Origin of the sequence: Phascolarctobacterium sp., from assembly GCF_030531065.1 — a bacterium.
Taxonomy (GTDB): domain Bacteria; phylum Bacillota; class Negativicutes; order Acidaminococcales; family Acidaminococcaceae; genus Phascolarctobacterium_A.
Genome location: NZ_JAUNOQ010000015.1, coordinates 1 through 54,810 on the forward strand (window position 1 = coordinate 1; position 54,810 = coordinate 54,810).

The 54,810-nt window shown below is 52.5% G+C and carries 46 protein-coding genes, 4 tRNA genes and 2 pseudogenes; 9 read left to right on the top strand and 43 right to left on the bottom strand.

The annotated features are described in order from the left end of the window. Positions 1–211: 211 nt before the first annotated feature. The 14 genes from Q4E64_RS09430 to Q4E64_RS09495 form a co-directional block, all read right to left on the bottom strand. Positions 212–862 (bottom strand): recombinase family protein, encoded by a 651-nt coding sequence (locus tag Q4E64_RS09430; RefSeq protein ID WP_303167634.1) that lies wholly within the window; start codon positions 860–862, stop codon positions 212–214. A 192-nt stretch (positions 863–1,054) separates the two neighbouring features. Further along, positions 1,055–1,378, bottom strand: a complete 324-nt coding sequence (locus Q4E64_RS09435) for a type II toxin-antitoxin system RelE/ParE family toxin (RefSeq protein WP_303167635.1) — start codon at positions 1,376–1,378, stop codon at positions 1,055–1,057. Continuing rightward, a complete protein-coding gene (locus Q4E64_RS09440) occupies positions 1,375–1,683 on the bottom strand; it encodes a type II toxin-antitoxin system RelB/DinJ family antitoxin (protein ID WP_303167636.1) in 309 nt (102 codons plus the stop codon). The genes Q4E64_RS09435 and Q4E64_RS09440 overlap by 4 nt, the downstream gene beginning before the upstream one ends. A 332-nt stretch (positions 1,684–2,015) precedes the next feature. Further along, a tRNA-Trp gene (locus tag Q4E64_RS09445) sits at positions 2,016–2,089 on the bottom strand. A 1-nt stretch (position 2,090) separates the two neighbouring features. Next, positions 2,091–2,165: transfer RNA gene (locus tag Q4E64_RS09450), tRNA-Gly, on the bottom strand. Positions 2,166–2,168: 3 nt separating this feature from the next. Then, positions 2,169–2,245, bottom strand: a tRNA-Asp gene (locus tag Q4E64_RS09455). A 101-nt stretch (positions 2,246–2,346) separates the two neighbouring features. Next, positions 2,347–3,567: an AMP-binding protein gene (locus Q4E64_RS09460; protein WP_303167637.1), complete on the bottom strand. Its 1,221-nt coding sequence runs from the start codon at positions 3,565–3,567 to the stop codon at positions 2,347–2,349. A 1-nt stretch (position 3,568) separates the two neighbouring features. Next, complete coding sequence (locus tag Q4E64_RS09465; protein WP_303167638.1) at positions 3,569–4,705, bottom strand: thiolase family protein; 1,137 nt, start codon at positions 4,703–4,705, stop codon at positions 3,569–3,571. 2 nt (positions 4,706–4,707) lie between these two features. Then, the gene (locus Q4E64_RS09470) at positions 4,708–5,256 is read right to left on the bottom strand and encodes a biotin transporter BioY (protein WP_303167688.1); all 549 of its coding nucleotides are present in this window, start codon (positions 5,254–5,256) and stop codon (positions 4,708–4,710) included. Positions 5,257–5,276: 20 nt separating this feature from the next. After that, positions 5,277–5,813: a hypothetical protein gene (locus tag Q4E64_RS09475; protein WP_303167639.1), complete on the bottom strand. Its 537-nt coding sequence runs from the start codon at positions 5,811–5,813 to the stop codon at positions 5,277–5,279. 73 nt (positions 5,814–5,886) lie between these two features. Next, complete coding sequence (locus tag Q4E64_RS09480; protein WP_303167641.1) at positions 5,887–7,032, bottom strand: DNA polymerase IV; 1,146 nt, start codon at positions 7,030–7,032, stop codon at positions 5,887–5,889. A gap of 13 nt (positions 7,033–7,045) precedes the next feature. Further along, positions 7,046–8,149, bottom strand: a complete 1,104-nt coding sequence (locus tag Q4E64_RS09485; RefSeq protein WP_303167643.1) for an SLC13 family permease — start codon at positions 8,147–8,149, stop codon at positions 7,046–7,048. 5 nt (positions 8,150–8,154) lie between these two features. Further along, the gene (locus tag Q4E64_RS09490; RefSeq protein ID WP_303167644.1) at positions 8,155–8,898 is read right to left on the bottom strand and encodes a ComF family protein; all 744 of its coding nucleotides are present in this window, start codon (positions 8,896–8,898) and stop codon (positions 8,155–8,157) included. After that, positions 8,895–11,063, bottom strand: a complete 2,169-nt coding sequence (locus Q4E64_RS09495; RefSeq protein ID WP_303167645.1) for an ATP-dependent RecD-like DNA helicase — start codon at positions 11,061–11,063, stop codon at positions 8,895–8,897. The genes Q4E64_RS09490 and Q4E64_RS09495 overlap by 4 nt, the downstream gene beginning before the upstream one ends. Positions 11,064–11,293: 230 nt before the next feature. Here Q4E64_RS09495 and Q4E64_RS09500 point away from each other — a divergent pair, with 230 nt between their 5' ends. The 3 genes from Q4E64_RS09500 to Q4E64_RS09510 all read left to right on the top strand — a co-directional run bounded on the left by Q4E64_RS09500 (position 11,294) and on the right by Q4E64_RS09510 (position 13,336). After that, the gene (locus tag Q4E64_RS09500) at positions 11,294–11,776 is read left to right on the top strand and encodes an S-adenosylmethionine decarboxylase family protein (RefSeq protein WP_303167647.1); all 483 of its coding nucleotides are present in this window, start codon (positions 11,294–11,296) and stop codon (positions 11,774–11,776) included. A 72-nt stretch (positions 11,777–11,848) separates the two neighbouring features. Then, entirely contained in the window at positions 11,849–12,544 is a 696-nt protein-coding gene (locus tag Q4E64_RS09505) for an HAD family hydrolase (protein WP_303167648.1), read from the top strand. 33 nt (positions 12,545–12,577) lie between these two features. After that, entirely contained in the window at positions 12,578–13,336 is a 759-nt protein-coding gene (locus Q4E64_RS09510; RefSeq protein WP_303167650.1) for a pentapeptide repeat-containing protein, read from the top strand. A gap of 95 nt (positions 13,337–13,431) precedes the next feature. Here the strand turns inward: Q4E64_RS09510 and Q4E64_RS09515 are convergent. The 3 genes from Q4E64_RS09515 to dnaG form a co-directional block, all read right to left on the bottom strand. Beyond that, positions 13,432–13,506, bottom strand: a tRNA-Ile gene (locus Q4E64_RS09515). Positions 13,507–13,560: 54 nt separating this feature from the next. Continuing rightward, positions 13,561–15,171, bottom strand: a complete 1,611-nt coding sequence (gene rpoD, locus Q4E64_RS09520) for an RNA polymerase sigma factor RpoD (protein WP_303167651.1) — start codon at positions 15,169–15,171, stop codon at positions 13,561–13,563. A gap of 19 nt (positions 15,172–15,190) precedes the next feature. Further along, positions 15,191–16,975, bottom strand: a complete 1,785-nt coding sequence (dnaG, locus tag Q4E64_RS09525) for a DNA primase (RefSeq protein WP_303167652.1) — start codon at positions 16,973–16,975, stop codon at positions 15,191–15,193. 219 nt (positions 16,976–17,194) lie between these two features. Between dnaG and Q4E64_RS09530 the strand changes: the two genes are divergently transcribed. Beyond that, positions 17,195–17,719, top strand: coding sequence for an LptA/OstA family protein (locus tag Q4E64_RS09530; RefSeq protein WP_303167653.1), 525 nt, complete (start codon positions 17,195–17,197; stop codon positions 17,717–17,719). Positions 17,720–17,748: 29 nt separating this feature from the next. Here Q4E64_RS09530 and Q4E64_RS09535 read toward each other — a convergent pair whose 3' ends face one another. The 14 genes from Q4E64_RS09535 to Q4E64_RS09600 all read right to left on the bottom strand — a co-directional run bounded on the left by Q4E64_RS09535 (position 17,749) and on the right by Q4E64_RS09600 (position 34,111). Continuing rightward, complete coding sequence (locus Q4E64_RS09535; protein ID WP_303167689.1) at positions 17,749–18,582, bottom strand: pyruvate, water dikinase regulatory protein; 834 nt, start codon at positions 18,580–18,582, stop codon at positions 17,749–17,751. Further along, on the bottom strand, positions 18,566–19,234 hold the full coding sequence (locus Q4E64_RS09540; protein ID WP_303167654.1) for a helix-turn-helix transcriptional regulator: 669 nt from the start codon (positions 19,232–19,234) through the stop codon (positions 18,566–18,568). The genes Q4E64_RS09535 and Q4E64_RS09540 overlap by 17 nt, the downstream gene beginning before the upstream one ends. 257 nt (positions 19,235–19,491) lie before the next feature. Further along, the gene (gene rbsB / locus Q4E64_RS09545) at positions 19,492–20,406 is read right to left on the bottom strand and encodes a ribose ABC transporter substrate-binding protein RbsB (protein ID WP_303167655.1); all 915 of its coding nucleotides are present in this window, start codon (positions 20,404–20,406) and stop codon (positions 19,492–19,494) included. 14 nt (positions 20,407–20,420) lie between these two features. Continuing rightward, positions 20,421–21,350 carry an ABC transporter permease gene (locus tag Q4E64_RS09550; protein WP_303167656.1) on the bottom strand — a complete coding sequence of 310 codons (930 nt, stop codon included), beginning with the start codon at positions 21,348–21,350 and terminating at the stop codon, positions 20,421–20,423. Between the two features lie 5 nt (positions 21,351–21,355). Next, the gene (locus tag Q4E64_RS09555) at positions 21,356–22,837 is read right to left on the bottom strand and encodes a sugar ABC transporter ATP-binding protein (RefSeq protein ID WP_303167658.1); all 1,482 of its coding nucleotides are present in this window, start codon (positions 22,835–22,837) and stop codon (positions 21,356–21,358) included. Between the two features lie 66 nt (positions 22,838–22,903). Further along, positions 22,904–23,302: a D-ribose pyranase gene (rbsD, locus tag Q4E64_RS09560; RefSeq protein ID WP_303167659.1), complete on the bottom strand. Its 399-nt coding sequence runs from the start codon at positions 23,300–23,302 to the stop codon at positions 22,904–22,906. Next, complete coding sequence (gene rbsK, locus Q4E64_RS09565) at positions 23,302–24,183, bottom strand: ribokinase (protein ID WP_303167660.1); 882 nt, start codon at positions 24,181–24,183, stop codon at positions 23,302–23,304. Before rbsK ends, rbsD begins: the two co-directional genes overlap by 1 nt. Positions 24,184–24,210: 27 nt before the next feature. Then, positions 24,211–25,149, bottom strand: coding sequence for a hypothetical protein (locus Q4E64_RS09570; RefSeq protein ID WP_303167662.1), 939 nt, complete (start codon positions 25,147–25,149; stop codon positions 24,211–24,213). 5 nt (positions 25,150–25,154) lie between these two features. Then, complete coding sequence (pyk, locus tag Q4E64_RS09575; protein WP_303167663.1) at positions 25,155–26,906, bottom strand: pyruvate kinase; 1,752 nt, start codon at positions 26,904–26,906, stop codon at positions 25,155–25,157. A gap of 14 nt (positions 26,907–26,920) precedes the next feature. Then, positions 26,921–27,115: a hypothetical protein gene (locus Q4E64_RS09580; RefSeq protein ID WP_293729135.1), complete on the bottom strand. Its 195-nt coding sequence runs from the start codon at positions 27,113–27,115 to the stop codon at positions 26,921–26,923. Between the two features lie 100 nt (positions 27,116–27,215). Continuing rightward, entirely contained in the window at positions 27,216–28,415 is a 1,200-nt protein-coding gene (locus Q4E64_RS09585; RefSeq protein ID WP_303167664.1) for an electron transfer flavoprotein subunit alpha, read from the bottom strand. A gap of 10 nt (positions 28,416–28,425) precedes the next feature. Beyond that, positions 28,426–29,220 carry an electron transfer flavoprotein subunit beta/FixA family protein gene (locus Q4E64_RS09590; RefSeq protein WP_303167665.1) on the bottom strand — a complete coding sequence of 265 codons (795 nt, stop codon included), beginning with the start codon at positions 29,218–29,220 and terminating at the stop codon, positions 28,426–28,428. A 79-nt stretch (positions 29,221–29,299) separates the two neighbouring features. Continuing rightward, positions 29,300–32,704, bottom strand: coding sequence for a DNA polymerase III subunit alpha (locus tag Q4E64_RS09595; protein WP_303167666.1), 3,405 nt, complete (start codon positions 32,702–32,704; stop codon positions 29,300–29,302). Positions 32,705–32,734: 30 nt separating this feature from the next. Then, the gene (locus tag Q4E64_RS09600; RefSeq protein WP_303167690.1) at positions 32,735–34,111 is read right to left on the bottom strand and encodes a sodium:solute symporter; all 1,377 of its coding nucleotides are present in this window, start codon (positions 34,109–34,111) and stop codon (positions 32,735–32,737) included. A 271-nt stretch (positions 34,112–34,382) separates the two neighbouring features. On the opposite strand from Q4E64_RS09600, the gene Q4E64_RS09605 reads away from it, so the two are divergent. The 4 genes from Q4E64_RS09605 to Q4E64_RS09620 all read left to right on the top strand — a co-directional run bounded on the left by Q4E64_RS09605 (position 34,383) and on the right by Q4E64_RS09620 (position 40,395). After that, positions 34,383–36,233, top strand: coding sequence for an NAD(P)-binding protein (locus Q4E64_RS09605; protein WP_303167668.1), 1,851 nt, complete (start codon positions 34,383–34,385; stop codon positions 36,231–36,233). Beyond that, a complete protein-coding gene (locus Q4E64_RS09610; protein WP_303167669.1) occupies positions 36,227–37,954 on the top strand; it encodes a [FeFe] hydrogenase, group A in 1,728 nt (575 codons plus the stop codon). Before Q4E64_RS09605 ends, Q4E64_RS09610 begins: the two co-directional genes overlap by 7 nt. 190 nt (positions 37,955–38,144) lie before the next feature. Next, positions 38,145–39,884, top strand: coding sequence for an NFACT family protein (locus Q4E64_RS09615; RefSeq protein WP_303167670.1), 1,740 nt, complete (start codon positions 38,145–38,147; stop codon positions 39,882–39,884). 28 nt (positions 39,885–39,912) lie between these two features. Continuing rightward, positions 39,913–40,395, top strand: a complete 483-nt coding sequence (locus Q4E64_RS09620) for a YbaK/EbsC family protein (RefSeq protein WP_303167671.1) — start codon at positions 39,913–39,915, stop codon at positions 40,393–40,395. A gap of 121 nt (positions 40,396–40,516) precedes the next feature. On the opposite strand, the gene Q4E64_RS09625 is transcribed toward Q4E64_RS09620, so the two are convergent. From Q4E64_RS09625 to Q4E64_RS09670, 7 genes and pseudogenes are all read right to left on the bottom strand, one after another. Continuing rightward, complete coding sequence (locus Q4E64_RS09625) at positions 40,517–41,932, bottom strand: glucose-6-phosphate isomerase (protein ID WP_368501565.1); 1,416 nt, start codon at positions 41,930–41,932, stop codon at positions 40,517–40,519. Between the two features lie 146 nt (positions 41,933–42,078). Further along, positions 42,079–43,332, bottom strand: a complete 1,254-nt coding sequence (locus Q4E64_RS09630) for a DEAD/DEAH box helicase (protein WP_303167673.1) — start codon at positions 43,330–43,332, stop codon at positions 42,079–42,081. A gap of 98 nt (positions 43,333–43,430) precedes the next feature. Then, positions 43,431–44,555, bottom strand: a pseudogene (locus tag Q4E64_RS11500) (recombinase family protein). Positions 44,556–44,593: 38 nt separating this feature from the next. Continuing rightward, entirely contained in the window at positions 44,594–45,664 is a 1,071-nt protein-coding gene (locus Q4E64_RS09655; RefSeq protein ID WP_303167678.1) for a virulence RhuM family protein, read from the bottom strand. 408 nt (positions 45,665–46,072) lie between these two features. Beyond that, positions 46,073–46,279: a hypothetical protein gene (locus tag Q4E64_RS09660; protein WP_303167679.1), complete on the bottom strand. Its 207-nt coding sequence runs from the start codon at positions 46,277–46,279 to the stop codon at positions 46,073–46,075. Positions 46,280–46,351: 72 nt separating this feature from the next. Further along, positions 46,352–47,161, bottom strand: coding sequence for a CHC2 zinc finger domain-containing protein (locus Q4E64_RS09665; RefSeq protein ID WP_303167680.1), 810 nt, complete (start codon positions 47,159–47,161; stop codon positions 46,352–46,354). A gap of 61 nt (positions 47,162–47,222) precedes the next feature. Next, positions 47,223–47,414, bottom strand: coding sequence for a hypothetical protein (locus Q4E64_RS09670; protein ID WP_303167681.1), 192 nt, complete (start codon positions 47,412–47,414; stop codon positions 47,223–47,225). 134 nt (positions 47,415–47,548) lie between these two features. On the opposite strand from Q4E64_RS09670, the pseudogene Q4E64_RS09675 reads away from it, so the two are divergent. Beyond that, positions 47,549–47,980: pseudogene (locus Q4E64_RS09675) on the top strand (hypothetical protein); the annotation flags it as partial. Between the two features lie 14 nt (positions 47,981–47,994). On the opposite strand, the gene rlmD reads toward Q4E64_RS09675, so the two are convergent. From rlmD to Q4E64_RS09700, 5 genes are all read right to left on the bottom strand, one after another. Continuing rightward, complete coding sequence (rlmD, locus tag Q4E64_RS09680) at positions 47,995–49,641, bottom strand: 23S rRNA (uracil(1939)-C(5))-methyltransferase RlmD (protein WP_303167683.1); 1,647 nt, start codon at positions 49,639–49,641, stop codon at positions 47,995–47,997. Positions 49,642–49,803: 162 nt separating this feature from the next. Beyond that, a complete protein-coding gene (gene glyS, locus Q4E64_RS09685; RefSeq protein ID WP_303167684.1) occupies positions 49,804–51,975 on the bottom strand; it encodes a glycine--tRNA ligase subunit beta in 2,172 nt (723 codons plus the stop codon). Beyond that, positions 51,975–52,856 (bottom strand): glycine--tRNA ligase subunit alpha, encoded by an 882-nt coding sequence (gene glyQ, locus Q4E64_RS09690; protein ID WP_303167685.1) that lies wholly within the window; start codon positions 52,854–52,856, stop codon positions 51,975–51,977. Before glyQ ends, glyS begins: the two co-directional genes overlap by 1 nt. Before the next feature lie 378 nt (positions 52,857–53,234). Further along, the gene (locus Q4E64_RS09695; protein ID WP_303167686.1) at positions 53,235–54,146 is read right to left on the bottom strand and encodes an LPP20 family lipoprotein; all 912 of its coding nucleotides are present in this window, start codon (positions 54,144–54,146) and stop codon (positions 53,235–53,237) included. A 16-nt stretch (positions 54,147–54,162) separates the two neighbouring features. Next, on the bottom strand, positions 54,163–54,810 hold a 648-nt coding region (locus Q4E64_RS09700), incomplete at its 5' end, for a hypothetical protein (protein WP_303167687.1).

The following is a 54,810-nucleotide window of genomic DNA, read 5'->3' on the forward strand; positions in this document are numbered from 1 at the left end:
TGACTTATCCTCACCAAAAGCTAAAAATTCTTCTGAAAAATTACGGTAATGTGTAAAATTCCGTAAGCGTCCATGAGCTGCAAATATGTCCTAGCCTATTAACTTATACTTAAAAAATCATCTTGGCGTTTGTAAAAATCATCTTTAATTCGGCAAATAAAACGTGGTATAATATTAGACAATCAGATTGCGAAAAGGTACACTTTTTCGCTTATTCGTCCGTAAATTTTTTCGCGCGGTCGCGAAACGTCGATAGCGGCAAGCCGCACAGCTTAGCCGCCTGCACGCCGGTTAACCTGCCAGCGCGCCACGCGCGGCAAGCGTCGGCAAAGCAATCGGGCAAGTCGCGCCTGGGCCTGCCAAAGCGCACACCCTTGCTTTTGGCCGCGGCGATGCCCTGCGCCTGACGGCTGCGGATGTTTTCGCGTTCCGTCTGCGCTACAAAAGATAAAATCTGTAAAACCAAATCGGCGATAAACGTGCCTAATAAATCTTTGCCGTTCTTCGTATTCAAGAGCGGCATATCGATAACGGCGATATCCACGCCCTTATCCTTGGTAATCACGCGCCACTGCTCCTGAATTTCCGCATAGTCGCGCCCCAGGCGGTCAATGCTTTGGATGTAAAGCAAATCGCCCGCTTGCAATTTTGCGAGCAGCTTTTTGTATTGCGGCCTGTCGAAGTCCTTGCCGCTCTGTTTGTCGACGAAAATATTCTGCGGCGGCACGCCGACGCCGCTAAGGGCAATGAGCTGCCGCCTTTCATTTTGTTCCGCGCTAGATACGCGCGCATAACCGTAAATAATATCCAAATCGCTCTTCCTTTCCACTGTATAATGGCGCTGCAAAAATCCCGGTTCCATTTTTGCAAAAAAGCCTCCTATTATACCAATGACAAAAAAGAAGCGATTTCTTACCCATAGGATTGTGATTTTTTTGTGAAAGATGAAAAAAATTAAGCCTGCCGCCGAAGCGACAGGCTTACAACTTTTGTTGATAATCCCCCAAAATCTCTAAAAATGCGTAAGATAACCTGTTTTTATATTAACTTGATTCTATATCTTATCATCAAGTTGCCGTTCTAGATCCATACCGCCATAAATAACACGAATCACATTAACCGTTTCATTAGCGTCATCGATCAAATAAAATACAACATAATTATCCACTGGCATTATACGAAGTCCTCTAGTATACCAAGGCTCCTTACCATATCTTCTAAACATCGTAGGCATATAGTTAAGTCCAATTATATCTCTTTTGATACGCACTATTTGAGCTCGTGCAATTTCAGGAGCTGACAAATTATAGGCAATATAAAAATAGATTTGCCGTAAATCCTCTTTAGCTTCATCGGTAATATTAACAAAATAACTCATATTCCTAGTTCTTTCTCTAAATCAGCAAATACCTTAGAAGCAGGCTGAACCCTACCAGCAAGAACATCCTGATAACCTTTTTCCAGAGATTCATTAAGTTCAGCTTCTGTCATTCTGCTCATATCCAACAAACGTCCAGAAGGAATTTTAACCTCGAAAGGCAATCCTCTTTGCAAAATAATCTGCTTATAAAACATATTGATAGCATTAGATACAGGTATGCCAAGAGTCGATAAAATATCTTCCGCTTGTTTTTTCACATCCGGCTCAATGCGAGCATAAAGATTAGCAGTTTTAGTTGCCATAATATCAACTCCCTTCAACTAAAAAATCTGTTTTCTACATTATACACATTTGTAAGTACAAACGCAATACTATTTTGTTAGCATCGGTATATGCACTTTTGATAAGCAATCAATGCAGATTATTTTTCTTTCGTCTTCTTTCCACGGTTCGAACAAACATTATTGCCCTTTTCGTTGGTATCATACTGCATGATGACGCTCAAATCCGCAATAGGAGATGCACTGAGAAATATTCTTTCAAAAAAATAACCCATGCTTCCCTCGCAAAGAGAGAAACATGGGGTTTCTGCAACATAAAAAGGCCGGAAGCAAGCTTCCGGCCTAATTTACTATGGCAGGGGCACTAGGACTCGAACCCAGATCGACGGTTTTGGAGACCGTTGCTCTACCATTGAACTATACCCCTATGGAGCGGAAAACGAGATTCGAACTCGCGACCCCCTCCTTGGCAAGGAGGTGCTCTACCACTGAGCTATTTCCGCAAATGGCGACCCGGATGGGACTCGAACCCACGACCTCCGCCGTGACAGGGCGGCATTCTAACCAACTGAACCACCGGGCCATTGTCAGCTGTCTGACAGGTATATATATTACCATAAAATTTTCTGCTTGGCAAGTGTTTTTGCTAAAAATTTGCCAAATACCGCCAAGCCGCCGCATATTTTATTCCAGCAGTCTGCGCAACACCAACTTATCTATTTTGCCGCTTTCATTCCGCGGCAGGCGGGGCAGAAAAACAAACTGCTTGGGCAGCTCGTAATCCTCCAGCCTTTCCCGCAGCAGCTTCACCAGCTGCTGCTTGCTGTAATCCCGCGCCGCCCCTACAAAAGCCGTCAGCACATCGGCGTCATCCACATGCAGGCTCAGCACCGCCGCCTCCTCCACCTGCGCCAGCTCCGTCAGCGCCGCCGCCACCTTGGCCGCGCTCACCTTGCGTCCGTTCACGCTGCAAATATCGTCCGTGCGCCCTAAAAAATGCAGCCTGCCCTCCGCGTCCACATAGCCGCGGTCCTTTAAGGAAAACGGCAGCGCAATCCCCTCCACATGGTAAGGAGTATCGATAAAAATTTCCTCCTGCCGCACGCTGATGCGCACCCCTGCAAAGGGCCTGCCAATCACAGTGCGGTCGTCCGTCATATCCTTATCCTTAATATATGTAATGTAATTCAGTTCGCTGGCGCCGTAATACAGCGTAATTTCCGTTTTGGGAAAGACGGCCAGCAGCCTGTCCGCCTCCTGCCGTCCCATGGACTGGGAGCCGCTGATAATGCTGCGCACCCGCGCGTTGGGCTGCGTCATAAATTTAGGCAGCAGCAAAAGCTTGGACGGTATCAGGTAAAGCGCATTCACCCGATAAGCCTCCATACACTGCAGCCAATGACGCGGGCGAAAGCGCTCCGTCGCCACCAGCGTACCGCCTGCCGCCAGCACGCCCATATAGATATTTAAATTCCCGGTAAAGGCCAGGCTGCCCTGGCAAAAGATAACTGTATCCTTATCGACGCCAAAAATTCTGTTCTGCTCCGGGAAAAAGTCGGCCCAGCTCTTATAGCTGCGCCACAGCAGCTTGCTTTTGCCTGTGCTGCCGCTGGTCATTACGCCCATGCAGGCCGCCTTAGGTATATTAGTGACATCAAACTGCTGCCTGCGGCTAGCCTGCGTAGCGATAACAGGAACCGTCGGCGTGCCGCTGTACGCTAAAAAGTAAAGCAGCTGTCTGGCAATGCTATCCTCGTGAATGAAAAATACCGGCTGGGAAAAATCCGCCGCTTCGCGCAGCCTGCGCGCTTCTTCTACCAGCTGGCCGTAAGTATATTCCCGCTCGTCGTCCGCTAGGGCCAGCTTTTCTGCCGGCTGGCCAGCCGTAAGCTCCAAATAGTCCATGCTAGTCCACCCTTTCCAGCAACAGCGCCGTACCTACGCCGCCTGCCGCCGCCACTCCGGCGCAGCCCAAGCGCCCGCCCCGCTGCCGCAGCGCTTCCAGAAGATGCAGCGTAATAATACCGCCGGAGGCTCCATAAGGATGCCCATAAGCCAACGCACCGCCAAAAACATTATATTTTTCCACACTGCTGCCGAAGGCGCGGGCAAAGAGCACGTCGATAACGGCAAAGGCTTCGTTCACTTCAAAATCGTCGATATCCTGCTCGCGTAAACCATGCTTAGCCAGCAGCTTCTGCAGCGCCGCAACAGCTGTGCGCGGGCTTACCAAAGGATCGCCGCCGCAGGCCGCGCTGCCCAAAACCCTGGCCGCAGGCCGCAGGCCATGGCTTTTGGCATAAGCTTCCGAACACAGCACAACAAAAGCCGCGCCGTCGTTAATCAGGCAGGAATTAGCCGCCGTAATAAACTGACCGCCGGGCAGCAGCTTAGGCATTCTGTCCAGCAGGCGCTGGCTCATGCGGGGACGTACGCCCTCGTCCTTAACCGCGTCAAAAACCGGCGCGATAATATTTTGCAGCAGACCCTTTGCCTGCGCGGCAGCCGCCAAACGATGGCTGCGCAGTACCCAGGCGTCCAGCTCCTCTTTAGTAACGCCCTCACGCTGGCAGGCCAGCTCCGCTCCCTCCAGCATTACCGTTTCCCGATGCACGCCGGGCATAAACTTAGCCACGCTGTACCAGCTGTCGCCTTCATAATCGGGATGATTGGGCGCATAGCCGCGCCGCGGCTGAGTAGAACTGCTTTCAAAGCCCCCAGCGATAATTAAATCGGCCTCGCCGGCGGCAATCTTGGCCGCTGCCGTCGCAATGCTTTCCAAGCCGCTGCCGCACTGCACATCAACAGTAAAAGCAGGCACAGAAATATCCACGCCCGCTTCCAGCGCCATCAGTCGCGTAATATTGCCGCCAGCGCCCACGCCGTTGCCGCCGATAATATAATCAGGCCGCAGCGCCTGATATTTATCCATTACCTGACGCAGCACCGCCGCGCCCAGCTTTTCTGCCGGAACATGCCGGTACATACCGTTGACCACGCCCACATAGCTGCGCAGTCCGCCTAAAATATATACTTTATCCATAATTATCTGTCAAAAATGCGGTGGATAGGCCCGGCAATAAAGGCGGCAGCCACGCATTTAACGATATCCAAAGGAATAAAGGGCAGCACGCCGGTATAAAAAGCCTTATCCCACGGCATACCCGTTACCAGCTTCAGCTGCAAAAAGCCGAATAAATAAATCAGAGGAATACCCACGATGCAGCCCAGCAGTGCATAGCGCTTAAAGCTGTACTTCTCGCCTCTTGCCGCAGCCAAGAAAACAGCGGTGAGCAAAAAGCCAAAAATATAACCGCCCGTCGGCCCGAAGAGCTTGCCCGGCCCTGCCGTACCGCCGGTAAATACAGGCACGCCGGCCAAGCCTACCAAAAGATATACCAGCATGGTCATAAAGGCCTGCTTAACATTCAAAACATAGCCTGTCAAATTAACAATCATGGTTTGCAGCGCAATCGGCGACAGCGAAAAGGGCAGCGGGATAATAATATATGCAGAAATGCAGTTCATCGCTACCATCAGCGCCATTTTCGTCATTTCCGACGTTTTATTGATACCAGGGTTATTAGTTGTCATCTTCACAGCACCAGCCTTACTTAAAATTTAATAACAAAGACCTTAGCAGCTCCCACATAAGCCCGCAGCTCGTTTTCAATACGGTAAACCTTGAGCGCGTCGCCTGCATACACCGGCGACAAAAAGCTGATGCGCCAGTCCAGCTCCCGCAGCTGCAACGCCCGCTGCAGCCACGCGGCCATGCACAGGCCGGGAACGACAGGGTGGTCGCCCTGATGAATAATATTTTCATCGCCTGTAAAGGCCACGTAAGCGCCTATTTCCTCCACGGTAAAGCAATGCTCCGCCGCCAGAACGCCCTGCGGCTGTTCCTGCGCAGGCGCCTTGCTGCCCAGTCCTTGCTTCGGCAGCAGCAAGAATACCCGCAGCTCCTTAACTGCGCCGCCGCTTTGCGCTTCGCCCAGCACCTGGATAATACATTTGCGCTCCTTGCGCAGCAGCTCCTTATTGGTTAATATGTCTGCATGCCCATGAATATGGGCCTCCGCTCCGGCCAGGACCCAGCCGCCAAAAAATTCAGCGTCGCTGTCCGCCAGCTTATGTGCAAGCTCTAACATCTTTATAACATCCTTTCACATAGCATATTATAAAGCAAGGCGGCAGCGCAGTCAACTCTTTTGTAAGTTTAAGTTAACTGCGACTGCCGCCGCGAAAAATAATCCGCTCGCCAAAGCGCGCTTTTAATTTGTCGGTAACGTCGCTGCGCCGCTGGCGCTTAGCGTCCTCTTCAAAGCCCAGCCCCAACGGCTGCCCGCTGCCCAGTCCCGCTACGGCAATGCCTAAAAGCCGCACGCCCTTCTGCAAAGCCACCTGCTCCAGCAGCCGCACTGCCAGGGCGTAAATATCCTCGTCGCTGCTGATATCGCTTTCACTGGTAATACTGCGCGTAATCGTGCGGAAATCAGCATATTTAACCTTTAAGGTAAGCGTATGGCCGTAATAGCCCTTGCGCCGCAGCCGGTAGCCCACCATGCCGCTCAGCTCCAAAAGATGGCGGCGGCAGGATTCCTTATCCAATAAGTCCCGCTCAAAGGTAGTTTCCCGTCCGATGGATTTAGGCTCGCTGTCCGGCGTTACAGGCCGGTCGTCCAGGCCGTAGGCCAAAAGGCGCACCCGTTCGGAGTTCTTCCCAAAGATGCGTCGCAGCACGATTGCGTCGGCCACAGCCAGCTTGCCGATGCAGTCGACGCCAACCTGCTCCAGCTCCTTTTGCGCCGCAGCGCCAATGCCGAAAATTTTCGTCACCGGCAAGGGCGCAATAAAAGCGCGGGCGTTTTCATGGGTAATCACGGTAAAGCCGTCCGGCTTGTGCAAATCCGAAGCCATCTTCGCCAAAAACTTGTTGGGCGCCAAGCCTACGGACGCAGTAAGGCCAACCTCCTCCTTAATGCGCCGCTTCGCCAGACGGCCCACCTGCTCCGGCCCTCCGTACAAACGCTCCATACCCGATACGTCTAAAAATGCTTCGTCGATAGAAAGCTGCTCCACCAAAGGCGATAAATCGTGAAAGATGCTCATAATCCGCCGCGATATCTCCTTATACCGCTCCATGCGCCCTGGCAGATACACGGCCTCCGGGCACAGCTTGTGCGCCAGCGCCATGGGCATGGCCGAATGCACGCCGTAACGCCGCGCTTCGTAAGAGCAGGTTGACACCACGCCGCGCAGGGACTGCCCGCCGACGATAATCGGCAGCCCCAGCAGCGCAGGATTATCCAATACCTCTACCGCAGCAAAGAACGCATCCATATCCACATGCATAATCCAGCGTACCATTCCGCTTCCTCCTTCAAAGCAGCAGCGCATAGGTCAGCGAGCCCAGCAAAAGCAGTCCGGCAAAATTATAATACAAAAATGTGCGCAGGTACGTGCCCGCCTGATAGGGATGCTCCGCCGCAAATAATTTGTAAGAAATAACGCTGGCCATGGACGCAATCAGCGTCCCCAGCCCGCCAATGTTCACGCCCAACAAAAGCGCGTCCGCCTCCCGTGTGAGCCCCGCCAGCAGCATGGCAGCAGGCACATTGCTGATGAACTGGCTGGCAAGCAGCGCCGCTACATACGTCCCGGCAGCCGTGCCCAATACGGACTGCTGCAGATAAGCCGCCGCGCTCGTATGGCTGATGTTGCCAATAAAGATAAAAAAGCCTACAAAGGTCGCCAGCAGGCTGTAATCCGCCTGCTTAAACAGCCGCCGGTCCAGCAAAAGCGCCGCCACCGCGGTTACGGCCAGCGCCGCAATTTTATCAACCCAATGCAGCACCGCGCCCACATTCAGCGCCAGCAGCGCCAAAAACAGCGACGTCCGCCAACGCTCCGGACGCTGCAAGGGCGCAAGCTGCAAGGCTAAAGGCTTATCAGGCCGCCGCAGCGCCAAGAAGGCGATATACGCCGCCGAAAGCGCACCCGGCCACAGCATAACGCTGAAAAAGCCCTGCGCCGTATATCCATAGCGCGCGTATAAGAACAAGTTTTGCGGGTTTCCCGGCGGCGTCAGCATACTGCCCAAATTAGCCGCCAAGGTCTGCAAAACGATTATCCGCGCCATATCCGCCCGCAGTGTTTTGCCAATGACTAAAGCCAAGGGGACGAACGTCAAAAGCGCTACATCGTTAGTCACGAACATGCTCGCCGCATAAGTAAGCCCCACCAGAGCAGCCGTCACGCCGTGCCAGCTGCGGCAGCGGTTAAGCAGCTCTACCGCCAGCCAGTCTAAAAAGCGGACGCTCTTCAGCCCCGCTACCACCAGCATCAGGCTAAGCAGCACGCTGAGCACTTCAAAATCTATATACTCCATACGCGGCTCCTGCAGCAAGCTCGACGCAGCCGCTAAAACCACCGCCGCGCACAGCACGGCCTCGCGCTTGCAAAAGCCTGTTATTTTCTCCTTCAACGGCTTTATTCCTCGCTTTCCCAATTATCAGCCGCAGCGGCCAACGCCAGAGCGTGTACCTCCCGCGCGCCGGCAGCCAGCAGCACTCTTGCCGCTTCGGCCAGCGTGCTGCCCGTAGTATAAATATCGTCGCACAGCAAAATGTGTTTTCCCCGTACATCGACGCCGCCGTTCAGGCTAAAGCAGCCCGCCAGCTCCTGCCGCCGCTCCAAGGGCTGCAGCTCAAACAAGGGCGCAGTCCGACGCACGCGCCGCAATAAATCGCCGCAGTAAAGGCAGCTGCCGCCCACAGCCAGCAGCGGAGCAAACAGCTCCTGTGGCACGTCGAAGCCGCGCCGTTCCCTGCGCTCCGGCGAAGTCGGCACACAGGCCGCAAGGTCGTACTGCGACAGCCAGCGCAGTTTAGCCGCGGGCAGCGCCGCCTCCGCTTCCTCTCTCAGTAAAGGAAGCAGGCTGGCGTCCGCCGCGAACTTAATTTGCTGCAAAGCCTCCTTAATCGCTCCGTCATATTTATACAGCAGCATCACGCTGCTCAGCACGTCCTCCGGCAAGGGCGCGGCCTGCCCTGCCAAATATTCCTCCCGCGGCTGGCAGCGCCAAACGCGCCGCAGCAAATAATGCTTGCGGCAGGCAGCGCACACAAGGCCAGTATCTATGGTCTGCCTGCAAACGGCGCAGCGGCGTACAAACACCAGCTCCTTAAGCAGCCGTAGATAATAATCTGCTTCCCACAGCCAATGCGGTTTCATCCAAAGACCTCCTGATCCTCCTGCAAGCGTTCGGCCAGCAGGCTGTGGCGACGTCTGGTCTTATCGTTTTCCACCGCCGTCAGCACGGCCCGCTTGCTGCCCACAACCAACACCTGCTTTTTCGCGCGGGTCACAGCCGTATACAGCAGGTTGCGCTGCAGCATAATATAATGGCTGGGAACCATCAGCAGAATAACGCAGGGATATTCGCTGCCCTGGGATTTATGCACGCTCATAGCGTAGGCCAGCTGCAGCTCCTCGCACTCGCCCTGAGAATAGGTAACGTAATCGCCCTCCGGCCTCTCCGGAAAGCCTACGGTTACGCTCTTGCCCTCTATTTTCACGATGCGGCCTATATCGCCGTTAAAAACGTCCTTTTCATAATTATTGCGTATCTGCATCACCTTATCGCCCAACCGCAGCACATTGCCTGGAATGCTTACCTCCGGCTTGCGCTCGCTGGGCGGATTGATGTAATGCTGCAAAAGCTTATTCAAATTCTGCACGCCGCAGGGACTTTTATGCATAGGCGACAGCACCTGCACCCGCCGCCAGTCCCCGTCCAGAGTCATCTGCGCATAGGTTTGCGCCACAAAGGAAGCGGCAGCCTGCTCGTCGGCAAATTCCTTCAGGCCAAACTCGCTATCGTCGCCGCTAGTAAACTCCGGCATTTGCCCATGATTGATTTTATGGGCGTTGCGCACAATGGGGCTTACCTCCGCCTGCCGGAAAACATTTTCCAAGCGTACCACCGGCATCCGTCCCGACCGTATCATATCCTTGAGCACCGATCCTGCCCCCACCGACGGCAGCTGGTCCACGTCGCCCACAAAAATTAAGCGGCAGCCGCCGGGCACGGCCTTTAATAAATGATAGGTCAAATTGATATCCAGCATGGAGGCCTCGTCAATGATGATAGCCTCCGCATCCAACGGATCCTCGTCGTCCTTGCCGAAGCACAGGCCGTCGCTGGTAGGCTGGTATTCCAAAAGACGGTGTACCGTCAGCGCCGGATGTCCGGCAGAATCCGCCAGCCTGCGCGCCGCACGACCCGTAGGCGCGGCCAGTAAAATACGGCAGCCCGCCTTTTCCAGCACATTCAAAATTCCCTTAACGACAGTGGTCTTGCCGGTGCCGGGTCCGCCGGTCAAAACAAACACGCCGTGCTCCAGGCTGGTATAAATAGCCTGTCTCTGAGCTTCCGCCAGCTTAATGCCGGCCTCCCGCTCCCAGGCGGCAATAACCTCATCGGCATTGACGCGGGTAATGGGTTTGCCCTGATCGCGTAAAAACAATAAGCGCCGGGCAGTCTGCACCTCGGCCCGGTATAAGTATTCCGGATAAATAAAACGTGTGCCGCCCACTTCTTCCAGGCGCAGCCTGTCCTTCTGCAAAAGCTCGTTAAAAATACGCTGCACCGCCTCGCTGTCCACCGCCAGCGCCCGCGCCGTTTCCCGTACCAAAAGCTCCTCCGGCACGCAGGTATGCCCCGCTCCGGCAGCAGCAGTCAGCGCGTAGCTGATGCCCGCCGTCAAACGCTCGCTGCAATCATGCTCCATACCCATAGCCATAGCAATGCGGTCGGCAGTTTTAAAGCCAATACCTGCCACATCATCCGCCAGGCTGTAGGGGTTTTCCTTCAAGCGCATCATGGCAGTATTACCGTAAGCCGCCTGCAGCTTGGCCGCATAACCGCTGCTGACGCCGTGGGTTTCCAAAAACAGCATTAAATCACGCAGGCCGGAAAGCTCGCCATAGGCTTCGCCGATTAAAGCCGCCTTTTTCGCGCTGATGCCCTTCACCCGCGCCAGCTGCTCCGGGTACTGCCCTAAAATCTCCAGCGTATCCGTACCGAACATCTCCACAATGCGGGACGCCATCACCGCGCCCACTCCCGGTAAAGCGCCGGAAGCCAAAAAGCGCTCGATGCCCGCCGCCGACGTAGGCTGTACCACCGTCAGCGACGCTGCCTCAAACTGACGGCCAAAGCGCGCATGCTCCACCCAGCCGCCGTTTAACGAAACATTTTCGCCCATATAGGGCGCAGGCCCGCGGTAAACGGCCGTAAAGCGTCCCTGCGCCTTATTGACCACGCGCAATACGCTGTACATATTATCTTCGCTTTGAAAAACTATATCGCCAACAACGCCTTCCAGCTGTTCCACACTGTACCACCACCGCTACTAATTTTATGCAAAAACATTTGTTTTGATTTCACCTTTATATTATACCATGTCTGCCGCAGTTGCGCCATGTTTTTCGACGCCGCAAACGCATTTATCTTTACAAGCGGCAAGATTTTGGCTATAATAAAATACACAAAAAGAAACTTCTGTAAGCGCGCGTCGGTCGCGCCAAAGTAACCATGCTTTAATATTTTTTTAGGGGTGTAATTGTGAAGCCAAAGAATTTTATCGGTAAATTAATCGCTATAGATATGTATAATTGCGGCACGGAAGAAATTTCCGATCCCAAACTGGCCGAAGAGCTGCTGCTCAAGGGCTGTCAGGAATTTTCCCTGCAAAACCAGCAAATCATCTGCTGCCAGGAGGAAGGGCAGAACGAATACTCCTTGTTTGCTATCTGCCGCCAAGGCCACGTCACGTTGCACGTCTATCCTGAATTCGGCTTTATGACCGCCGATATTTTCAGCTGCTTCGCCAAAGCCGACCCTGCCGCGATGGCCCGTTACCTGCGCGAAGCCTTCGACGCTGATAAATCCAAAATCACGCTGCTGGACCGCGGTGACTTTGGCAGCAAAAACGATATGAAGCCCACCCATCGGTCTAAAATTAAATTTATTCGCCGCACGCAGAACGTAACGCAAAATGTCGGCGACAGATTGAAAAAGATGATGCTCAGGCCTCGTTCTCTGTAAAAACGCACAAAAGCTGCCAGCAAATTGGCAGCTTTTTTCTATAGCACACGCTGTATTACGGGAGGAAAAGTTATGAACTATCTTATGTGGGACGTCGACGGCACGCTGCTCTTAACCGGCGGCGCAGGCAAGGACGCGCTGATAAACGTCATTAAGGATTATTATTTTCTGGATGCCTTTGATTTTACTCAGTCCCTGGCCGGACGTACCGATTCCGACATTATCAAAAAGGTTGTCACACGCCTGCGCGGTCGCTGCAATACCGCCGAAGCGGCAGGCATTCTGATTCGCTATCACAGCGAGCTGCCCAAGCAGCTACCCCTGCACCGGGGCAGAGTGCTGAAAAATGTGGAGCGCACTCTCGCCTACTTCCGGCGTCCGGACAGCAAATATCTGAACTGCCTGCTTACGGGCAACACTCGCACGGGCGCTCAAGAAAAGCTGGCCTACTACAACCTGGACAAATATTTCTGCTTCGACCACAGCGTTTTCGGTGAAGTCAGCGAGAACCGGCAGGAGCTGGCGCGCATCGCCTTCTCCCGCTTGTATCTGGCTAATAACCAAAGCCTGTCGCCCAAGCAGCTCATCTTTATCGGCGATACGCCCAACGACGTGCTTTGCGCTCAGGCTATCGACGCCCGCTGCCTCATTGTTTTGGACGGATCCAGCTACCAAAGGCAGGATTTCGACAGCTGCCGTCCCTGGCGCGTTATCGACTGCCTGCCGGACGACCCGGCGCAGCTGGAAGCAATGCTGAACGAAGAATAACCATATCAAGCTAACAGCTTTAAGGAGAAAAGTATGTCTACCAAAAAAATTCTTATTTATATTTATACAACCGCCCTGTTGGCCTGCCTGCCGCTTACAGCTCAGGCTTACAGCAACAGCGATTTGGCAGCCGTACAAAACGGCGCCAGCTGCGTCGGCGGCGACCTTTCCGGCGCAGACCTTTCCGGCATGGATCTGACGGGCCGCGATTTTACCGGCGCAGATTTTACCGAAGCGCGTTTGGAAGGCAGCAAGCTAGACAAAGCCAAGCTGCATAACGCCTGCTTCCGCAAGGCCATCCTGCACCGTGCCAGCCTGCGGGGAGCGTCGCTGGACGGCAGCGATTTCAGCTACGCTACGGCTACGGACGCCGACTTCACCAACGCTAACCTGCAAAGCGTACAGCTGTACCGCAGTCAGCTGCAGGGAGCCCAGCTGCTCAACGCCCAGCTGCTCAACGCCCAAATTCAGGAGGCTGTGCTGGACGGCGTCACAGCGGATTACGCCGATTTCAGCTACGCCAGCCTGCCCTATTCCTGGCTGCGGCAGGCCAGCTTGAAAAACGCCGTGTTTTACGGAGCTAATATGTACAGCACCCATCTGCAGCAGGCAGACCTGACAAACGCCGACCTGCGCAGCAGCAGGTTAGGCCACAGCGATATGCAGCGCAGCAAGCTGAATAAAGCCTTGCTGGACCGCGCCGTGCTGGAAAACGCCGACCTGCGGGGAGCAGATTTGGAGTATACGCAATTCGGCAGCGCCTTTAAGGACAACGCCAAAATGGATAAATGAATTATACATACCATGGCAAAAAGCCGCCTGACAAAAATCAGACGGCTTTTATTATGCACAAAGTTAAGCTTAGGCAGTTCGTACACATAGAGGATTGGTGGGCCCAGTAGGGTTCGAACCTACGACCAGCCGGTTATGAGCCGGCGGCTCTACCACTGAGCTATAGGCCCATACAAGCTACCAAACAGTAATATTTTATAATAGTATTTAGTTTATGTCAAGATCTACTCTAAAAAGTCCTTCAGCTTTTTGCTGCGACTGGGATGACGCAGCTTGCGCAAAGCCTTGGCTTCAATCTGACGGATACGCTCGCGGGTTACGCCGAAATGCTGGCCGACCTCTTCCAGCGTACGCGACCGCCCGTCCTCCAGGCCAAAACGCAGCTCCAGCACACGCTTTTCGCGCACCGTAAGGGTTTCCAGAACCTCCTCCAGCTGTTCGCGCAGCAGAGTAAAGGAAGCGGCGTCCGCAGGCGCAGGCGCGTCGTGATCCTCGATAAAATCGCCTAAATGTGAATCCTCTTCCTCGCCAATAGGCGTCTCCAAGGACACAGGCTCCTGAGCGATCTTCATAATTTCACGCACCCTGTCCACCGTCGTATCCATTTCCTTAGCGATTTCTTCCGGCAACGGCTCGCGCCCCAGCTCCTGCAGAAGCTGACGGGAAACGCGAATCAGCTTGTTGATAGTTTCCACCATATGTACAGGAATGCGGATAGTGCGCGCCTGATCGGCAATAGCGCGGGTTATGGCCTGACGAATCCACCAAGTAGCGTAGGTGCTGAATTTGAAGCCTTTATTATAATCGAATTTTTCAACTGCTTTGATAAGGCCCAAATTACCCTCCTGAATCAAATCCAGGAATAGCATGCCGCGCCCTACATAACGCTTGGCAATGCTGACTACCAAGCGCAGATTGGCTTCGGACAAGCATTTCTTAGCATCGTTGCCCTGCTGGCGCACTGCCTTAAGCAGCTTATCATAGTTTTCGCTGAAATCAAGGTATTGCCCTGCCAGAGTCGTATCCTTTTCACGACCGTCGGAAAGCCGGGCCTTCAGCTCGTCCAGCAGTGCCTTTAATTGATAAAGATTATGGATATCCTTATCGCTGGTAGGACGGTTGACTACCAACCGCTCGCATTCGGGAATCAGGCATTTCTGCTCCACCATCAAGCGCTGCAAATGCAGGCGTTCGTCACGGGTAAATTCAAAAATCAAATCCTGATAGTCCTCTATTTTATAAGGATTGCCCTCCTCCTGACGCTCCCGAATCATCTGCAGAACCTTGAAAACAGAACGCATATTGGTCATATGCCATTCTTCCTTCATATACTGTCCGATTTTATCCAGTAGCGCCTTACTGTCGTCAGCAACGCTGAAAACCGGCGCGTCCAGCGTAATCATTTTCCCGCGCAACAAACGCTCGGCCTGACGGCCCTTATCCATGCGCTTAGCCAGCTTAATCTCGTCCTCGCCCACCAGCAGAGGCACGCGCCCGATCTCCTTCAGATACATACGTACCGGGTCGTCAATGCTGATGCCTTCGGGAACGGAAAGGTTGGCTAATTCGGCCTCGTTGATTTCTTCTGTTTCCACATTATCGTCATTTTCGACCATGGGCAGCACGTCTTCATCAGCGGAATTGTCATCAACTATCTCCATACCCTTGCGTGTAATAACCTCGTACAAATGCTCCACATCATCTGAGGATACGGTGTCTAACGTGCTGATAGCACTCATAATGTCACGATAAGTGAGAACACCATTCTGCGATTTGCCCTTCTGCAGCAGCTCTTCAATTTGCTCCTGTGACAGCTTGTTAGTAGTTTCTTCCATGGTGTTCCCTCCTTCCATATTATTTGTAATTTCCATAGAGCTTTTTGATTTCATCCTTGATCCTTTGAGTCTCCACCAATTCATCCATAAAGCGCTCATCCGACGACCTTTCGTATTCGTCCGCCAGCAAACGGTGCTTTTCGTATTCCCGCTCCCAATAGCTGCGCTGCAGCTGACGGAGATAATCCGCCAAAAGCTTATTTGCGTCGCCCGCCGGTATCTGACGAGTTCTGATGCCGGCCAAAGCCGACTGTGCGGCGTCCTCCAAGGCATCGTTTAATTTATCAACAGTAAAAGCGTCCTTCGCCTGCAGCTCGCACAGCTTATCAAAAATCTGCGCCAGCTGCGGCGTGCTGAAGCCGGTTTTCCCAACTGTTTCCAGGCACTCATACGCCAAAAGCGGCTGCTCTAATAGCACTGCCAAGAGCAGTTCCTCCGCCTGCTGGCCTGCGTTCGCCTGCTTGCGCTGGGGCAGGCGCATATTTACAGGTTCATTCTTAGCTCCGCCTTTTTTTGCCGCCTTACGATATTCCTCAGCAATGAGTCCTTCGTCTATGGTCAGCCTTTGAGCCAGCCTGCGGATATGCTCTGCCGCTTCAATCTCGCTTTTACATTCTAATAGGAATGGTAGTATATTCGACACAACGTCGACTTTTCCTGCCAGATTCGTTACATCACCCTGCAAAATTGTTTCTTCAATCTGAAAATCGATACCGTCCTGAGCCGCGGCAATGACCTGCATAAAGGCCTCCTTGCCGTGATGCCGGACAAATTCGTCCGGATCCTTGCCCTCCGGCACGCCGGCAATACGCACCTTCAGCCCCGCCGCTCTGGCAATGCTCACCGCCCTTACGGAAGCACGCCGGCCGGCGCTGTCGCTGTCGTAGCAAAATACAACTTCGTCCGCCATACGCTTGAGCAAAGCGGCCTGCTCCTGGGCGAAAGCAGTGCCCATGGAAGCCACGACATTGCAGATGCCCGCCACGTGCAGGCTGATAGCGTCCATATAGCCTTCGACGATAATTGCCTGCCTGCTGCTACGGATAGCCTTATACGCAATATCCATACCAAAAAGCAGCCGCCGTTTATTAAACCAGACCGTCTCGCTGGTATTGAGATATTTAGGAGTGCTGTTGTCCAGCACCCTGCCGCCAAAGCCCACGATGCGCCCCTTTGGATCCTTAATAGGAATCATCACCCGGTTACGAAACTTGTCGTAAAAGCCGGACTTACCTCTGGCAGCAAGGCCCGCGTCCTCCAGCTCCTGCGACGCATAGCCACGTTTGCCCAGACTCGTTACCAAGGCGCCGAAGCTGTTGACAGCATAGCCAATGCCAAAGCTGTCGATAATCTCCCTGGTAATGCCGCGTCCGGCAAGATAAGCCAGCGCCTGTCGGCCGTATACGGTTTGCAAAAGACAGGCCTGAAAAAATCTGGCCGCTGTTCCGTTCGTCTGAAAGATACGCTCTCTTTGCTTTTCCTGCTTGATTTCAGCCGCCGTCTTTTGCTTTTCCGGCACAGGTATACCATAGCGCCCGGCCAGCAGCTTCATGGCGTCCATAAAGCCGCAGCTTTCGATCTTCATAATAAACTTAAAAATATCTCCGCCTTCATGGCAACCAAAGCAATAAAACATATTCTTGCCCGGATTAACGGCAAAGGACGGAGTTTTTTCGCCGTGAAAGGGGCAGCAGCCCCAAAAATTCTGACCGCGTTTTTTCAGCGGCACATAGCTGGAAATCACTTCGACAATATCAGCGGCGCTTCGCACCTGCTCTTTAAAATTTTCAAACGCTCCATCCATGGCCACTTTTCCTCCGCCGCTAAATTACACATAAGTTATATTCAATGTTTAGCGGCAAAATCCTCTTTTTTCTTGGAAAAATCTTCAAAAAATTGCTTACAGCGCTTGCAGTGCAGAGCAAAAAATACTATAATATTTATTACGCTAAAAATAAATCCAGCGGCAGTTTTTTTGCAGCCGCTGTTTTACCGAGCTTGTGTTCATGATGAGGTGCCGTCTATGAAAAAATTTATTTTATCCGTCGTTATGCTGCTGATGCTGCTGCCTTCCTTGTGCTGGGCCGTAGAGCCAGTAATCACCAGCGACAGCCGTACTTTTAATCCTCTTAAAGGAATTTACGATTTGCGTGGTAACGTCTTTGTACAGTTTCCAGCCAACGATACCACGCTGACTATTACCGGCGATACAACCCAAGTTCATCTTTATAATATGGAGGTTCACGGGCAGGGAAATATTACGCTGAGCTTTGGCGAAATGCATTTTAAGTGCGATAAGGTGGATGTTTATCATAGCGACCGCACAGCTTATGTCAACGGTAATTTAAACTTTCAGGACGAGGCAATCAATATCACCGCCGACAGCGGCAGCTATTGCTGGAAAACCAAACTGGCCGCCTTTCACGGCAACGTAAAAATTAACGGCGAACCGCAAAGCGGAGATGCGGTTTATAACGTGATGACAAAAGAAATAATAAAACAAAACCCTGAAGCAAATACTACGCAAGCAAAAAATCCGAAGCCCTAAAGCTTCGGATTTTTATTATGTTTTGCTTATTAACCTTCGTGGTGTCTTTCCTTATTCTTACGCACGTAATCCATAATAATACCGGCAGTTTCTTCAATAGCGCGGTTGGATACGTTGATAATCTGGCAATGCAGACGGCGCATAATGCCTTTGGCGTAGGTAAGCTCGTCGTTGATACGCTGCATATCGGCATAAACGGCAGTATCGCTCAGGCCCATGGTCTTTAAGCGCTCGCTGCGAATCTCGTTAAGCTTAAAGGGATCGATCAGCAGCCCGATGATTTTGTACGGCGGTACCTTAAACAACTCCTCCGGCGGCGCCAGCTCCGGCACCAAAGGCACGTTGGCTACCTTGATCTGCTTGTGGGCAAGATACATGGAAAGCGGCGTTTTAGAGGTACGCGAAACGCCGATAATAACTACGTCGGCCTTCAGCAGGCCCAAAGGATTTTTGCCGTCGTCATACTTAACGGCAAATTCCACAGCTTCTACGCGCTTAAAGTATTCGTGGTCCAGCGAATGGATAAGCCCGGCCTGATTGCGCGGCAAAAGCCCCGTGGTTTTTTCAATGGACTTCAGCATGGGACCCAGCACATCCACTACCTCCACGTCCATGGCTAACGCTCTGTCAGCCATGTGCTCGCGCAGTTCGGGAGACACAATAGTATAGCAGACTACCGCTCTGTTAGCCGCAGCCTCCTCGACAACCTTATCGATCTGCTCCTTATCCTTAACGTATGGAACGCGGATCACATCGAACTTTTCTTCTACAAACTGGCTGGTAGTGGCCTTGACCACGGATTCCGCAGTTTCGCCAATAGAGTCAGATACAGCGTAAATAATCGGATTAACCTTCGGTAGTATGATAATTACCTCCCTTGCCCTCTGCCAAATCCACCAGCAAACGGGTAAAATTTGTTTTTGTAATGCGGCCTACGACCTGATAGCTGCGCTTGCACTCGTCGACGGCTTTTACCACCGGCAGGCAGTCTATCTCATTATCGATAAGCCTGCGGGCTGCCGAAGCGGCGGGTTCGTCCGGCGCTGCCACAATAATTTTAGAAATAGGCGTCATCACCATCACCACGGGAATATCGCGCAGGTCGCTGTTATTGATAGCGGCCTTGAGCAAATCCTTACGGGATACGATACCTGTCAGCAGACCATTCTCGTCCAGCACGAAGACAGTGCCTACATCCTCTAAAAACATGGTGACTACGGCCTCGTAGGCGCTTTTATCGTTGGCGATAGCTACGGGTACGGACTGCAGGTCCTGCACCTCGATGGCGGAGATTTCTTCCATAAGCATACCCAAGGTATTTTTACCCGTATAAAAATAGCCTACCTTGGGACGCGCATCCAAAATACCGCCCATAACAAGAATCGCCAAATCACTGCGCAAAGCGGCGCGCGTTACGTTAAGCCTTTCCGCAATATGCTCGCCGGTGATCGGCCCTTCAAGACGTACTATTTCAGCAATTTGTTTCTGTCTGTTACTTAAAGAAATAATCCTCACACCCTTTCGTCATCAAATTCTCCTAATATATTTATAGTATACACTATTGGGCTCAAAATAGCTAGATTGAGTCACAAATATTTTTGCAGAAAAGTAAAATGCCAGCCAACTATTACCGGCAACCATATTTCGTATATGCTATTTTCGATGGCCTGCTTCTTGCACCCCGCGCATAAAAATACCCGCTGCGGCAAACAGCGGGTATTTTGCTTCACAAGTTGTCAGGTTGTGCTTTCAAACAGCTACAGGGGTTAAGCTTATTTCTTTTCAATAAGCTTCAAGGGTGCGGAAACCTTAGCGTCAACCTTTTCGCCCTTAGCGGCCTTTACGGCTACCTCCAGGCCCTGCTGGCCCATAACCTCCGGCTGCTGCGCGATGGTGGCGCTCATAGCGCCGCTTTCTACAGCCTTTACGCCGTCGGCAGTACCGTCAAAGCCCACGATGAAAATTTGCTTGTTGGCAGATTTAGCAGCCTCGATAGCGCCCAAAGCCATTTCGTCGTTCTGCGCGAAGATAGCCTTAATGTCGGGGTTAGCCTGCAGCATATTTTCAGCTACGGTCAAGCCCTTGGAGCGGTCAAAATCAGCGGATTGCTTAGCTACTACGGTCAGCTTGCTGTCGGCAATCTTGTGGAAGCCTTCGCCGCGTTCACGGGAAGCGCTGGCGCCGGGAATACCTTCCAATTCAGCAACCTTTACCTTTTCGCCCAGCTGCTTAACGATGTATTCCGCAGCCATTTCACCGCCCTTTACATTATCGGAAGCAACTAAAGAAGCGACAGTGCCTTCGTCAGCGCTACGGTCTAGGCAAACAACGGGGATATTAGCCTTGTTGGCAGCCTTTACGGAAGTGGAAATAGCGGCGGAGTCAACCGGGTTTACCAGCAGTACGCTGATGTTCTGCTGCAGCAGGTCGGCAACGTCGTTAGCCTGCTTAGCAGGGTCGTTCTGCGCGTCTACAACCTTTACGGTTACGCCCAGCTCTTTAGCCTTGGCGTCTACGCCCTTAGCCAAAGAAACAAAGAAGGGGTTGTTCTGAGTGGATACGGAAAAGCCTACGACAAGCTTTTTCCCGCCGTCCTTAGCGGCGTCCTTTTTCTCGCTGCCGCCGCAGCCTACAATCATCATGGCCAGAGCCACGATGCAGGTAAGTACCAATAAGATTTTTTTCATGGAAAAAATTCCTCCTAAGATTTTTTGCGGTCCATCAGGACTGCCAGCAAAATTACAATACCCTTGACAACTTGTTGGTAAAAGCTGGATACGTTTAAAATATTCAGGCCGTTATTCAGCGTGCCGATAATCAACGCGCCGATAATAGTGCCCGCAATGCGTCCCTTGCCGCCGGACAGGCTGGTACCGCCCAAAACCACGGCGGCGATAGCGTCCAGCTCATAGCCGGTGCCCGCAGTGGGCTGCGCGCTGTTCAAACGGCTGGTCAAAATAGCGCCCGCCATACCGCACAGCATACCTGTAATAGTATACGCAAAAATTTTGATGCGGTCAATCTTAATACCGGCAATAAACGAAACCTTTTCGTTGCCGCCTACGGCGTAGGTTTTGCGTCCCAGCGTAGTTTTGTGCAGAATAAAATAGGAAACGGCGAACATTAAGAGCATCATAATAGCGGGCACGGGCAGACCCATCAAATATCCCTGACCAAATTCATGGAATACTTCGCTGTCCGTCAGGCTGCTGATAGGGTTGCCGTTGGTATAAACCAAAGTCAAGCCACGGAAAATAGTCATCGTAGCCAGGGTAGCGATAAAGGGAGCCACCTTGCCGTAGGTAATTACCAGGCCGTTGACAGAGCCTAAAACAGCGCCAATAACGCAGGCCAGCACAATGCCCAGAACCGGGTCCATACCGCCCTTGATAAAGCTGCCCATAAGCACGCTGGACAGGGCCAGAATACTGCCTACGGACAAATCGATGCCGCCGGTCAGGATAACGAAGGTCATGCCAAAGGAAATCAAGGCATTGATGGATACCTGGCGCAGCAGGTTTTTCAAGTTGCTGGGGTCGATAAAGCTGCTGTTAAGGCAGGAAATGACCGCAAACAACGCCACCAGTCCGATAACGGAGCCGGATTTTTTTAAAATCGCTTTGATATTCATTATACTTATTGCCCTCCCGTTGCCAGCGACATAATTTTTTCCTGATCGGCTTCGTCGTGCAGTAGCTCTCCGGCAATGCGCCCTTCATGGATAACCATAATGCGGTCGCTCATGCCCAAAACCTCCGGCAGCTCCGAGGAAACCATAATGATAGAAACGCCGCTAGCCGTTAATTCATTCATCAGCTCGTAAATATCGCGTTTAGCGCCTACGTCGATACCGCGGGTAGGCTCGTCCATAATGATGATGTCAGGCTGCATGCCCACCCATTTGGCAATAACCACCTTCTGCTGATTGCCGCCGGACAAGGCTCCGGCCTCCAGGCCCAAATTCTGCGCCTTAACGCCCAGCTTAGCGGCCATTCTATCGGCAAAAGCAGTTAATTTTTTAAAATTGATAACGCTGTTTTTAGCGAAAGCGTCCACACTGGGCAAGGCAATATTGCGCATAATGGAAAAATCCAGAATCAGGCCCTCGCTCTTGCGGTTTTCCGTTACAAAGCCAATGCCTGCGTTAATAGCGTCCTCCGGCTTTTGAATGACCAGCCTTTGCCCGTTGAGCACCAGCTCGCCCTTCTTGCAGCTATCCACGCCGAAGATAGCGCGCATAATTTCCGTGCGACCTGCGCCCATCAAACCGGCCACGCCCAAAATTTCGCCCTTGCGCAGGTTGAAATTGATATCGTGGAACAGCCCCGGCTGTTCAAAATGCTTAACCTCCAGCACTACCTCGCCGGGCTTATTGCGCCGTGCAGGATAAAATTCGGTAATGGAGCGGCCCACCATATCTCGGACAATCTGTCCCAATGCGTATTCACCCACCGGCTTAGTCGCCACGGAAACGCCGTCCCGCATTACGGTAATAGTATCGCAGTTATTAAAAACCTCCTCCATGCGGTGGGAGATATAGACCATAGCAACGCCCCGCTGCTTCAGGGAGCGCATCACCTCGAACAGCTTTTCCGTCTCACGCTCCGTCAGCGCCGCCGTCGGCTCGTCCATAATGACTACCTTAGCGTCCAGCAGCAAATTACGCACAATCTCCGTCATCTGCTGCTGCCCCACGGAACATTCGCCAGCTTCCATATCCAGCGGCAGCTCGATGGATATTTCGCGGCATTTTTCCTCCGCAATACGGCGCATAGCCTTGAAATCCACAACGCCCATGCCGTTGGTGATGCTGTGCATCATAAACAGATTTTCCAAAATGCTCAGATTAGGCCAAATATTTAATTCCTGATGAATAAAAGCAATACCGTTGGCTTCGGCCTCCAAGGGATTTTTAAAGCTTACCTCGCGCCCGTCCACAAAAATCTGACCCTTATCCTGCTTATGGATGCCCGTCAGAATATTCATCAGCGTGGATTTACCGGCGCCGTTTTCGCCCATCAAGGCGTGTACCTCACCGCTTTTCAGCTTCAGGTTAACGCCCTTGAGTACCTCGTTGGAGCCAAAGGCCTTGTGGATATCTCTTAACTCTATTTCCATAAATATACCCATCCTCAAAACGCGCCGACAGCGGCCGGATACCGTTACGCCGCCGCGCATTTTTTCTTAAAAGAATACGTTGCTGTGCAAAATAACATTGGCGTAAGGCGTAATCTCGCCGGTGCGGATAACGCATTTCGCTTTTTTGGTAGCCTCCTTGAATGCCTCGTGGTCAACGTCCACCAGCCACTGCTCCGTGGGGAACAGCGCTTTCATAGCGGCGAAAACCTGCGGATTGCGGCCTTCCATCTCCCCCGCGATTTCCACCTTTTCGATGACCATATTTTTAGCCACCTCGGTCACAACCTCCATAAAGGAAGGCGTGCCGAGCTTCAAGGCCAGATCTATTTTCTGCACGCCGGCAGGCACGGGCAAGCCGCAGTCGCCGATAACGATAGTATCCGTATGACCCAGATCCGCCAGCACCTTAGCGATAGCGCTGTTTAACATACCACCCTTTTGCATTATTTCAACATCTCCTCTACATCCTGCAAATACGGCATCCCGCTTTGCGCGCCCAGCTTCTGCACCGACAGCGCCGCAGCCGCATTAGCAAAGCTGATGCTGTCGTACAGGGATTTGCCGTTGGCCCGCGCTACGGCAAAAGCGCCGTTAAAGGTATCGCCTGCTCCCGTAGTATCCACGGGCTGCACCTTAAAGCCCGGCACATTATATACCTGACCCTTTTCCGCATAGGCCACGCCCTTGCTGCCCAAGGTCATGATTACCTTCCCCTGGTTGCGTCCCAGAATATCGGCCTTGCCCTGACCGGCAAACAATACTGCCGCCTCGTGCTCGTTAGGCGTCAGATACGTTACCTTATCTAAAAGCTCCTGCGGCACGGGCGCTACCGGCGCAGGATTCAGCAGCACGGGTACGCCTGCAGCCGCGCATTTTTCAATAACGTAGGTATTGACCGCCGCCGGAATTTCATGCTGCAAAAGCACCATATCCGCCTGAGCAATGGTTTCCCAGGCCTCGTCAACCAGGGCCGGCGATACTAAATCGTTAGCGGCCTTGATAACGATAATGCTGTTGTCGTTTTCCGCCACGGTAATGTGCGCCGTGCCACTGTTTTCGCCGGGCAGCACCTTTACATAATCAGTATTGATATTATTTTTCTCCAATGCCTCCAGCATCAGCTTGCCGTAGACGTCGTCGCCTACGCAGCCCACCATGGCTACCTCCGCGCCCAAACGCGCTGCGGCTACGGCCTGATTGGCGCCCTTGCCGCCGGGAGAAATGGTCAGACCCTTGCCGAAGATGGTTTCGCCCGGCTTAGCCCAACGCTCGCATTCCACCGTAACATCAATATTACAGCTGCCGATTACTACAATTTTTGCCATAGTCAAAACCTCAATCTATCACTATATTTAACAAATACGCTCCAGCAGCTCATGATACGCGCCGGTTACGGCGCTGGGCTGCATTAAATCCTCTAAAAAACGCGCCTGACGGCGGCTGGTTTTAGGTAGCGAACGCTGCCAATAGCCGATAGCCAGCTGCAAAAGCCGCCGCAGCTCCTGAAGGCGCTTTTCATCGTTAGCCGCAAGCCGCCACAAAAACTGATACCATTGACGGAAAATTTCCATATCGTCCTGCATAGTGCTGCGGGCGGCATTGCTCACTAAATTGCGAATACTGCGCAGCGTCAGCAGCAAATAGGCCGCCTGCTCGCCAGTGTCCGCACCGGCGCGACCGGCCCGCCTTACAAGCAGCAAATATAGAAGCGGCAGCTCCGGATAGGCGGCGCAGGCTTTAGGAAAGCCGTCCCAGCGGGCGAACACCGTAAAATGCAGCGTCAGCCGCGACAGCAGCCGCTGCCAAAAGGCAACGTCACGCCTGCGTACAACTCCCCACACTACCTGCCGCAGCAAAAAGCGCGCCTGCAAGCGCCAGCCCCGGCGGGCAAGCCGCGCCGTCAGGCTCAGCCATTCATTCCAAAAGCCGTCGGTCGAATCGCTGCCGCCGTGTACCCGCAACCAGCGGCGTACAAGCGTCTGCAGTATGGGCAGCTCTGCTTCCAGCTGCCGGTCGCACATAGCAAAAGCCAGATTTTGCAGAAACGCGCAGCCCGCCTGCTCCTCCTGGCCGACAGCAACCTCCAGCCGTAGCTGCGCCTCCAGCAGCCAGTCGGTAAACAAGTCCTGACGGCGGCGGCGCAGCGCCGCCAATAAAGCGTCGCCCGCAACTCGCAGCAAGGCCGCGTCCGCCGTATTCTGTAAAACGCTGCTGAAAGCGGCTCGCGCCTCCGCATCTTTATTTTGCCGCACATACAGGCAAATTTCTAAAGCTAAAGCCCTGTCGTCCATAAGGCCTACAGGTTAATATCACCTTCGTAAACGTCGCCGCTGACCGGGTCCACCGTTACCAGCGCGCCGTCCGGCAGCAGACTGGTAGCCTTGGCCGCGCCTACGATAACGGGCAGGCCGCAGGTAATGCCTACGATAGCCGTCGAAGAAGTCAAGCCGCCCTCCTCGGCAATGATGGCCGCCGCCTTAGCGGAAGCGGCGGGAACATATTCGTCGTTCAAAACGTCCACGACCAGTATATCGCCCTTTTGCAGCTTATCGCGGAAGTCGCTTGCGCTGCTGGCGATGCAAATGCGCCCGGTTACGGATTTGCGTCCGATGCCGGTGCCGTTAATAAGTTTGTTGCCCACAGTAACCACCTTAATTAAATTGGTACTGCCCGGAGTGCCGATAGGTACGCCGGCAGTTATAACAACGGAAGCTCCGTCGCCGATAGCGCCGTTATGCAGAGCGCATTGCAGCGACAGCTCGATCATTTCGTCAGTATTAGCCGAATAGGGTCCCAGAATAGGCTGAACGCCCCAATACAGCTGCATGGCGCGCACGCTCTTTTCCAAACGGGACACAGCCACAACCGTAGAACAGGGCTTGTACTTGGCAATCATCCGCGCCGTAAAGCCGGATTCGGTAATGGTTAAAATAGCGTCCGCCCTGATTTCCTGCGCAATCTGCACCGTGGCATGGCTGATAGCGTCCGTGGAATGAATGCGCTCGCTGATGCCCTTCTTTCTAAACAACGCCACATAGTCCAGGGACTGCTCCGTGCGCATGGCAATCTTAGCCATGGTCTGCACAGCCTCCAAAGGATATTTGCCCGACGCTGTTTCGCCGCTGAGCATGATAACGTCCGTGCCGTCGAAAATAGAATTAGCCACGTCGCTGGCTTCGGCGCGGGTAGCGCGGTAGCTGCTGATCATGCTTTCCAGCATCTGGGTTGCGGTGATAACAGGCTTGCCCGCCTTATTGCAACGGCTGATAATATCCTTCTGCACCAAAGGCACATCCTCCGTAGGAATTTCCACGCCCAAATCGCCGCGAGCCACCATGATGCCGTCGGACACGTTAATAATTTCGTCGATATGCTCTACGCCGGCTTCATTTTCAATTTTAGAAATGATGCCCATGCGCACTCCGGCTTCCTCCAGCACCTTGCGGATAGCGATAACGTCGTCCGCTTTCTGCACAAAGGAAGCGGCTATATAATCCATATCGTGCTGCGCGGCAAAAAGGATGTCGGCTCTGTCCTGCTCCGACAGGAAGGGCAGCTTGAGCTCCACGCCGGGGCAGGCCACGCGCTTGCGGGAGCTCAGCTCGCCGCCGTTGACTACCACCGTATGAATTTTGCAGCCCTCGATAGCCGTAACGCGCAGGGACAAAAGACCGTCGGCCAGCAAAATACGGCTGCCTGCTTCTAATTCCTGCGGCAGTCCCGCGTAATTAACATGGGCCATCTGTTGGTCGCCCAAATAATCCTCTGTAGTCAGGGTGAATTCGTCGCCCTCCTGCAAAAATATTTTATCGTCGGCAAAAAGGCCTAACCGCATTTCCGGACCCTTGGTATCGGCAATAGTAGCGACTACCTTACCGGCCTGAGCCGCCGCCTGACGCACCAGCGCCAAACGCTTTGCATGATCCGCATGGCTGCCGTGGGAAAAGTTGAAGCGCGCCAAATCCATACCGGCCTCAATCATCCTTTGCAGCAGCTCTGCGTTATCCGTACTGGGGCCTACTGTACAAATGATTTTCGTCTTTTTCATCGGAACTGTTCCCCCTAGCATTGAAACTTATTTTCACACAAAACCTCGTAAGCGTCCTCCGCTTCGGAAACGGGCACGCAGATTTCGTAAGCCTTGGTATGCTTGCCGCCTGCGCTCTTTACCCGCACCAAAAAGCCGTTGTCCGTCAGCAGCTTTTGCAGCCGCTGGGCCATAGCCTCGGTTTGAGCGATATACAAAACTTTCCACATGATTCGTACAACTCCATTGTGATTGATAGCTTCACTTATATGCAAAGTAGCTAGAGGCAGGCTGAATAGGATTCAGTGCGCCTCTAGCCGTATAAATTATTTATTCCTTATAGGCCTTGATTTTAGCGATCAGCTTAGGCAATACGACGTTCACATCGCCTACGATGCCGTAATGAGCCACGGTGAAAATAGGCGCGTTGGCGTCCTTATTGATAGCCACAATGATATCCGATTCTTTCATGCCGGACAAATGCTGAATAGCGCCGCTGATGCCGCAGGCGAAGTAAATGCGCGGAGCGACGGTTTTGCCGGATTGGCCTACCTGCTGGGAATGCGTGAGCCAGCCTTCGTCCACAACTGCGCGGGAGCCCGCTACGGCGCCATTTTCAAACAGGCCTGCCAACTCTTCCAGCAGTGCGAATTTATCCTGGCTGCCCATGCCGCGACCGCCTGCCGCGATAACCTCGGCGTCCTCGATTTTAATGGTATTACCGCCGGCCAGAGGAGCCTTGCTCAGCAGCTCAACCTTGGATTCAGCGCCTGCTGCCGGGGTAAAGGCGATAACCTCGCCGGTGCGTCCTGTATCCGGAGCCAGTGCCTTGAACACCTTGGGACGAACGGTGCCCATTTGCGGACGGTGCTCGTCACAAACGATGGTGGCGTAAATATTGCCGCCCAAAGCCGGACGGGTCCAGGCTACCAGCTTATCCTCGGTCATATCCAGAGCGGTGCAGTCGGCGCACAGGCCGGTGTGCAGGCGTGCCGCTACGCGCGGAGCCAGGTCGCGGCCGTCGCTGGTAGCGCCCAGTACCAGGGCAGAAGGCTTATATTCCTTAACCAGCTGGCAAACTGCATCCGTATATAAATCAGTATTATAATCCGCATATTGAGCGCCCGTTACCACATAAACCTTTTCTGCGCCTGCGGCGATCAGCTTCTGCGGAATATCGCCCGCTTCGGCGGCTATCAGCACGGCGCAGCATTTTTCACCGGCCTTTGCAGCCAGCTCGCTGGTAGCGCCCAGCAGCTCGTAGGTAACTCCCATAGGCTCGCCGTTTTCCAGCTCGGCGATAACCCACAGGTCCGCGCCCTGATTATTTTCCACAGCCTGCTTCTCAGCGGCAGCAGCTTCCGGAGCGATAGCCTCTACCGGGCATTCTCCCACGCAAGCGCCGCAGGAAATGCAGGACTCGCCGTCGACCATAGCCTTACCGTCAACCATACTAATTGCGCCTACGGGGCAAACTGCCTCACAGGATTGGCAGCCAATACATTCTTCTCTATTTACTTTCATTGCCATTACATTCACCTCAGCGAGAAATAATTTTTGCTGCTACCAGCTTATCGAACAGCATATCCACGGCCTTATCGGCATCCTCTTCCGCAATAATTTCGCTATGGATTTCAGGCGGAACCGGCGTAAAGGACTTTTTAACCTTAGTCGGAGAACCAACCAGACCCACGGCGGCCTCGTCAATACCCAGGTCGGCGACGGTCAGCGTCGGGATCTTAGCCTTGCGGGCCTTCATCTTGCCTTTAATGCTGGCAAAGCGCGGCTCCTTTTCCGCTTTGGTAATGGTAACCAGCAGCGGCGCAGGAGCAGCCATGGTCATAGAGCTGCTTTCAGTTTCGCGCTCGGCGATAAATTTGCCGTCCACATATTGCAGGCTCAAAGCGCCGGTAATCTGGGGAATGCCCAAATGCTCGGCAATTTCCGGGCCAACCTGAGCGGTATCGCCGTCCACAGCCTGCTTGCCGCACAGAATCAAATCAAATTCGCCCAAATGCTTAATAGCGGCAGCCAAAGCCAGGCTGGTAGCCAGTGTGTCGGACCCGGCCAAAGCGCGGTCGCTGAGCAAAGCGGCCTCATCCGCGCCCATCGCGATAGCTTCCTTCAAAACGTCGGTAGCCTGGGGCAAGCCCATGGAAACGACGGTAACCTTAGCGCCCTCTTTATCCTTGAGGCACAAAGCGGTTTCCAAAGCCTGGCGGTCGAAGGGGTTCATGATATTCTCCACGCCCTCGCGCAACAAGGTGCGCGTTTCCGGATTAAACTTGACTTTTTCCGTATCCGGCGTTTGTTTAATACATACTATAATATTCATTTGCAGCCTCCTTGCAATTCTTATAAGCATATTCTTGTATATATTCTAACATTTTTACTAATGGCCTTGCAAGCTTAATCTACATAAAGCATCCGCGACCAAGGATTTTTTCTATATCCGCTTTGAAGCCGTCCGTATCGCTGCTCACCCAAAAATTAGGCGTCGTTTTAATCACTCTGCGCGAGCCCAGCAGCCGCAGGTAAACCACATCGCCGCCGGGATATTTTTTAAACACCTGCATCAGCTCCCGCTGCACCAAAGCGTTTTCCAGGTAGCCTGGTATCCGCAGGCGTACCTCCTTAGGTCCGGCGTTGGATAGCTTGCGCACGGACATCGCGACAATTTTATTTTCCCGCTCGTCCACGCTGAAGCGCCCTTCGACAGAAACGATATTTTCCTGATAAATCTCCTTCAAGCATTGATGATAGGTTCTGGCAAAAACCAGCACTAAAAACCTGCCGGTAAAATCCTCCAGCGTCAACAGCGCCATGGTTTCGCCTTTTTTGGTCGTCTTAATAGTGCAGGAGGAAATGATACCCGCCACGCGCACCGTCTGCCCGTCCGCAATAGCGGAATCGCCCATAAACTGATGCAGCGGCATATACTGCTTCATAACCTCTTTATATTCGCTTAACGGATGGTCGGTAACGTAAAATCCTATCAGCTCTTTTTCATTCTGCAAAATAGTCTGCTTGGGCATTTCCGGCACATCTGGCAACTTAATATCTGCGGCAGCCAAATCGGCGTCGTCGTCAAACAGTCCCAACTGACCGCTGGCCTGATCCTTTTGATAAGCCATGCCCAAATCCACAACTCTGTCCAAAACGGCCATCAACTGGGAACGCTTGGCGCCAAAGGAATCCATAGCGCCGCAGCAGATCAGATTTTCAATAACCCGTTTATTGACACTGCGCATATTGACGCGGCTGCAAAAATCCAACAGGCTGGTAAAAGGCCCTTCCTTATCCCGAGCCGCAATAATCTCGTCCACCGCCGAATCGCCCACGCTCTTGATACCCGCCAGGCCGAAACGAATGGCCTTATTTTTGTCTACGGTAAAGTGCAGGCCGCTCTTATTGATATCCGGCGGCAAAATAGCAATATTGGCATTGCGGCATACCGAAATATACCAGCTCAGCTTATCGCTGTCCAAAATTACGCTGTTCAAGAAAGCCGCCATAAACTGCGGCCGCCAGTGAGCCTTTAAATAAGCAGTCTGATACGCCACCAAAGCGTAAGCTACGGAGTGGGATTTATTAAAGCCATAACCGGCAAAATGCTGCAAAAGCGCAAAAACCTTCTCGCTCAAAGCGCGGGGAATGCTATGCTCCCGCTGCGCGCCCTCGATAAAGGCCTGCCGCATGGAATCCAGCTCCTTGGCCTTTTTCTTGCCCATAGCGCGGCGCAGAATATCGGCCTGACCCAGGGAAAAGCCTGCCAAAGCGGAGGTTATCTGCATAACCTGCTCCTGGTACAGAATAACGCCGTAGGTATCCTCCAAAATCGGCTCCATCAACGGATGCAGCACCTCGGCGGTACGCTGCCCGTGACGTCCGGCAATAAAGTCCTCGGCCATGCCGGTGCCTAAGGGGCCGGGGCGGTACAAAGCCACCAGCGGTATTAAATCCTCAAAGCTTTCTGGAGCCAAATCCACTACCAATTTAGTAATGCCCGCCGATTCCAGCTGGAACACGCAGGAAGTATCGCCCTGACGCAGCATGGCGCAGGTCGCCTCGTCCGCCAGAGGAATATTATCTATATCTATTTTTTCACCCGTCGTCTGCTCGATGAATTTAATACAATCGCCAATAACCGTCAAGGTACGCAGGCCCAAAAAGTCCATCTTGAGCAGCCCCAGATTTTCCACCTTGTCCTTGTCGTACTGGGTAATAACGCCCGTACCCTCGCTGCTCAGCTGCAGGGGCACATAATTGCACAAATCGTGGGGCGCTATAATAACGCCTGCGGCATGCGTACCGGCGTTGCGGGGCAGCCCCTCCACGCTTTTAGCCAGGTCGATAATCTGCTTGACCTCCGGCCGCGTATTATAGGCCTCCTTTAAATCGTTGCTGGCAACCAGCGCCTTGTCCAAAGTCATGCCAAGCTCACGGGGGATGAGCTTGGCAACCTCGTCGCAAATGCTGTAGGACATACCCAGGGCCTTGCCCACGTCGCGCACTGCCGCCCGCGCCTGCAAAGTGCCGAAGGTAATAATCTGCGCTACCCGCTCCTGACCGTAGCGGCGCACCACATAATCCAGCACCTGATTGCGCTTCATATAGCAAAAATCCGTATCGATATCGGGCATGCTGACGCGCTCCGGATTCAGAAAGCGTTCAAAAAGCAGATGATAGCGCAGCGGGTCGATATTCGTAATCCGCAGCAGATAGGCCACGATACTCCCGGCAGCGCTGCCGCGTCCCGGTCCTACTAAAATATCGTGCTTCCGGCAATAGCTGATAAAATCCCACACGATGAGGAAATAGCAGGCATAGCCCATTTCGTTGATAATATGCAGCTCAAAATCAAGACGCTTCCGTACCTCGTCGGTTATCTCCGCATAATGCGCCGGCAAAGCCTGCTCGCACAAATAGCGCAGATAGCTGGCGGCGTCGTAGCCATCCGGCACGGGGAACTCCGGCAGCAGCAAATGGGCAAAATCCAGCTGCACATTGCAGCGGTCGGCAATGAGATTAGTATTCTCCAACGCTTCGGGGCAATCGCTAAAAGCTGCCGCCATTTCCTCATAGCTCTTCAGATAAAAGCTGTCGTTGGGAAAGCGCATTCTGTTAGGCTCGTCCACCGTGCTGGTAGTCTGAATGCACAGCAGAATATCCTGCGCCGCAGCGTCCTCCCGGCGCACATAATGCAGGTCGTTGGTCGCCACCACCTTCAGTCCGAATTCCTGCGCCAGCTGCTTCAAACCGGCGTTAGCCCGGCGTTCCTCCTCTAGGTCGTGGTTCTGCAGCTCCAAAAAATAATTATCCTTGCCAAAAATATCTATATATTCCTGCACGCAGCGGCGGGCACCGTCCATATTGCCCTGGGCAATCAGCCGCGGCAGTTCGCCTGCAATACAGGCGCTCAGACAGATAACGCCCTCACTGTTGGCGCGCAGCACGTCCTTATCCACGCGGGGACGGTAATAAAAGCCCTCCAGATGCCCGATGCTGACAATCTTCATCAGGTTATGATAGCCCGTATCGTTTTCTGCCAGCAGAATTAAATGGTACATATCGCGGTTGTTTTTTTCCAGATGCGAGCCCGGCGCCAGATATACCTCGCAGCCGATAATGGGCTTGATGCCCTGCTTTCTGCATTCCTGATAAAACTCTACCGCGCCATACATCACGCCATGGTCGGTAATCGCCAGGCTGTCCATCCCCAGCTCCTTGGCGTAGGCCACCAGCTCCGGAATTTTAGACGCGCCGTCCAGCAGGCTGTATTGCGTATGCACATGTAAATGTGTAAATCGTTTCGTCATTGTGGTTTCCTTTTACCTTTTATATAATACTTACTCTTTCCTTCCCCACCACAGTCCTATGGCCAAAAAAATCAAATTATAGAACAGCGCGGGGAACAAGCTGTTGATCTGCCAAGGGCTGATATACTTCCAAAAGACAGCCGCAAAAATACCGGCCGCCATAGCCGCCACGCCCATGGACGCGCGTACCCTGCCCGGAAAGAAAATGCAGAAGGTCAGAGGCAGGAAGATGCCGCTGCCGCGCAGAGCCATGGACAAATAATTCCATTCCAGCACCGACGAATCCAAATGGAAGAAAACAAAGATTACGGCGCAGACAGCCGCCGTCAACACGCTGAAACGGCTGGCCCACAGCAAATTAGCGGACGTAGCGCCGCGCCACAGCTTACTGATAATATCACGGGAAAGCATGGTGCCGATGCCCAGCGAAAGCCCGGCAATAGAGGACAGCGCCGACAGCAGCACCGCCGCCAGTCCCACGCCCCCCAGCCAATCTGGCAGATAGGTAGCAAGATACAGCGGCAGCGCGTCGATGGAGCTTATTTGCGGATGCTGCGCATGCATGAACATGCCGATAACAACGGAAGGCAAGCCCACGGGAATAATAACCACAGCCGCAGCCACGCAGCCAGCAGCAGCAGTTTTGCTGTCCTTAGCGCTGAACAAAGCCTGCACATAGGTCTGCGTGGAAATAACGCCCACGACCATGGAAGCCAGGCTTACCAGTCCGTCCTCCATGCCGCGGCCGAAAAGGCTGAACCAGGGATGCGCAGGGAAAGCCGCCTGCAGACCCTGCCAGCCGCCTGAATCCGTAAAGGCTAAAAAGCCGCCGACAAAGATAGTGCAGAAAATCAGGCAGATTTTAATAAGCCCCGCCATGCCGCTGCCGCTAATGCCGCCGAAAAAGACAAAGCCCGCAGTAATCAGCACAATAAGTACACCTGCCGTCGTCAGATTCACGTTAAAAATACCGGCCACTAAATGCAGCGCCGTCAGCGTACTGGCTACAATACTGAAAAAAATACCGGCAGAGGACGACAGGGTAGCCAGCCACCCCGCACGCTTACCGTAATTCGTCACTAAAAATTCCGCCACTGTGGTCAGTCCGCTGCGGCGCAATGGTCTGGCGTAAAAAGCCGCCATAACCAGCAGCGCGATGCCGCTGCCCAAGGTAAACCACCAGGCCGTCAGGCCCAGCGTAAAGCCCAGCTGCGCAGTACCTACGGTAGCAGCGCCGCCGACCAGTGTGCCGATGATGCTGCCTGCGACGAGCCCCGCTCCGGCGCTGCGTCCGCCCACATCATAATCGTCAGCCGATTTAATTTTTCTGGCAGCAAGAATGCCGGGCAGCATAGTCAATACAATGGTCACAACCAGACTTACTAAATGTACTGCCGATAACTTCATCACTAATACACCTTCTTCATATAACTGTCAGCACTTTACTACTGGGGACTAGCACACAAAACACCATATTAAGTATACCACATTTCCGTCAAATTGAAAAATCTATCTGCTCATATCAAAATAAACCCGCTGCCGCGCCGCTTTTCTCACACCACTGTAACTATCTGTACATATAATTAAGGGCCGACATCCTTGCGGAAAGCAAAAGTTTTCGCTATAATATAATGTATACCCAAATTTTAATTAGTGTATGCTTTTTTGGAGGATGAATATGAGTCGTTTAAAAATTGAAACACCTGACCAAGCCCAATTAACAGTCGAACGCTTATATAAAGACCTTGAGCGACACATCATCGCCAGCCCTCCGGGACTGTGCCCTGTAGATCTGCAGCTTTCCTTTTTAAAAGTCTGCCACGCTCAAACCTGTGGTAAATGCGTTCCCTGCCGCGTTGGCCTTGCGCAGCTGCAAAACCTGATGGAAGACGTTCTAGACGGCAAAGCAACCATGCAAACCCTTGACCTTATCCAAAGCACCGCCGAAAACGTGGCCAACAGCGCCGACTGCGCCATCGGCTACGAAGCGGCCAAAATGGTGCTGGCAGGTCTGGAAGGCTTCCGCGAAGATTATATTAACCATATAAAGAAGGGCAAATGCTCCGTGCATGTGCATCATTCCATTCCCTGCGTGGCCCTGTGCCCGGCGCAGGTGGATATTCCCGGCTATATTGCCTTGGTCGGCGCAGGCCGCTACGCCGACGCCGTAAGGCTCATCCGCAAGGATAACCCCTTCCCCACCGCCTGCGGCCTCATCTGCGAGCATCCCTGCGAGGCCCGCTGCCGCCGCAATATGATTGACGCTTCGGTTAACATCCGCGGCTTAAAGCGTATGGCCGTGGACAACGCTCCCAGCAATACCGTACCGGTTCCGGACAAGCAGCCTGCCACAAATAAACGCATCGCCATCATTGGCGGCGGTCCCAGCGGCCTTGCAGCAGCCTATTATTTAGAGCTTATGGGCCATCACGCCGTCGTTTTTGAAGAAAAGAGCAAGCTGGGCGGCATGCTGCGTTACGGCATTCCCGCCTACCGCTTCCCCCGCGAACGCCTGCAGGAGGATTTGGACGCCATCCTGTCCACCGGCGTAGAGGTACACCTTAATTGCAAGGTGGGCAACGGCGAGGGAGAAATCCCCTTTGAAAAGCTGCGTCAGGAATTTGACGCCGTTTATATCGCTATCGGCGCACACACCGATAAAAAAATCGGCATCGACGGCGAGAATTCCCGCGGCGTCATCAGCGCCGTAGAAATGCTGCGCTCCATCGGCGAAGATAAAATGCCCGATTTCGCAGGCAAAACCGTCGTCGTTATCGGCGGCGGCAACGTAGCCATGGACTGTACCCGCAGCGCCGTGCGTCTGGGAGCAAAAAAAGTCGTCATCGCTTACCGCCGCCGTCAGGACGATATGACGGCGCTGCCGGAAGAAATCGAAGGCGCCGTAGCCGAGGGCGCAGAGCTGTACGGCTTAAAGGCCCCGCATCACATCGAAGCCGACGCCGACGGCAACGTGGCCGCCCTGTGGGTAGAACCGCAGATTATCGGCCCTATCGACGCCTGGGGACGCGCCCGTCCCATTCACGCCGACGTAGAGCTGCAGCGCATTCCCTGCGACATTATCGTCGTAGCCATCGGCCAAGGTATCGAGCTGCGCCCCTTTGAGGAAGCCGGCATAAAAATCAAGCGCGGCACTATTTCCGCTCTGTCCAGCAGCGAGCTGGCCAATACCGAAGGCGTTTTTGCCGGCGGCGACTGCGTAACCGGCCCCGCCACCGTCATCCGCGCCATTGCCGCAGGCAAGGTGGCCGCAGCCAATATCGACGAATATTTAGGCTACCAGCATATTATTACCTGCGACGTGGATATTCCCGATCCGGCCATCGACGATAAGCGCCCCTGCGGCCGTATCCAGCTGACCAATCACGAAGCGGGCCAGCGCAAGAGCAATTTCGAGCCCATCGAACGCGGCATGACCGTACAGGAAGCCTGCCAGGAGGCAGGACGCTGCCTGCGCTGCGATAAATTTGGCTTCAGCACCCTGAAAGGAGGCAGAACCTTAAAATGGTAAACCTAAAGATTGACGGCTTCGACGTAGCCGTTCCCGAAGGCACAACAATTATGCAGGCCGCTGCCGCCGCAGGCATCGACATTCCCCGTCTGTGCTATTTAAAGGGCGTCAACGAAATCAGCGCCTGCAAGGTCTGCGTAGTAGAAATACAGGGACAGAACCGCGTAGTTACCTCCTGCACCACGCCGGTACAGGAAGGACTTGTCGTATATACCAATTCTCCCAAGGCCCGCAGCGTGCGCCGCACCAACGTAGAACTTATTTTGTCCCAGCACGACTGCCTGTGCGCCACCTGCGTGCGCAGCGGCAACTGCAGCCTGCAAAAGCTGTCCAACGATCTGGGCATTTACGATATTCCCTTTGAACGCGACGTAGTGGATACCCCCTGGAACCAGGACTTCCCTCTGATCCGCGACTCAAAAAAATGTATAAAATGTATGCGCTGCGTCCAAATCTGCGATAAGATTCAGGACCTGCACATCTGGGACGTTCAGAACACCGGCGCACGTACCACCGTGGACGTAGCCGGCAATATCTCCATCGAAGCCTCCAACTGCAGCCTGTGCGGCCAGTGCATCACCCACTGCCCCGTAGGCGCGCTGAAGGAGCGCAACGACGTGCCCAAAATTTACGAAGTGCTGGCCGATCCCGCCAAGGTAACGGTAGTGCAGGTGGCTCCCGCCGTGCGCACTGCCTGGGCCGAAGCCTTTAACCTGCCGGAAGAACTGGCTACGGAAGGACGCATGGTCGCAGCCCTCAAGCGCGTAGGCTTCGATTACGTTTTCGACACCACCTTCGCCGCCGACGTAACCATCATGGAGGAAGCCAGCGAACTGCTGGAGCGTTTGCACAACCCCGACGGCCACCGCTGGCCCATGTTTACCTCCTGCTGCCCCGGCTGGGTAAGTTATGTGACGAAAAAATATCCCTCCTTCGTTGCCAACCTATCCACCACCAAATCGCCGCAGCAGATCTTCGGCGCTATCGCCAAATCCTTCTTTGCCGAAAGGAAAGGACTTAAGCCCAAAGAAATCTGCTCCATTTCCATCATGCCCTGCGTTTCCAAAAAGCGCGAGGCAGCACTGCTGTCCATGCGCAGCAGCGGCGCTCACGACGTCGATATCGTGCTCACCACCCGCGAGCTAATCCGCCTGCTGCGGGCCGAGCATATCAATCCAGCCACTCTGCCGGAGGAGCCCTTCGATAACCCGCTGGGGCAAAGCACCGGCGCAGGCATCCTCTTCGGCGCAACCGGCGGCGTTATGGAAGCGGCGCTGCGCACAGCCTATCACGCCGTTACCGGTCAGGAAGCTCCCTTTGACGCCTTCGTCAGCGTGCGCGGCGAGGATGGCCGCAAGGTCAGCGAATTTACTATCGGCGGCGTTACTCTGCGCACCTGCACCGTTAGCGGCCTGGGCAATGCCGGACGCCTGCTGGACGACCTGAAAGCAGGCAAGGTGCATTACGATTTTGTCGAGGTTATGGCCTGTCCCGGCGGCTGCGTAGGCGGCGGCGGTCAGCCCATCCACGACGGCCAGGAACGCGCCGGGATGCTGGGCAAAAAGCTGTATAAGCTGGATGAAAAGCGCTGCCTGCGCCAGTCCCACAATAATCCCGACGTCATCGCGCTGTACGACGGCTTCTTCGGCAAGCCCCTGAGCGAAAAGGCTGAAAAGCTGCTGCATTCCGACCATCTGAAAGAGAAAAATTATTTAGTATAACGCTAACCCGCAACAAAAATAGGATTCATTTGGCAATAAGTGAATCCTATTTTTTATATATTCCCTAATTTTATCTGCCAGCGTCAAGTCTGTACTAATATAAAAATGTAGAGTATAATAATGAAATAAAGCGATAGATGGAGCCTCCCTCAACGCGGGAGCGTTTTCTGCATCCGAAAGGAGCTCATACATGAATCTGGAAGGACTTACTCTCAAGCTGCTCGCTGACCATTTAAACGGCGAGCTTTTGGGCAGCAAAATCTATAAGATCTTTATGCCCAATCCCCACGCGCTTTTGCTGCTGGTGCGCCGCAGCCGCGACGTCTCCGCTCTCATGGGCGATATCAGCGGCGGCAGCCCCGCCCTGTACATTCCCGATAAACTACCGGAAAATCCCGAAACGCCGCCCAGCTTCTGCATGCTTTTGCGCAAGCATTTAGAGGAAGGCCGCATTACGAAAATCAGCCAGAGCGGTCTGGACCGCATTATTACTTTAGAAATCGATTTGCTGGGACAATCCAGCCGCATCATTACCAAAAAGCTGATTTTTGAGCTGACGGGCAAAAACGCCAATATTCTGCTAGTGCAGGACGATATAATTATCGACAGCCTCAAGCACATCGGCGCGGCTCAAAGCAGTTACCGTACTGTTTTGCCGGGCAAGCCTTACGTCGCGCCCCCGCCCCAGTCCGGCCTGAATATTTTGACCGACGACCCGGCTGCCATCGTCAGCGCCGCCAACAGCCTGCCCAGCGCTAATTTTGCCAAAGCTTTCGTCAGCGCCACCACGGGCGTGGGCAAAGCCACCTCAGGCGAGCTGCTGGCCGTTGCGGATATCCTGCCGCAAACCGTGCGTTTGGAAATGTCGGAAGCCAAAGCACTGACAGCTGCCATCAAAGCCTTGCAAGAACGCGTCAACAGCGGCAGCGCTCCGGTTTACACCATCGTCAGCCGTACTAATCAGGTTAAAACCATTTTAACGCTGCCGCCGCAAAATTTAGAGCCGGGCGCCAGCGTCAAGGAATTTGCCAATATCAACAGCGCTATCAATTACGCCGTCAGCCTGCGGCCCATGCAGCTGCCCCAGCACGAGCAGCTGCAAAAGCTGGTAATTGCCGAAACGGGCAAGCTCAACAAAAAGCTACAAGCCTTGCAGCAGGATTTGGCCCACGCCGACGATGCGGAACAGCAGCGCATCCTGGCCGACACGCTTATGGCTAATATTTACCAAATAAAAAAAGGGCAGACCTCGGCCCAGCTGCTGAATATTTACGACGGGCAGCCGGTGCAGATTGCGCTGTCGCCCGTGTTGTCGCCTACGGAAAACGCGCAGGCCTATTACAAACGCTACAATAAATATAAGCGCGCCCAAAGCGAGGTGCGTTTGCAAATCGCCGCCGCCGAAGAGCTGCTGCAATACCTGGCCAGTCTGGATTCTTCGCTGCTGACAGCCACCACTAAAAACGAGGTCGAAGAAATCCGTCAGGAAATGATTGCCGCCGGCCTGCTCAAGCTGCCGGGCAAAAAGAAATATAAAAATACGCTGCAAAAATCCCAGCCGCTACATCTTAAAATCAGCGCCGATACGGATTTATATATCGGTAAAAATAATAAGCAGAACGATTACGTGACCTTTACCTTAGGCGGCCCAAAGGATTTGTGGTTCCACACCAAGGATATCCCCGGCTCCCATGTGATTATGAAAACAGCGTTGCCCCAGCCCAGGCAGGAGGATATCGCTTTGGCGGTGCAGCTGGCCGCCTACTTCAGCAAGGCTCGCGAAGGCAGCAACGTGCCGGTGGACTGCGTGCAGCGCCGTTATGTGAAAAAGCCAGCGGGCAGCAAGCCGGGCTTCGTCATTTTCACCAACCAAACCACCTATTACGCCACGCCGGACAGCGCCGCGCTGGCCAAATATACCGGCGAATAATTTCAAAAAAATTCAGGAGGAATCGCTTATGTCCATTGAAAAGGTGCGCGCTTATCTGCGCCAATTTAAAATAGAAGACCGCATTATTGAATTTGCCAGCTCCAGCGCTACCGTAGAGCTGGCGGCTCAGGCCGCAGGCTGCGAACCGGCCCGCATCGCCAAAACTCTGTCCTTTAAATTACAGGACGGCAGCTGCCTGCTCATCGTAGCCGCAGGCGACGCCAAGGTGGACAACGCCAAGTTTAAGCACTTCTTCGGCTGCAAGGCTAAAATGCTCAGTGCGGAAGAAGTAGAGCCCCTTATCGGCCACGCTATCGGCGGCGTGTGTCCCTTCGCTATTAACGACGGGGTTAAAACTTATTTAGACATTTCCCTCCAGCGCTTTACTACCTTCTTCCCCGCCTGCGGCAGCCACAACAGCGCCATCGAGCTGACGCCGGAGGAGCTGGAAAAATACGCCGCCAACTGCCAGGGCTGGCATGATTTATGCAAAGGCTGGCAGGAAAATTAAAACGCAGCGCCAAAAAGCAAATCCCCTTGCAAGCAGAACCTCCGCTCTGTTTGCAAGGGGATTTTCAATTTTACGATTGCGTTTTCATTATGGATTTATAAACCAAAAACAGAAGGACAATTTACAGCTGCGCTTTCATAATGCGTTTGTAAACCTCTACGCCGGGCTGGTCGTAAGCGTCCACGTCCGCCAGCTCGCCCTCGTAGGCCACGCTGAGCATTAAGAAGTACATCATCTGGCCCAAATAATATTCGTTAAGCTTGGGCAAAGTGAATTTGGCGTTATAACGGTTATCGCTGCTCAAGGCCGCTTCGTTAGCCGCCAGCGCTACCTTCAGCGCCTTATTCATATCCAAGCCGTCGTATTTTTTGAAGAAGGGCACGTCGGCAAAGGGATTATGGATAACCGCTTCTTCCTCGGGGTTAGCAATCTCCAGGAACTGTACCACTTTATTTAAACGCCCGTCCTGGTGCTGCTGGGTTTGCGCGTGCATATCCGTCGTGCCCACAGCCACGATGGGCGTTCTACCGTAGTTGACTATTTTGCCGTTGCGGTCGTAGCGTTTGCCCAGGGATTCCGCCAAAAGCTGCACATACCATTCGCTCAAGGATTTCAGATGCATACTGTAGGGCATAAAGACTTCTATTTCGCGGCCCTTAAGGTAAGCCATATATTTCAGCAGCGCGTTTAAAAGCGCCGGGTTTTCCTCCAGCTCCGCCTGTTGGCAGAAGCGGTCCATTTCCCGCGCACCGCGCAGAAACTCCTCGATATCGCTGCCCAAAGCGGCCATCGTCACCAGTCCGGGATCGGTCATGACGCAGAAGCGTCCGCCGATGCCTTCCTTAATATCGAAGCGCTCCCAGCCGAAACGCTGCGCCAGCTGCAAAAGCGGCGCCTGCTCCATATCGGCGTTTAAATCGGTAACTACAGTACAATCCAGCTCGATATCCAGGTCTTTTTGGAATACGTCGTAGAAATAGGTAAAGGCAGAAATAGTTTCCAGCGTCGTTCCCGATTTGGAAATCGGCACCAGCATCACCTTCAGCTTTTGCCCGCGTTCTACATGCCTGGCTGCCAGGCGCTCCACCTCGTACACCAAACCGTTGCAGTCCACCGGGTCCAGATTATTGCCGGAAAAATAAATGCGCGGCTGTCCCTGACGCATGGTGCTGTTGGTATTCCAATGGCAGCCGCCGAAAGCGTCGAACAACACCTTATTGCCTAAATAGGAACCGCCCACGCCCAAAAAAACTACTACGTCCTGCCGCCGCAGAGCCTTGCTGTATTTCAACAGCTTAATAATAGAAGCCTCGGTATTAGGATTGCCCTCCGCCACATAAGGCATTCTCGTAAAATATACATGCTCCGGCGTCCCATCCTTGGACAAATGATTTTTCGCAACGCCCTCGGCACGAATGCTCCTCACCGCGGCATCCGCCCGGCCGCCGCATTCGGCGATGGCCTGCGCCACCTCGTCCTGCCGCAGGCGGTTCTCGCCGAACATATTGGTAAAATCAAAGATCAAACCGCTGGGCATGGTAATTTTAAATTTCAAACCCTACACTCCCTACAAACTCTCTCAGAGCTTTTTATCATTAAATATGATTTTAACACAAATTTATTGAATATGCAAATAACCCCTGGAGCTAAAAACAACTCCAGGAGTATTACTTTACTTACTTTTTATTTTTTCGGCCCCTGGCGGCGGTTGCTGCCTGTCTTAGGCGCTTTGCGCTTATCGGCCACGGCGTTGCGTCCGCGTTTGGGCCCGGCGGGCTTCTTCGCCTTCGGCGCGGCGCCGCTCACACGGCGGGCCACGGTTTCGCCCTCCAAATTCTGCCGCTCCAGCAAAATTCCCAGCTTAGTTTCAATATTGCGCAGCCATTTCACTTCCTCCGGCGTATATAAGGTAATCGCCACGCCGTCGTTGCCCGCGCGTCCCGTGCGACCGATGCGGTGCACGTACCAATCCACATCATGGGGAATATCGTAATTGATAACGTGGGTCACGCCCTCCACGTCCAACCCCCGCGCCGCCAAATCGCTGGCTACCAGAATCTGGATTTTGGCGTCGCGAAAAGCTTTCATCACCGTCTTGCGCTTAGCGGGCGACATTTCGCCGTGCAGCACATCCGTATTATAGCCCTGCGTCCCCAGCCAATCGCCCAGCTCCTTCGTGCGCTCCTTGCTCTGGCAAAAAACGATCATCAGATACGGGTTCAGCCTGTCGATGAGCGCGGCCACCGCACGTTTTTTATATTCGTCGGTAGTTTTTAAGCAAATCTGTTTAATCTTATCCACCGTCGCTTTATCCGGATTGATGTCGATAAGCGCGCTGTTTTTCGTCAGCTTGCGCCCCAGCTTACGCACTTCTTCGGAAAGCGTGGCGCTGCACAGCATAGTCTGGTGCTCCGGCGCAGTCATGGCGATCAAATCCAGCGCTTCGTTCATAAAGCCCTGCTCCAGCATCTCGTCCACTTCGTCCAGCACCAAATACTTTACGCCGCCCAAATCCGTATTGCCCTTGCGGATATGGTCCAGCAAGCGCCCCGGCGTGCCGATAAGCACATGGCTGCGGCCCTCCAGCTTATACTTCTGCGTTTCAAAATCGCGGCCGCCAGTAACGGCCAAAACCTTGACCGGGCTTTCGCCCAGCACGCGCTTCAGCTCGGCGGCAATTTGCTGCGCCAGCTCGCGGGTCGGCGTAATCACCAAAGCCTGCGCATAGGGCTTCGCCGCGTCAATCTTTTCTGCCAAAGGCACCAGAAAGGCCAGCGTTTTGCCGGTTCCGGTCTGTGCGCGGGCAATAACGTCACGCCCGGCAAACAGCGCCGGAATCGCCTGCTCCTGTACGGGCATCGGCTTTTTAACGCCCATCTTATTCAACTGCGCCAGCGTATGGGCGCACACCTTTAAAGCTGCAAATTCATTAGTCATCTTCAATTCCTTTATCCTTCTTTAAATTTCTTCATTATAAATCCAGCTGCATTGCGGACGCACATGCAAACGCTTCATTTCGCAGCGCGAGAAAATATTCAGCTCTGCGCATCTGCTTTTTCTAACAGCACTACTGTCTCGACTTGTTCTTCATTGTCCAAACTGATATTCATATATTCCTCGATGACAGGCAGCCTGAACTTGATAGATTTCAGCCACTGGCCGTTTGGCTGCCGTTCCTCATGAATCTGGATTTCGGAAATCAATACCTCCATAATCTGCCGCTGTTCCTGCTCATTCATGGCATCATACAACTTATCAAAGTAAATCAACACTTTATAGATATTGTCTCCGGTCAGTTTCTCAGCTTCAACAGCCTGCTTTTTGGCTCTGGCCGCAATCAACAGAGATTCGGTATCTTCGATCTTATATACATCTTGTAAAGGCGGTCATCTAGGTCTGCCTTACGCCGTACATAGTGCCAGTCATCCGGATCAAGAGAATCAATTTTCTCCGCCAGCTTTGCCTTGATAGAATAATGTTGGCGAAGCTGTTTCTCGTAATTTGCAATCTCCTGGTCAATGGCGGCAGTATCTACTTTCCTATTGATCTTTTCCTGCATCATGGCAGCAAACTTCGGATTGCTCACCAGCTTTACAATGACCTCCGCCACAGCATCGTCCAAAAGTTCTTCCCGAATCTGCTTTTTGTAATCGCACTTGTGCCCACGAATCATGGAGCGATGTTTGCATCCGTAATAATAAAAGTCTTTATACTTGGTGCCATCTTTCTTGTGCTTGATACTTTTGTTCCCATACATCCCTGAACCGCAGACAGGACAGAAATCATCAATTTGCCTGCGTCTTTGGAAGAATTAATGCCATCCTCCACGCACACCAGATTGACGCCAAAGTCCTGCATCACCTGAAGGGAAGAAAGCACATCCGCCGCATTTCTGCCGAAGCGGGACAATTTGAACACCAGCACATAAGATACGCCGTCTTTACGGATTTGATGTCCTCCATCATCTGGCCAAACTGTGCCCGCCCCTCAATGGCTTTGCCGGACTTGCCAGCGTCCTCATATTCGCCAGCAATCTCATAATCGTTGTAATCTGCGTAGGCTTTCATCTTGGCCTTTTGCGCATCCAGAGAATAGCCGTCCACCTGCATAGTAGTGGAAACTCTGGTATATGTGTAAACTTTTATCTTTTCTTTCTTCATCTCATCATCCTCATATCATGCAGGTCAGACAACATCTATCAATCCTGTTTCTGCGTTTCATGCAAATCAGAACCGTCAGCTTGTTTTTTTACCTCCATCTTTGCAGCTTCTCCCAACTGTCTAATTGTCTGTAGGTATTCTTCTTCGACAGGGGAAAGAGTTTGTGTCTGATAGCGTTTATATTCCGCCTTTGCTTTTTCCATCGCCTGTGCATGGCTGATTTTCCCTGCATGAGTCAGCACTTCTTCTCCGGTGACCCGCAGGATGTTGTCCAGCTGCTCCACATAATCGCTCATATACATGAGCCGATGGCGAATAGCCTGTACCTCAGCAAAGTCGAAGTAACCGGATACCATCTGATTCAGTACTCGCAGCTCTTCCTCTGTCAGATAATTCTTGGCGATCCCTATATCTTTTGCTGTTGGAAAATCGCCGGAAAAGGTGGTAAGCCCCATAAACGGCTTATCAGCATCGGCCCGCTCATAGATGACCTCAGCAGCCGTATGTCCATGCGCTGCATAATGAAGCTTGTTCTGCACCATTTTGAAGAACGCTATGGATTCTGCACTTCTGGGGTTATAATCCACACTGGTTGCGTATAAATCCAATACCTGGCGATACATCACCTTTTCCGAGGAGCGAATATCCCGAATCCGTTCCAGCAACTCATGCCAATAGCTGCCGCCGCCCAGATTTTTCAAGCGTTCATCATCCATCGTGAAGCCCTTGATCATATACTCTTTGAGTCGCTCGGTAGCCCATCTGCGGAACTGCGTAGCAATCAGAGATTTCACTCTGTAACCAAGGGAAATAATCATATCCAGATTATAAAAAGGAAGCTCCCTTGTTACCTGCCGATTGCCTTCCATACGAACCTGTCGGAATTTCCGACAGGTTGAAGACTCATCCAATTCGCCTTCTTCATAGATGTGTCCGATATGCTCTACGATGTTGCTTCTGGATGTATGAAACAACTCTGCCATCTGCTGCTGTGTCAGCCAAACTGTCTCGTCTACAAACCGGCATTCTACTTTTGTGAGTCCATCTTCAGCCTGGTAAATTACAATCTCGCCCTGGCTCTGATCCGCTCTATTCTTATCATCCGCCATTTGTTCACTCTCCTTTCTGATTGCATTTTCTATGTTCAAGAGAATGGAGCAAACAGCTTCCATTCTCTTGTTTGGACACTTATATCATGTCTATTATATCGTGCAGCAATTTTGTCTGCAACTGCTTCCGGCCTGAAATCAGAATCTTTTTTATCTGCTGCCATGCTGTCCTGATCGCCAGGCTATACTATCGGTGCAGGCAGATTCTCAATATCCAATTCCGAAGCATACTTCTCAATCAGTGTGGCCAGCAGGTCTGCAAAACCGCTTCACTCATCTATCATAGGCATTTACCTCCATAAATTGATTATATGTTATGACTGAACTCTCAAAACCCCTGCTCCCCCTGCACCGTTCTGCGCACGATGAGCAGAGTGAGCGGGCTATTTTCACTTCAGCGCCAGCTTTTTAATCCCAGGGGAAGGGTGCATCTACCGGCACAAATGGATTCAAGTCCACGTTGTGAAAGCCTCGGTTTGTTCCGATACATTTATCATCATAGATGATTCCCAATGACTTCTGGTGATCCCTCAGATGGTGGATAAACGTAGCCGCCGCAAACGGCTTTTCCAGATTATCCGGGCACCAGCGCATATAGACCTTATAGAAATCCATGGATTTGCATTTGGTTCCTGCTTTGATCTCAAAGTACCCCTCTGATTTCAAGAACGACAGGATATTATTTCTCTACTCCATAGCAGCTTCCAGATTATCCGCCGTCCTCTGGCTGATGGTAAACTGATAGTTGTTCTTTATCAGCCGGTGCAGCCCCTCCAAAGCCCACAGGAAAATGCCGTCACGCTCTGTCCTCAGTTTGTCGATCAGAAACGGATCGTCCTTTCTGTCTGCCGGTTGTTCTCTGGTGGTCAGAAGCAGCTGCCTGCGGTAAAAGCCGTTGGATTTATCATGAAGTGCGTGGAGACTGCCATTGACAAAGCAGGCAAACCGGGAATACAGTGTTCCCTGAACGCTCTGCACGCCTTTCCGCTCAATGTCGATCTTGTCCTCCAGCGTGACAATGGTCTTGATGTTGTTGGTCTGCGGCAGCGCCTCTACAAACAGCTGATGCCACTCCACATCCTCCGGTTTGGGGGCATCCCGCTCTTTCCAGTCCTCCAGCAGATGAAGATAACCGACGTAGGCTCGGAAGCATCTTTGTTTCGCCTGCCGCTGCCGCAGCTCCTCTCTGATTTTTGGCTTGACCGGCTTTTTCATCGGCGGGTCATGCCCTCTGGCGTCATAGCTGACACCAAAATCCGCCGCCAGTTTCAAGGCCGCCTCCTTCACACTCAGCCCGAACAGTTTCGCCGTGAAATCGATCACATCGCCGTCCGCCTGACAGCCAAAACAATGGTACCGCCGATCCACATTCATGCTGGGATTTTTGTCGTTGTGGAACGGACAGAGGCACATGCCGCTGCGCCTGACCGGAATCCCATAGGCTTCTGCCGCCTGCCTTGTGGTCACGGCCTCCTTGACCGCTTCAAATACATTCATACAATCACTCCCTTCCAAAGAAAAAGGCACCGCCATTCCAAAACGGAGATGGTGATGCCGCTCATAATTCCTGTTCGTGTTTTTTCATTGGACGCTGTTTCCTCTCTGCATCCCGCCGGGCAACGTCCTCCCGGCCTTGTTTCAGTTTCGCTATAATGGACGTTCTGGCCCGCTCTTTGATCTGCTCCGTGACCGGCTGCTTGACCTCCGGCTGCAACAGCTTCTTTTTGAGCTTATCCAGCGTAGTCTGCATGGCGTTTTTGATTTTCCCGATTACCCCGTCCAGCCTCGCCAGCGCATAATCCCGTTCCTTTTGGGACGCTTTCCGCTCCGGGGAACGCAGCCAGCTTTTTGTTCCCTCAACCAGTTTGATGTTCTCCTGATGAGTCTGTGTATCCGCTGATTACCTATTACCTAAATCGGCTGAACGATTGGGGACTCTATTTCCTGAAATGTAAAATCTGTGGGAAAGTGTTCCTTGCCAAAAGCCAGCGGTATGAGCTTTGCAGCGATAAATGCCGCAAAAAACAGTCCCTTCAGAACAAGCGTGAATTTGATGAACGAGCCAGGAAAAACAATTATGACCTGTGTTATAAGAATGAATGTCAGAACTGGCGAAATAAAATCAATAAGGCAAAGAAAACACCCGGATTTCCTGCTGATAAACCGGAAGAAATGCTGGCTGCTTTTGAAACTTTCAAAAAAGAAGCCTTGCAGCGGAAACAGGCTGTGAAAAAGAAAGAAGCCAGCCCGAATGAGTTTTCGGACTGGCTACTCCAGCAGAGTAATATTATTGTAAATTTATCTGAGTTTGTTTAAAGTCAAATAGCTCATTAAATCATCTGAAAATACTTTAATGCATCTATAATCGCTTTTTCCTTTTCCAACGGACACTGGGGCTGCCTGGAATTCTCAGCCTTCGCCTTATTATAATTTTCCCTCTCAATGATACCGCACTTCTGCTTCACCTGTGCGATATACAGGCTGCTGACTTTCAAGCCGCTATGCTCCAGCACATACGCCTTAATCTCGTCATGGGTAGCCTTGCTCTCCGCCGCTGTCAAATCCAGCTCGTCCAGATTCAACTCCACCTCGATATGCTGCTTGGCATTAAGTTTGGACAAAAGTACTACCGTCTCCACATGATTCGTCATCGGGAACATATCCACCGGCTGCGCCACCAGCGCCTTATAACCGTGCTGCTCTAAAAAAGCTAAATCGCGAGCTAACGACGCCGGATTGCAGGACACATAGACAATGCGCTGCGGCTCTACGCCCGCCATAGCGGCCAGCACCTTTTCCTCGCAGCCCGCGCGGGGCGGGTCAACCACAATCACGTCCGGGCTCACGCCGCCTGCCAGCAACGTCGGCAGCTCCGCCGCCGCGTCGCCCAAAATAAATTCCGCGTTGCCGCACTTATTCTCCAAAGCGTTTTTCTTAGCGTCCTCGATGGCCGGAGCCACAATCTCAATACCGTATACCTTTTTGGCGTGCTTGGCCAGATACAGCGAAATCGTACCCGTACCGCAGTACACGTCCACCACTGTTTCGCCGCCGCTCAAAGCGGCAAATTCCAACGCCTTATTGTACAGCTTTTCCGCCTGCTCACTGTTCACCTGAAAAAAAGATTGAGGCGAAATATTAAAGCTTATCGCACCCAAGCTGTCCTTAATATTTCCGTCGCCGTATAAAACCCGCGTTTTGCTACCCATAACCACATTTGTCGGCTTCTTATTGATATTCTGCACCACGCTCACTAAGCCTGGCACATACTTCGTCAGCCATTGGATAAGCTCCTTGCGATGAGGTATATCGTAAGCGGAAGTCACCAGCACTGCCATCACCTGCCCGCTGTGTACGCCTACGCGCCCCATCACATGGCGCACCAGCCCCTTGCCCGTTTTTTCGTCGTAAGCGCTGACGCCAAAGCGACGCATCCATTTGCGCACCGTCAGCAGCACCTGATTATTGGCCTCCTGCTGAATCATACAACCGTCCGTATCGACCACGCTGTGAGTTGCCGCAGCATAGCAGCCGATGCTCAGCGTGCCTTCGGCGTTGACGGCCGCAGGAAACTGCATTTTATTGCGGTAATTCCAGGGATTGGCCGCGCCTAAAACCGGCAGCACCTCCGCGTCCACATGACCAATGCGGCTTAAAGCGTCCTGCACCTGTTGGCGTTTACATTTCAGCTGGCCTTTATAGCTTAAATGCTGCAGCTGGCAGCCGCCGCATTCTTGATATACGGGGCAAACAGGCTCCACCCGCTCCGGCGCCTCCTCCAGCACGGCGTCCAAGCGGCCTACGGCATAGCTTTTTTTGACCAGCGTAATTGTAGCCTGCACCGTTTCCTGAGGCAGCGCGCCTTTTACAAAAACGGTAAAGCCTTCGTATTTGCCCACGCCCTCGCCGTTGCTTCCCAAGCCGGTAATCTGCACGGCGATACTGTCGCCCTGTTTTACGGGTATCTGCATTTTCATCTATAGCCACGCTCCTAATAAATCATAATTTTTCTTCTAAAATTATAACACGGCGGCACATAAAAAGAAACGGCACAGCCGCAAAGCCGTACCGTTTTTATGAAGTTCCTTTTATTGATCGTTTACAAGCTGTGACGAAGTATAATGGTGCTTATAACGCTTTTACTGCACGATAGCGTTAAGATCGCCCACCGCATGCGTCACATCCTTCACTGCGGACAGCAGCGCCAAGCGGTTATTCTTCACCTTTTCGTCCTCGGCCATAACCATAACGTCGTCAAAGAATTTATTGATGGGCGCAACCAGCTTCACAGCTTCCGCCAGCACGCTCGCGTAATCGTATTTCACGGACGCGGCCAAGACCTCCTTGCTGGCGCTCTGAACTGCATTATGCAGCGCAGTTTCCGCTTCGGCTTCAAAAAGCTGCGGATTGATGGCGGTTTCCGTTTCTATTTTTTTGCACAGATTTGCTACGCGGGTAGCGGCTTGAATTACAGCGGGCGCTTCTTCGCTGGCCACAAATTTATTGAGCGCGACGGCGCGGGCGTACAGGTCGGCAAAATCATCGTTGCGTTCTTCCGCCAGCACAGCGTCCACCACGTCGTAGCGGATGCCCTGGTCGATGAGCATATTGCGCAGGCGCTGCTTCATAAATTCGCCGATCTGCGGCACCAGCTTGCCGGTCTGCTCCGGCGCAATGTTAAGCAGGTACAGCGCCCCGGCGATAACCTTGTAAAGAGAAACATGGTAATCAGCGTCCAGCAGAATATTTATAATGCCCAAAGCCTGACGGCGCAGCGCATACGGATCCTGCGAGCCGGTCGGCGCTAAGCCGCGGCTAAAGGTTGCGCAGATATTGTCCAGCTTATCGGCAATGCCTACGATGCGGCCGATGTCCGTCCCGGGCAGCTCGTCGCCGGCAAAGCGCGGCAGGTAATGCTCGTAAATGCCCGTCGCCACAGCCTCCAGCTCGCCGTCCAGCTTAGCGTATTCGCGGCCCATAACGCCCTGCAGCTCGGTAAATTCTACAACCATACCGGTTACTAAATCGCATTTGCACAGCAGCGCGGCGCGATCCAATTCTTCTTTATTCACTTTAGCGTTCAACGCCATCATCAACATGGTGGAAGCCTGCACCAGACGCCTGCTCTTATCGTTCATATTGCCTAAGCCTTCCTGGAAGGAAACGGTCTTGAGTTTTTCCAAACGGTCGGCCAGCGTTTGCTTGCGATCCTCGTTGAAGAAGAATTCGGCGTCGCTCAAGCGGGCGCGCAGCACGCGCTCATTGCCGTGAGCTACAATGCCAAGGTATTCCTTGCCGCCGTTGCGCACGGTGATAAATTTATTCATCAAGCTGCCGTCGTCCGCCAAAACAGGGAAGTAACGCTGATGCTCGCGCATCGGGGTAATGATGCACTCCTTAGGCAAAGCCAGGAATTTCTCTTCAAAATCGCCGCACAAAGCAGTGGGCCATTCTACCAGATAATTTACTTCCTCCAGCAAATCTTCGTCGATTTCCGCATTACCGTTTTGCTCGTTCGCCAAATCGATAACCTGCTGGCGAATCACCTCGCGGCGTGCGTCCTGGTCGACCATGACGAAATTATCGTACAGAACTTTTTCGTAAGCGTCGGCATTAGGAATTTCTACCGCGCCGTAAGTGCCGATAACTGCGGAAGCCACAGAATTTTTAACTTTGCTGGCCGCTTTATCGAAAACAGCTTTAGCGGCGTCCAGCACCGACTCGTGTTCCTTAGCGGCGTCAATTGCAGAAGGACGCAGGAAACGATGGCCGCGGCTGAATTTGCCGGACTTAACGCCGGTAATTTCCACAGGTATAACTTCGTCGCCAAACAAAGCTACCAGCCAGCGGATAGGACGCACAAATTTAAATTCGTGATCTGCCCAACGCATATTCTTGGGGAAAGTCAGGCTGGTAAGAATATCCAGCAGCAAATCCGGCAGCAAATCCTTAACCGGAGCGCCGGCCAAATGCTTAACGGCGTAAACATAATTATCGCGGACAACCAAATCCTTAACGTCCACACCCTGACCGCGGGCAAAGCCCAAAGCGGCCTTAGAAGGAGCGCCGTTGACAAAAGCGATTTTTGCGGAAGGGCCTTTAGCTTCTACCGTGCTGTCAGCCTGCGTTTCGGCAACGCCGCTGGCGATGAAAGTCATGCGGCGCGGAGTGCCGTACACCTTTACTTCTTCAAAGGGAATGCGCAGCTCGCCCATCTTTTTAGCGGCCATCTCCTGCAGCTGCGCCAAAATACCGGGCATAAACTTTGCGGGAATTTCTTCGGTGCCAATTTCAAAAAGTAATTTTTCCATTATTTTTCCTCCCCTTTCTTCAGCAGCGGGAAGCCCATTTTTTCACGTTGCTCCACATAAGCGGCGGCGCACAGGCGGGCCATAGCGCGCACGCGGCCGATATAAGCGGTACGCTCGCTGACGCTGATAGCGCCGCGGGAATCCAGCAGGTTAAAGGTATGCGAACATTTCAGCACATAATCGTAAGCTGGACGGATATATCCCAGCTCGATAACGCGTTTGGCCTCTGCTTCATACTTATCAAACAAATCGAAGAGCAGCGCCGTATCGGCTACCTGGAAATTATAATAGGACTGTTCTACCTCGTTGGTATGGAACACGTCGCCGTAAGTAATGTCGTCCACCCATTTAATATCGAAAACATTTTCCACGCCCTGGATATACATTGCCAGTCGCTCCAGGCCATAGGTAATTTCTACGGTTACTGGCTTTACGTCGATGCTGCCCACCTGTTGGAAATAAGTGAACTGGGTGATTTCCATGCCGTCCAGCCAAACCTCCCAGCCTAAGCCCCAGGCGCCCAAGGTCGGAGATTCCCAGTTGTCCTCTACAAAACGGATATCGTGCTCTTCCTGATGAATGCCCAGCTCGGCCAAACTTCTCAGGTACAGCTCCTGAATATTTTCAGGAGAAGGCTTCACGATAACCTGAAATTGATGATGCTGGAACAAACGGTTGGGGTTGTCGCCGTAGCGGCCATCCGCCGGACGGCGGGACGGCTCTACATAAGCCACGCGCCAAGGCTCGGGGCCCAGTACGCGCAAAAAGGTGGAAGGGTTCATCGTGCCCGCGCCCTTTTCCACATCGTAGGGCTGCGCCATGATGCACTTCTGCTCAGCCCAGAATTTTTGCAGCTTCAAAATAATTGTTTGAAAATCCATGTTCTGCCTCCTACTATCAGTATGCAAAATTGTTGTTACAAAGACGATTGCTTACCAGCTGCCCTGCGGCAAATAAAATAAGCACCTTCGTCCCGGTAACTTACTGTTACAGGGACGGAGATGCCTGTATGCGAACTCCGCGGTTCCACCCTGCTTGACTGCAAAATGCAGCCCGCCTCAATCCATATGCTTTTACAGCTCCAAAGCGCCTTCGCCCGCTCTTGCCGTCTTGCACCCTCACGGCTCGCTAAGCTTGCAGGCTACTCCTCTTCTTCTCAGCTTAACACATAGTATATAAAACTGCGCGGCGTTTGTCAAGGTAGAAGAAAGAAGTACGGTAAATACCACCAGTCAATAATAGAATGCCGCATCAATAATTTACTTTACAAATACTACAGAACCATTATTTAATACAGCTGTTTCTTCATCAGCAATCAAAATTCTATCCCCGTCCTCTACAGAGACAACGACATTCACCTTATTGATAGAATTTTTTCCGCCTTTAACCAACTGCGCTTTTATCACCAACGGATTTTCCCCAGCGCGCGTATCGCCGCCGGTCGCAGCTTGCAGGTCATTGGAATATTCCACCATTCCCTGTGAAATCGCTAAATCTCTATCAATATTCCGTACTCCATAAATGGCGCGGCCGTTAATATCATAAATCACAGGAGAAAAAGTAGGACTCAACCCCAAGCCGCTGGCGTCTATTACTACGCCTGTATAAGCCACTTTCCGCAGTTCCCCAACCTCCTGCGCCGATAACGATGTCTGACCAACAGCCGAAGCAGCTTGCTCCTTATCGCCCGCTTTCATCTGCGGAAAAGCAATCGCCGCCAAGCTTCCTGTTTTTCCATATAAAGGAACGCTCATTTCCACATAATAGCTCCCATCCAAATTGCTGCCCTCGTCAATAATAGTTGCACCTTTAACCAAGGCGCTTACCTGTGCCCTGACGGTATCGCTGGCAATAGTCAAATCCTCCATTACCGTATCGCCGTCAATTTGAATGCCATTGATTGTTTCTGCCAAGCTGCGATATGCGTCTACAATCGCAGCCCTGCGCGCCAAAGCTGTTCCCCTTGCGCCGGCATTTTCAGGAGGCAGGCCGATGCCAAGGGCAGTAACATTTGCTTGGGAGCCTTTAGTCCAATTTACGTTTCCCCGCATGTCCTGCTTAACTGCCGTTTCCATATTATTAGCATATACATTTTCAGGAATCATTGCCGCATTAACGCATAAACCTAATATGACGGCGGCAGCAAGTCTTTTAAGCTGAATGTTTTTCATTTCTTCGTCCACCTTCCTAAATTTTATTAGTATCAATTTTTATATCTTTCAAAGCCTTTTCAAACGCTCTAAAATAAGCTTTTTCAAAAGAAGGCGCTCCCATGTAGATAGCGGTGCTCTTTCCTTCCGTAAGAATCTGCTTCATAAAAGTGTATTCGCCCTTAGCAACATTCATTACCCTGGCGTCGCAAGTAATATTTGTCTTGGCAGTTACGCTCATAAAACCAGAGGAATAACGTGGAACGTCGTTTGTTAAACGAACAAAGAAAACATAATCGCAAGCAAGATTCTTGCCAATTTCCTGCACGTTTTCTTTCTTCATAGGCACGGCATAACCGCTCCAACCGCTGGAAACCACGGAAGCCATATCGTGCTCTTCCCGATATAGTTGGATTGCCGATAAGCTATCGCTCAACGGCAGAATATCAAATTTATCTTTAGTGAAAATAAGTTGCGCCTTTTCGTCCACCATGGTGTGTACCTTTTCATCATTACAAAAGGTCAAAGGAGCCTCCAAAAAAATCGCCACTTTTTGCTGGGCAAAAACTGTAGCACAAATAAACATCATAAATACACATATAACTAAGCTTTTTAATTTAATCACATTAAATCCTCCTCGTATAATATATTCAGAAGCGAAAAAACAGCTTCTATAAATTAATAT

Excerpts from the sequence above, each read along its gene's own strand:
- Q4E64_RS09435 (WP_303167635.1), bottom strand. The coding sequence starts at position 1,378 with ATGAGTTATTTTGTTAATATTACCGATGAAGCTAAAGAGGATTTACGG.
- Q4E64_RS09605 (WP_303167668.1), top strand. The coding sequence starts at position 34,383 with ATGAGTCGTTTAAAAATTGAAACACCTGACCAAGCCCAATTAACAGTC.
- Q4E64_RS09505 (WP_303167648.1), top strand. The coding sequence starts at position 11,849 with ATGAACTATCTTATGTGGGACGTCGACGGCACGCTGCTCTTAACCGGC.
- Q4E64_RS09590 (WP_303167665.1), bottom strand. The coding sequence starts at position 29,220 with ATGAATATTATAGTATGTATTAAACAAACGCCGGATACGGAAAAAGTC.
- dnaG (WP_303167652.1), bottom strand. The coding sequence starts at position 16,975 with ATGGATGGAGCGTTTGAAAATTTTAAAGAGCAGGTGCGAAGCGCCGCT.
- glyS (WP_303167684.1), bottom strand. The coding sequence starts at position 51,975 with ATGGAAAAATTACTTTTTGAAATTGGCACCGAAGAAATTCCCGCAAAG.
- Q4E64_RS09550 (WP_303167656.1), bottom strand. The coding sequence starts at position 21,350 with ATGAATATCAAAGCGATTTTAAAAAAATCCGGCTCCGTTATCGGACTG.
- rbsB (WP_303167655.1), bottom strand. The coding sequence starts at position 20,406 with ATGAAAAAAATCTTATTGGTACTTACCTGCATCGTGGCTCTGGCCATG.
- Q4E64_RS09580 (WP_293729135.1), bottom strand. The coding sequence starts at position 27,115 with ATGTGGAAAGTTTTGTATATCGCTCAAACCGAGGCTATGGCCCAGCGG.
- pyk (WP_303167663.1), bottom strand. The coding sequence starts at position 26,906 with ATGAAAAAGACGAAAATCATTTGTACAGTAGGCCCCAGTACGGATAAC.
- rbsD (WP_303167659.1), bottom strand. The coding sequence starts at position 23,302 with ATGCAAAAGGGTGGTATGTTAAACAGCGCTATCGCTAAGGTGCTGGCG.
- Q4E64_RS09655 (WP_303167678.1), bottom strand. The coding sequence starts at position 45,664 with ATGGCGGATGATAAGAATAGAGCGGATCAGAGCCAGGGCGAGATTGTA.
- Q4E64_RS09695 (WP_303167686.1), bottom strand. The coding sequence starts at position 54,146 with ATGAAAAACATTCAGCTTAAAAGACTTGCTGCCGCCGTCATATTAGGT.
- rbsK (WP_303167660.1), bottom strand. The coding sequence starts at position 24,183 with ATGGCAAAAATTGTAGTAATCGGCAGCTGTAATATTGATGTTACGGTG.
- Q4E64_RS09470 (WP_303167688.1), bottom strand. The coding sequence starts at position 5,256 with ATGACAACTAATAACCCTGGTATCAATAAAACGTCGGAAATGACGAAA.
- Q4E64_RS09670 (WP_303167681.1), bottom strand. The coding sequence starts at position 47,414 with ATGCAGACTACGCTGGATAAGCTCAAAAAGAAGCTGTTGCAGCCGGAG.
- Q4E64_RS09630 (WP_303167673.1), bottom strand. The coding sequence starts at position 43,332 with ATGACTAATGAATTTGCAGCTTTAAAGGTGTGCGCCCATACGCTGGCG.
- Q4E64_RS09490 (WP_303167644.1), bottom strand. The coding sequence starts at position 8,898 with ATGAAACCGCATTGGCTGTGGGAAGCAGATTATTATCTACGGCTGCTT.
- Q4E64_RS09595 (WP_303167666.1), bottom strand. The coding sequence starts at position 32,704 with ATGACGAAACGATTTACACATTTACATGTGCATACGCAATACAGCCTG.
- Q4E64_RS09625 (WP_368501565.1), bottom strand. The coding sequence starts at position 41,932 with ATGCCCAGCGGTTTGATCTTTGATTTTACCAATATGTTCGGCGAGAAC.
- Q4E64_RS09440 (WP_303167636.1), bottom strand. The coding sequence starts at position 1,683 with ATGGCAACTAAAACTGCTAATCTTTATGCTCGCATTGAGCCGGATGTG.
- Q4E64_RS09665 (WP_303167680.1), bottom strand. The coding sequence starts at position 47,161 with ATGAATGTATTTGAAGCGGTCAAGGAGGCCGTGACCACAAGGCAGGCG.
- Q4E64_RS09660 (WP_303167679.1), bottom strand. The coding sequence starts at position 46,279 with ATGGATTTCTATAAGGTCTATATGCGCTGGTGCCCGGATAATCTGGAA.
- Q4E64_RS09615 (WP_303167670.1), top strand. The coding sequence starts at position 38,145 with ATGAATCTGGAAGGACTTACTCTCAAGCTGCTCGCTGACCATTTAAAC.
- Q4E64_RS09480 (WP_303167641.1), bottom strand. The coding sequence starts at position 7,032 with ATGGTACGCTGGATTATGCATGTGGATATGGATGCGTTCTTTGCTGCG.
- Q4E64_RS09570 (WP_303167662.1), bottom strand. The coding sequence starts at position 25,149 with ATGGACGACAGGGCTTTAGCTTTAGAAATTTGCCTGTATGTGCGGCAA.
- Q4E64_RS09585 (WP_303167664.1), bottom strand. The coding sequence starts at position 28,415 with ATGGCAATGAAAGTAAATAGAGAAGAATGTATTGGCTGCCAATCCTGT.
- Q4E64_RS09510 (WP_303167650.1), top strand. The coding sequence starts at position 12,578 with ATGTCTACCAAAAAAATTCTTATTTATATTTATACAACCGCCCTGTTG.
- glyQ (WP_303167685.1), bottom strand. The coding sequence starts at position 52,856 with ATGGATTTTCAAACAATTATTTTGAAGCTGCAAAAATTCTGGGCTGAG.
- Q4E64_RS09620 (WP_303167671.1), top strand. The coding sequence starts at position 39,913 with ATGTCCATTGAAAAGGTGCGCGCTTATCTGCGCCAATTTAAAATAGAA.
- Q4E64_RS09465 (WP_303167638.1), bottom strand. The coding sequence starts at position 4,705 with ATGGATAAAGTATATATTTTAGGCGGACTGCGCAGCTATGTGGGCGTG.
- rlmD (WP_303167683.1), bottom strand. The coding sequence starts at position 49,641 with ATGAAAATGCAGATACCCGTAAAACAGGGCGACAGTATCGCCGTGCAG.
- Q4E64_RS09600 (WP_303167690.1), bottom strand. The coding sequence starts at position 34,111 with ATGAAGTTATCGGCAGTACATTTAGTAAGTCTGGTTGTGACCATTGTA.
- Q4E64_RS09430 (WP_303167634.1), bottom strand. The coding sequence starts at position 862 with ATGGAACCGGGATTTTTGCAGCGCCATTATACAGTGGAAAGGAAGAGC.
- Q4E64_RS09610 (WP_303167669.1), top strand. The coding sequence starts at position 36,227 with ATGGTAAACCTAAAGATTGACGGCTTCGACGTAGCCGTTCCCGAAGGC.
- Q4E64_RS09460 (WP_303167637.1), bottom strand. The coding sequence starts at position 3,567 with ATGGACTATTTGGAGCTTACGGCTGGCCAGCCGGCAGAAAAGCTGGCC.
- Q4E64_RS09475 (WP_303167639.1), bottom strand. The coding sequence starts at position 5,813 with ATGTTAGAGCTTGCACATAAGCTGGCGGACAGCGACGCTGAATTTTTT.
- Q4E64_RS09555 (WP_303167658.1), bottom strand. The coding sequence starts at position 22,837 with ATGGAAATAGAGTTAAGAGATATCCACAAGGCCTTTGGCTCCAACGAG.
- rpoD (WP_303167651.1), bottom strand. The coding sequence starts at position 15,171 with ATGGAAGAAACTACTAACAAGCTGTCACAGGAGCAAATTGAAGAGCTG.
- Q4E64_RS09530 (WP_303167653.1), top strand. The coding sequence starts at position 17,195 with ATGAAAAAATTTATTTTATCCGTCGTTATGCTGCTGATGCTGCTGCCT.